The sequence below is a fragment of the Geodermatophilus sp. SYSU D01045 genome (assembly GCF_054050295.1).
In genome coordinates this window covers 1-57,089 of the sequence record NZ_JBJGZB010000015.1, presented here as the reverse complement: position 1 = coordinate 57,089, position 57,089 = coordinate 1, and the positions used below count along the sequence as shown (strand labels likewise).

Annotated in this window: 56 protein-coding genes, 1 tRNA gene and 1 riboswitch (1 of these 58 running past the window's edge); of the genes, 38 read left to right on the top strand and 19 right to left on the bottom strand. The window is 76.4% G+C overall.

From position 1 onward, the window contains the following. A protein-coding gene (locus ACI798_RS14060) for a glycine betaine ABC transporter substrate-binding protein (RefSeq protein WP_456942669.1) crosses the window boundary here: on the top strand, positions 1–447 show its end. 561 nt of this gene lie to the left of the window's left edge; the window shows 447 of its 1,008 coding nt (coding positions 562–1,008); its start codon lies beyond the left edge, outside the window; its stop codon occupies positions 445–447. A gap of 150 nt (positions 448–597) precedes the next feature. After that, positions 598–1,605 (top strand): DUF6779 domain-containing protein, encoded by a 1,008-nt coding sequence (locus ACI798_RS14055; RefSeq protein ID WP_456942668.1) that lies wholly within the window; start codon positions 598–600, stop codon positions 1,603–1,605. A gap of 128 nt (positions 1,606–1,733) precedes the next feature. On the opposite strand, the gene ACI798_RS14050 is transcribed toward ACI798_RS14055, so the two are convergent. Then, positions 1,734–2,480, bottom strand: a complete 747-nt coding sequence (locus ACI798_RS14050) for an SDR family oxidoreductase (protein ID WP_456942667.1) — start codon at positions 2,478–2,480, stop codon at positions 1,734–1,736. A 307-nt stretch (positions 2,481–2,787) separates the two neighbouring features. On the opposite strand from ACI798_RS14050, the gene ACI798_RS14045 reads away from it, so the two are divergent. From ACI798_RS14045 to ACI798_RS14005, 9 genes are all read left to right on the top strand, one after another. After that, on the top strand, positions 2,788–3,732 hold the full coding sequence (locus tag ACI798_RS14045; RefSeq protein WP_456942666.1) for a Rossmann-like and DUF2520 domain-containing protein: 945 nt from the start codon (positions 2,788–2,790) through the stop codon (positions 3,730–3,732). Then, positions 3,729–4,610: a pantoate--beta-alanine ligase gene (gene panC, locus ACI798_RS14040; RefSeq protein ID WP_457048186.1), complete on the top strand. Its 882-nt coding sequence runs from the start codon at positions 3,729–3,731 to the stop codon at positions 4,608–4,610. Before ACI798_RS14045 ends, panC begins: the two co-directional genes overlap by 4 nt. Further along, positions 4,607–5,032: an aspartate 1-decarboxylase gene (gene panD, locus ACI798_RS14035; protein WP_456942664.1), complete on the top strand. Its 426-nt coding sequence runs from the start codon at positions 4,607–4,609 to the stop codon at positions 5,030–5,032. Before panC ends, panD begins: the two co-directional genes overlap by 4 nt. 17 nt (positions 5,033–5,049) lie before the next feature. After that, positions 5,050–6,708, top strand: coding sequence for an L-aspartate oxidase (locus ACI798_RS14030; RefSeq protein ID WP_457048185.1), 1,659 nt, complete (start codon positions 5,050–5,052; stop codon positions 6,706–6,708). Beyond that, a complete protein-coding gene (gene nadC / locus ACI798_RS14025; protein WP_457048184.1) occupies positions 6,705–7,610 on the top strand; it encodes a carboxylating nicotinate-nucleotide diphosphorylase in 906 nt (301 codons plus the stop codon). Before ACI798_RS14030 ends, nadC begins: the two co-directional genes overlap by 4 nt. Before the next feature lie 5 nt (positions 7,611–7,615). Beyond that, complete coding sequence (locus ACI798_RS14020; protein ID WP_456942661.1) at positions 7,616–8,410, top strand: type III pantothenate kinase; 795 nt, start codon at positions 7,616–7,618, stop codon at positions 8,408–8,410. 46 nt (positions 8,411–8,456) lie between these two features. Then, positions 8,457–9,959, top strand: a complete 1,503-nt coding sequence (lysS, locus tag ACI798_RS14015) for a lysine--tRNA ligase (RefSeq protein WP_456942660.1) — start codon at positions 8,457–8,459, stop codon at positions 9,957–9,959. Between the two features lie 161 nt (positions 9,960–10,120). Next, positions 10,121–10,474 carry a histone-like nucleoid-structuring protein Lsr2 gene (locus ACI798_RS14010; RefSeq protein WP_456942659.1) on the top strand — a complete coding sequence of 118 codons (354 nt, stop codon included), beginning with the start codon at positions 10,121–10,123 and terminating at the stop codon, positions 10,472–10,474. Between the two features lie 346 nt (positions 10,475–10,820). Then, positions 10,821–13,361 (top strand): ATP-dependent Clp protease ATP-binding subunit, encoded by a 2,541-nt coding sequence (locus ACI798_RS14005; protein ID WP_456942658.1) that lies wholly within the window; start codon positions 10,821–10,823, stop codon positions 13,359–13,361. Positions 13,362–13,495: 134 nt separating this feature from the next. Here ACI798_RS14005 and ACI798_RS14000 read toward each other — a convergent pair whose 3' ends face one another. Beyond that, positions 13,496–14,371: an A/G-specific adenine glycosylase gene (locus ACI798_RS14000; protein WP_457048183.1), complete on the bottom strand. Its 876-nt coding sequence runs from the start codon at positions 14,369–14,371 to the stop codon at positions 13,496–13,498. Between the two features lie 90 nt (positions 14,372–14,461). Between ACI798_RS14000 and ACI798_RS13995 the strand changes: the two genes are divergently transcribed. Next, positions 14,462–15,157 (top strand): MucR family transcriptional regulator, encoded by a 696-nt coding sequence (locus tag ACI798_RS13995; protein WP_457048182.1) that lies wholly within the window; start codon positions 14,462–14,464, stop codon positions 15,155–15,157. A gap of 91 nt (positions 15,158–15,248) precedes the next feature. Here the strand turns inward: ACI798_RS13995 and disA are convergent, their stop codons facing one another. The 3 genes from disA to ACI798_RS13980 all read right to left on the bottom strand — a co-directional run bounded on the left by disA (position 15,249) and on the right by ACI798_RS13980 (position 18,534). Continuing rightward, complete coding sequence (gene disA / locus ACI798_RS13990; RefSeq protein ID WP_456942655.1) at positions 15,249–16,337, bottom strand: DNA integrity scanning diadenylate cyclase DisA; 1,089 nt, start codon at positions 16,335–16,337, stop codon at positions 15,249–15,251. 87 nt (positions 16,338–16,424) lie between these two features. Next, positions 16,425–17,795 (bottom strand): DNA repair protein RadA, encoded by a 1,371-nt coding sequence (gene radA / locus ACI798_RS13985; RefSeq protein WP_457048181.1) that lies wholly within the window; start codon positions 17,793–17,795, stop codon positions 16,425–16,427. A 52-nt stretch (positions 17,796–17,847) separates the two neighbouring features. Next, positions 17,848–18,534, bottom strand: a complete 687-nt coding sequence (locus tag ACI798_RS13980; RefSeq protein WP_457048180.1) for a hypothetical protein — start codon at positions 18,532–18,534, stop codon at positions 17,848–17,850. A gap of 109 nt (positions 18,535–18,643) precedes the next feature. Here ACI798_RS13980 and ACI798_RS13975 point away from each other — a divergent pair, with 109 nt between their 5' ends. The 3 genes from ACI798_RS13975 to ACI798_RS13965 all read left to right on the top strand — a co-directional run bounded on the left by ACI798_RS13975 (position 18,644) and on the right by ACI798_RS13965 (position 20,541). Beyond that, entirely contained in the window at positions 18,644–18,883 is a 240-nt protein-coding gene (locus tag ACI798_RS13975; protein ID WP_457048179.1) for a hypothetical protein, read from the top strand. A 78-nt stretch (positions 18,884–18,961) separates the two neighbouring features. Then, complete coding sequence (locus ACI798_RS13970; protein WP_456942651.1) at positions 18,962–19,582, top strand: RNA polymerase sigma factor; 621 nt, start codon at positions 18,962–18,964, stop codon at positions 19,580–19,582. Next, a complete protein-coding gene (locus ACI798_RS13965) occupies positions 19,579–20,541 on the top strand; it encodes a hypothetical protein (RefSeq protein WP_457048178.1) in 963 nt (320 codons plus the stop codon). Before ACI798_RS13970 ends, ACI798_RS13965 begins: the two co-directional genes overlap by 4 nt. A gap of 18 nt (positions 20,542–20,559) precedes the next feature. Here ACI798_RS13965 and ACI798_RS13960 read toward each other — a convergent pair whose 3' ends face one another. Further along, positions 20,560–21,405 (bottom strand): UbiA family prenyltransferase, encoded by an 846-nt coding sequence (locus tag ACI798_RS13960; protein WP_456942649.1) that lies wholly within the window; start codon positions 21,403–21,405, stop codon positions 20,560–20,562. A 130-nt stretch (positions 21,406–21,535) separates the two neighbouring features. Between ACI798_RS13960 and ACI798_RS13955 the strand changes: the two genes are divergently transcribed. The 6 genes from ACI798_RS13955 to ACI798_RS13930 are packed head-to-tail and all read left to right on the top strand — an operon-like array spanning position 21,536 to position 26,079. Further along, positions 21,536–22,018 (top strand): CarD family transcriptional regulator, encoded by a 483-nt coding sequence (locus tag ACI798_RS13955; protein WP_073418385.1) that lies wholly within the window; start codon positions 21,536–21,538, stop codon positions 22,016–22,018. A gap of 32 nt (positions 22,019–22,050) precedes the next feature. Continuing rightward, on the top strand, positions 22,051–22,725 hold the full coding sequence (gene ispD / locus ACI798_RS13950; protein ID WP_456942648.1) for a 2-C-methyl-D-erythritol 4-phosphate cytidylyltransferase: 675 nt from the start codon (positions 22,051–22,053) through the stop codon (positions 22,723–22,725). Further along, a complete protein-coding gene (ispF, locus tag ACI798_RS13945) occupies positions 22,722–23,225 on the top strand; it encodes a 2-C-methyl-D-erythritol 2,4-cyclodiphosphate synthase (protein ID WP_457048177.1) in 504 nt (167 codons plus the stop codon). Before ispD ends, ispF begins: the two co-directional genes overlap by 4 nt. Positions 23,226–23,250: 25 nt before the next feature. Beyond that, positions 23,251–24,654 (top strand): cysteine--tRNA ligase, encoded by a 1,404-nt coding sequence (cysS, locus tag ACI798_RS13940; protein ID WP_456942646.1) that lies wholly within the window; start codon positions 23,251–23,253, stop codon positions 24,652–24,654. Beyond that, positions 24,654–25,610 carry a 23S rRNA (guanosine(2251)-2'-O)-methyltransferase RlmB gene (gene rlmB / locus ACI798_RS13935; protein WP_456942645.1) on the top strand — a complete coding sequence of 319 codons (957 nt, stop codon included), beginning with the start codon at positions 24,654–24,656 and terminating at the stop codon, positions 25,608–25,610. The genes cysS and rlmB overlap by 1 nt, the downstream gene beginning before the upstream one ends. Positions 25,611–25,662: 52 nt before the next feature. Continuing rightward, positions 25,663–26,079, top strand: a complete 417-nt coding sequence (locus tag ACI798_RS13930) for a cupin domain-containing protein (RefSeq protein ID WP_457048176.1) — start codon at positions 25,663–25,665, stop codon at positions 26,077–26,079. 17 nt (positions 26,080–26,096) lie between these two features. On the opposite strand, the gene ACI798_RS13925 is transcribed toward ACI798_RS13930, so the two are convergent. The 3 genes from ACI798_RS13925 to ACI798_RS13915 form a co-directional block, all read right to left on the bottom strand. Further along, a complete protein-coding gene (locus tag ACI798_RS13925; protein WP_456942643.1) occupies positions 26,097–27,374 on the bottom strand; it encodes a DUF445 domain-containing protein in 1,278 nt (425 codons plus the stop codon). A gap of 49 nt (positions 27,375–27,423) precedes the next feature. Continuing rightward, positions 27,424–28,689, bottom strand: a complete 1,266-nt coding sequence (locus ACI798_RS13920) for a S1C family serine protease (protein ID WP_457048175.1) — start codon at positions 28,687–28,689, stop codon at positions 27,424–27,426. A gap of 104 nt (positions 28,690–28,793) precedes the next feature. After that, complete coding sequence (locus ACI798_RS13915) at positions 28,794–29,570, bottom strand: ABC transporter permease (RefSeq protein WP_456942641.1); 777 nt, start codon at positions 29,568–29,570, stop codon at positions 28,794–28,796. Positions 29,571–29,721: 151 nt separating this feature from the next. On the opposite strand from ACI798_RS13915, the gene ACI798_RS13910 reads away from it, so the two are divergent. Further along, complete coding sequence (locus tag ACI798_RS13910) at positions 29,722–30,432, top strand: hypothetical protein (protein ID WP_456942640.1); 711 nt, start codon at positions 29,722–29,724, stop codon at positions 30,430–30,432. Here ACI798_RS13910 and ACI798_RS13905 read toward each other — a convergent pair. After that, positions 30,402–30,677: a DUF2695 domain-containing protein gene (locus ACI798_RS13905; RefSeq protein WP_456942639.1), complete on the bottom strand. Its 276-nt coding sequence runs from the start codon at positions 30,675–30,677 to the stop codon at positions 30,402–30,404. The genes ACI798_RS13910 and ACI798_RS13905 overlap by 31 nt on opposite strands. 25 nt (positions 30,678–30,702) lie before the next feature. Continuing rightward, on the bottom strand, positions 30,703–31,305 hold the full coding sequence (locus tag ACI798_RS13900) for a hypothetical protein (RefSeq protein ID WP_456942638.1): 603 nt from the start codon (positions 31,303–31,305) through the stop codon (positions 30,703–30,705). A gap of 135 nt (positions 31,306–31,440) precedes the next feature. On the opposite strand from ACI798_RS13900, the gene ACI798_RS13895 reads away from it, so the two are divergent. Next, a tRNA-Thr gene (locus ACI798_RS13895) sits at positions 31,441–31,513 on the top strand. Here ACI798_RS13895 and ACI798_RS13890 read toward each other — a convergent pair. Next, positions 31,513–31,944 carry a DUF5313 family protein gene (locus ACI798_RS13890; RefSeq protein ID WP_456942637.1) on the bottom strand — a complete coding sequence of 144 codons (432 nt, stop codon included), beginning with the start codon at positions 31,942–31,944 and terminating at the stop codon, positions 31,513–31,515. The two genes, ACI798_RS13895 and ACI798_RS13890, sit on opposite strands and share 1 nt — an antisense overlap. Positions 31,945–32,063: 119 nt before the next feature. On the opposite strand from ACI798_RS13890, the gene ACI798_RS13885 reads away from it, so the two are divergent. From ACI798_RS13885 to ACI798_RS13860, 6 genes are all read left to right on the top strand, one after another. After that, positions 32,064–32,495 (top strand): CBS domain-containing protein, encoded by a 432-nt coding sequence (locus ACI798_RS13885; RefSeq protein WP_456942636.1) that lies wholly within the window; start codon positions 32,064–32,066, stop codon positions 32,493–32,495. Positions 32,496–32,518: 23 nt separating this feature from the next. Continuing rightward, positions 32,519–33,436 carry an EamA family transporter RarD gene (gene rarD / locus ACI798_RS13880; protein ID WP_457048174.1) on the top strand — a complete coding sequence of 306 codons (918 nt, stop codon included), beginning with the start codon at positions 32,519–32,521 and terminating at the stop codon, positions 33,434–33,436. Positions 33,437–33,521: 85 nt separating this feature from the next. Further along, a complete protein-coding gene (locus ACI798_RS13875) occupies positions 33,522–33,854 on the top strand; it encodes a DUF3263 domain-containing protein (RefSeq protein WP_457048173.1) in 333 nt (110 codons plus the stop codon). A 65-nt stretch (positions 33,855–33,919) separates the two neighbouring features. Continuing rightward, complete coding sequence (locus ACI798_RS13870; RefSeq protein ID WP_457048172.1) at positions 33,920–35,626, top strand: LytR C-terminal domain-containing protein; 1,707 nt, start codon at positions 33,920–33,922, stop codon at positions 35,624–35,626. Positions 35,627–35,715: 89 nt separating this feature from the next. After that, positions 35,716–38,652, top strand: a complete 2,937-nt coding sequence (locus ACI798_RS13865; protein WP_457048171.1) for an alpha/beta fold hydrolase — start codon at positions 35,716–35,718, stop codon at positions 38,650–38,652. Next, positions 38,649–39,521, top strand: a complete 873-nt coding sequence (locus ACI798_RS13860) for an ABC transporter permease (RefSeq protein ID WP_456942631.1) — start codon at positions 38,649–38,651, stop codon at positions 39,519–39,521. The genes ACI798_RS13865 and ACI798_RS13860 overlap by 4 nt, the downstream gene beginning before the upstream one ends. On the opposite strand, the gene ACI798_RS13855 is transcribed toward ACI798_RS13860, so the two are convergent. Beyond that, positions 39,518–40,339, bottom strand: coding sequence for an HAD family hydrolase (locus ACI798_RS13855; protein WP_457048170.1), 822 nt, complete (start codon positions 40,337–40,339; stop codon positions 39,518–39,520). The two genes, ACI798_RS13860 and ACI798_RS13855, sit on opposite strands and share 4 nt — an antisense overlap. Before the next feature lie 61 nt (positions 40,340–40,400). Then, positions 40,401–40,524, top strand: a riboswitch (SAM riboswitch). A gap of 12 nt (positions 40,525–40,536) precedes the next feature. Here ACI798_RS13855 and thrC point away from each other — a divergent pair. From thrC to groL, 4 genes are all read left to right on the top strand, one after another. Next, positions 40,537–41,838 carry a threonine synthase gene (gene thrC / locus ACI798_RS13850; protein WP_457048169.1) on the top strand — a complete coding sequence of 434 codons (1,302 nt, stop codon included), beginning with the start codon at positions 40,537–40,539 and terminating at the stop codon, positions 41,836–41,838. Positions 41,839–42,059: 221 nt separating this feature from the next. Continuing rightward, entirely contained in the window at positions 42,060–42,260 is a 201-nt protein-coding gene (locus tag ACI798_RS13845; RefSeq protein WP_075013019.1) for a cold-shock protein, read from the top strand. 16 nt (positions 42,261–42,276) lie between these two features. Further along, positions 42,277–42,759: a hypothetical protein gene (locus tag ACI798_RS13840; RefSeq protein ID WP_457048168.1), complete on the top strand. Its 483-nt coding sequence runs from the start codon at positions 42,277–42,279 to the stop codon at positions 42,757–42,759. A 216-nt stretch (positions 42,760–42,975) separates the two neighbouring features. Continuing rightward, the gene (groL, locus tag ACI798_RS13835; protein ID WP_456942627.1) at positions 42,976–44,604 is read left to right on the top strand and encodes a chaperonin GroEL; all 1,629 of its coding nucleotides are present in this window, start codon (positions 42,976–42,978) and stop codon (positions 44,602–44,604) included. Between the two features lie 256 nt (positions 44,605–44,860). Here the strand turns inward: groL and ACI798_RS13830 are convergent, their stop codons facing one another. Next, complete coding sequence (locus tag ACI798_RS13830; RefSeq protein ID WP_456942626.1) at positions 44,861–45,049, bottom strand: VOC family protein; 189 nt, start codon at positions 45,047–45,049, stop codon at positions 44,861–44,863. Positions 45,050–45,165: 116 nt separating this feature from the next. Beyond that, a complete protein-coding gene (locus ACI798_RS13825) occupies positions 45,166–47,079 on the bottom strand; it encodes a fibronectin type III domain-containing protein (protein WP_457048167.1) in 1,914 nt (637 codons plus the stop codon). A gap of 161 nt (positions 47,080–47,240) precedes the next feature. Between ACI798_RS13825 and ACI798_RS13820 the strand changes: the two genes are divergently transcribed. Continuing rightward, a complete protein-coding gene (locus ACI798_RS13820; protein ID WP_456942624.1) occupies positions 47,241–48,026 on the top strand; it encodes a DUF72 domain-containing protein in 786 nt (261 codons plus the stop codon). On the opposite strand, the gene ACI798_RS13815 is transcribed toward ACI798_RS13820, so the two are convergent. After that, positions 48,027–49,025 carry a Gfo/Idh/MocA family protein gene (locus ACI798_RS13815; protein WP_457048166.1) on the bottom strand — a complete coding sequence of 333 codons (999 nt, stop codon included), beginning with the start codon at positions 49,023–49,025 and terminating at the stop codon, positions 48,027–48,029. A 35-nt stretch (positions 49,026–49,060) separates the two neighbouring features. On the opposite strand from ACI798_RS13815, the gene ACI798_RS13810 reads away from it, so the two are divergent. Further along, positions 49,061–49,336, top strand: a complete 276-nt coding sequence (locus ACI798_RS13810) for a DUF4031 domain-containing protein (protein ID WP_456928057.1) — start codon at positions 49,061–49,063, stop codon at positions 49,334–49,336. On the opposite strand, the gene ACI798_RS13805 is transcribed toward ACI798_RS13810, so the two are convergent. Together ACI798_RS13805 and ACI798_RS13800 are read right to left on the bottom strand one after the other, a co-directional pair. Further along, positions 49,308–49,925 carry an HD domain-containing protein gene (locus ACI798_RS13805; protein WP_456942622.1) on the bottom strand — a complete coding sequence of 206 codons (618 nt, stop codon included), beginning with the start codon at positions 49,923–49,925 and terminating at the stop codon, positions 49,308–49,310. The two genes, ACI798_RS13810 and ACI798_RS13805, sit on opposite strands and share 29 nt — an antisense overlap. After that, positions 49,922–51,193 carry an ArgE/DapE family deacylase gene (locus ACI798_RS13800; RefSeq protein ID WP_457048165.1) on the bottom strand — a complete coding sequence of 424 codons (1,272 nt, stop codon included), beginning with the start codon at positions 51,191–51,193 and terminating at the stop codon, positions 49,922–49,924. Before ACI798_RS13800 ends, ACI798_RS13805 begins: the two co-directional genes overlap by 4 nt. A gap of 47 nt (positions 51,194–51,240) precedes the next feature. On the opposite strand from ACI798_RS13800, the gene ACI798_RS13795 reads away from it, so the two are divergent. Beyond that, entirely contained in the window at positions 51,241–52,098 is an 858-nt protein-coding gene (locus ACI798_RS13795) for a phospholipid scramblase-related protein (RefSeq protein ID WP_457048164.1), read from the top strand. Positions 52,099–52,277: 179 nt separating this feature from the next. Here the strand turns inward: ACI798_RS13795 and ACI798_RS13790 are convergent, their stop codons facing one another. After that, positions 52,278–53,666: a glucose-6-phosphate dehydrogenase gene (locus ACI798_RS13790; RefSeq protein ID WP_456942619.1), complete on the bottom strand. Its 1,389-nt coding sequence runs from the start codon at positions 53,664–53,666 to the stop codon at positions 52,278–52,280. A gap of 167 nt (positions 53,667–53,833) precedes the next feature. Here ACI798_RS13790 and ACI798_RS13785 point away from each other — a divergent pair, with 167 nt between their 5' ends. Continuing rightward, positions 53,834–53,956 carry a hypothetical protein gene (locus ACI798_RS13785; RefSeq protein ID WP_456942618.1) on the top strand — a complete coding sequence of 41 codons (123 nt, stop codon included), beginning with the start codon at positions 53,834–53,836 and terminating at the stop codon, positions 53,954–53,956. 47 nt (positions 53,957–54,003) lie between these two features. After that, entirely contained in the window at positions 54,004–56,937 is a 2,934-nt protein-coding gene (locus tag ACI798_RS13780; protein WP_457048163.1) for an ATP-binding protein, read from the top strand. Positions 56,938–57,089: the final 152 nt, after the last annotated feature.

Below are 57,089 nucleotides of genomic sequence, written 5' to 3'. Positions count from 1 at the left end.
CCGGAGTACCTGGCCACCGTCACCGAGGCGCTCAACGCCCAGGTCAACGGCCCCAACCCGGCGCCGCTCGCCAGTGGCGACGCCCAGGCCACCCGCGACGCGCTGCAGCCGCTGGCCGACCAGGTCGGGCTGACCTTCGGCACGCCGTCGGAGGCCGCCGACCAGAACGCCTTCGCGGTGACGCAGGAGTTCGCCGACCAGCTCGGCGTGACCACGCTGTCGGAGCTCGCCGACGCCTGCGGTGACGGGTCGCTGGTCCTCGGCGGGCCGGCCGAGTGCCCGACCCGGCCGTTCTGCCAGCCGGGCCTCGAGGAGACCTACGGCCTGCAGTTCGCCGAGTTCCGCGAGTTCGACGCCGGCGGCCCGGCGACCAAGGCCGCCATCCAGCAGGGCGAGGTCTCGATGGGCCTGGTCTTCAGCTCCGACGGCGCCCTCGCCCAGGACTGATGACGGACCACCCTTCCCCCCACGCCTCGCAAGCTCGGCGCGGGCCCCTGAAGGGTGGCCGTTCCAGCACCTCACCTGGCGGACCCGGCTGCGGCACACGGGACGATTCCGTGCCGCAGTCGGGGGCTCGCTCAGCGTTACCCTGAGGGCATGCGGACGGGGGGAGGGCTGCGCGTCGCCGGGCAGGTGCTCGGGTGCGTGCTCGCCACCGCCGCGACCGCCGTCGTCTTCCTCAGCGACGACCCGCAGGTCCTGCGGGTGGCCGTGGTCGCCGTCGCCTGGGCCTGCCTGGGCGCCGCCTTCGCGGCCGGGCGCCGCCCGGAGCCGGCGGCCGGCGGTGCCGACGTCGCCGCCCTCGAGGCGCAGCTGCGCCGGGCCCACGAGGCCGAGCGCGAGCGCGACGCGGCCGCGCACCGGCAGTCGGAGCTGCAGCTGGAGGCGCGGGTCCGCGGCGAGGCGGAGGCGTCGATGCGCCGCGAGCTCGACGGGCTGCGCGCCGAGCTGACCGGGCTGCGCGGCGACCTCGCGGGCCTCGGCGCGCTGCACGCCGAGGTCGCCGCCATCGGCGCCCTGCGGGGCGACCTGGCCGAGCTGGCCGGCCTGCGCGCCGACGTCGGCCGGCTGCGCGCCGAGCTGACCGAGCGGTCCGCGGGCGAGCTGCACCCACCGGGCGAGCTGCACCACTCGGGCGAGATGCACATCGAGCGGGTGGTCATGCGCACCCAGTCGGTGCGGACCGGCCGCGACCCGCTGGAGCCGGCGACCGCCGCCTGGCACGCCGCCGTCCCCCGGGAGCTGGGCGGCTGGGCGGCCCCGTCCGACGGCGCCGGCACCGCGGTGCCGGCCACGGTCGCCGTCCCGCTCCCCGCGCCGGAGCCCCTGCCCGAGCTCCTGCCCGAGCCCGAGCCGGTCGCGCGCGTGGTGGCGCCCCCGCCGGTCCCGCGCCGCCGGCGCACCGACCTGCCCGCCGACCTGCTGCCCCCGGCGCCGCAGGAGCAGCTGACCCTCGAGCGCCCCTCCGTGCACGCCGCCGCCGCGGGGCACGGCAGGTACGGGGCGCCGGCCGACGACGAGGCCGGCGCGGCACGGCTCGCGCAGATCCTGGCCGAGAGCGGAGTCACTCCCGGCGGCCGGCGCCGCCGCTACCGCGACGCCTGACGAAGGACCCCCTCGCCCCTCACCACTCGCAGGCTCGCGCCAGGCCCCGTCCAGAGGCTCGCCGCGAGCGTGCGAGCGGTGAGGAGGACGGGGTCCTTCTGCCTGCGAGGGGGCCGGAGGGTCGCCGGCTAGGCCGGGCCGCGGGAGAGCGCGCCGCCGTCGAGCACGAGCGTCTGGCCGGTGACCCAGCCGGCACCGAGCAGGTAGGCCGCGGCCTCGCCGACGTCCTCGGGCTCGCCCAGCCGGCCGGCCGGGTAGGCGCGGGCGGCCTCCTCCTCGCGGCCCTCGTAGAGCGCGCCGGCGAAGCGGGTCTTCACCACCGCCGGGGCGACCGCGTTGACCGTCACCTTCGGGCCGAGCTCCACGGCCAGCTGGGTGACCAGGTTGACCAGCCCCGCCTTGCTGACGCCGTAGCCGCCGATCATCGGCGAGGCCTTGAGCCCGGCCACCGAGGCGACGACGAGGATCGAGCCGCCGTGCTCGGACATCCACGCCCGCCAGGCCTCCTGCACCAGGCCGAGCGTGCCGACGACGTTGGTGTCGAGGATCTTGCGGAACGCGTCGAGGTCGAGGTCCACCATCGGGCCGTAGACGGGGTTGATCCCGACGTTGCCGACCAGGTGGTCGAGGCTGCCGAACCGCTCGACCGCGGTGCGCACGGCCTCGGCGCGGTGCGCGGCGTCCCCGGCGTTGCCCGGCACGCCGACGGCGACGTCGGGACCGCCGAGCGCCGCGACCGCCTCCTCGAGCGCCTCGGCCTTGCGGGCGGTGAGCACCACGCGCGCCCCCCGGTCGACCAGGCTGCGGGCGATGGCCAGCCCGATGCCGCGGCTGCCGCCGGTGACCAGCGCGGTGCATCCCTCGAACGTGCCCACGTCACTCCCTCGTGTCCGCCGGCGACCGCGTCGGCGCCGGTGCCGCCGCAACCGTAGGACCGCCCCGGACGGGCTCCCCGCCCACCCCGGCGACGGTGGCGTGAGCCACGCCACAGTGCCGTTCCGTTGCAGGCGCCCGGGGGCCGACTCACACTCGCCTTCGGCGCGTCGCCCGCGTGACACACCCGGTCGCAGCGGACGCCCCGCCGGCACGACCCGCACCGCCCTCGCACCACCGGACCGCCGACGACGACGGTCCGCCCACCGAGTCCGGTACCCGCCAGGGACTGGAACGAGAGGTGTCCCGATGCCTGCTGCCCGCAGGACCCCCCGCGCTGCCGGGCTCGAGCCCGCCGACAGCGCCCCCGCCCGGCTCCGCGTCGGCGTCATCGGCGCCGGCCGCGTCGGCGCCGTCCTCGGGGCCGCCCTCGCCGCCGCCGGCCACGACGTGGTCGCCGCCTCCGGCGTCTCCACCGCCTCCGCCGAGCGCGCCGCCCGGCTGCTGCCCGGCACCCCGCTGCTGCCCGCCGACGAGGTGGTCGCCGCCGCCGACCTCGTGGTCCTCGCCGTCCCCGACGACACGCTGCCCGGCCTCGTCGCGGGCCTCGCCGAGACCGGCACCTGGCGGGCCGGCCAGCTCGCCTTCCACACCTCCGGCGCGCACGGCCTGGCCGTCCTCGCCCCCGCGGAGCAGGCCGGCGTCCTGCCGCTGGCCCTGCACCCGGCCATGACCTTCACCGGCGCCCCCGAGGACGCCGACCGGCTCGCCGGCGCGCCGTTCGGCGTCACCAGCCGTCCCCTGCACCGGCCGGTCGCCGAGACCCTGGTGCTGGAGATGGGCGGGGAGCCGTTCTTCGTCGCCGAGGACGACCGGCGGCTCTACCACGCGGCGCTGGTCACCGGCGCCAACCACCTGGTCACCCTCGTCGCCGAGGCCGCCGACCTGCTGCGCCAGGCCGGCGTCGACACCCCGGCCCGGGTGCTCACCCCGCTGCTCACCGCCGCGCTGGACAACGGCCTGCGCCGCGGCGACCGCGGGCTCACCGGCCCGGTCAGCCGCGGCGACGTCGGCACGGTGGCCGACCACCTCGCGACGCTCACCGACCGGGCTCCCGAGTCGGTGGCCGCCTACGTCGCCATGGCGCAGCGGACCACCGAGCGGGCGCTGTCCGCCGGCCGGCTCAAGCGGCACGAGGGCGCGCCGCTGCTCGACCTGCTGTACGAGGCCGCCGACCCGGCGGGCTCCCGGTGACCACCAGCACCGCGGCCGTGTCGTCCACCCACCCCACCGCCCCGGCCGTCGCGGAGACGACCGCGGACCTCGCCCGCCTGCGCGCCTCCCTGCCCGGCCCGGTGGCGCTGGTCCCGACCATGGGCGCCCTGCACGAGGGGCACCGCGCGCTGGTCCGCGCCGCCCGCGAGCGGGCCGGCAGCGTCGTCGTGTCGGTGTTCGTCAACCCGACCCAGTTCGGCCCCGGCGAGGACCTCGACCGCTACCCGCGCACGTGGGACGCCGACCTCGCCGCGCTCACCGACGAGGGCGCCGACGTCGTGTTCCACCCGCCGGTCGACGAGGTCTACCCGCCCGGCTCGCTCGGCGTCACCGTCGACCCCGGCCCGCTCGGGTCGGTCCTCGAGGGCGCGGTGCGGCCCGGCCACTTCGCCGGCGTCCTGACCGTCGTCGCCAAGCTGTTCGGCCTCACCCGGCCCGACCTCGCGTTCTTCGGCGACAAGGACTACCAGCAGCTGACGCTGGTCCGGGCGATGGTCCGCGAGCTGGCGCTGCCGCTGGAGGTGGTCGGCGTGCCGACCGTCCGCGAGGACGACGGCATGGCGCTGTCCAGCCGCAACCGCTACCTGGCGCCGGAAGAGCGCGCCCGGGCCGCGACGTTGAACAGGGCGCTGCGTGCCGGGGCGGACGCCGGCCCGCGCGGCGCCGAGGCGGTCCTCGCCGCCGCCCGCGAGGTGCTGGCCGGCGCGCCCGAGCTGGTGCCCGACTACCTCGCGCTCACCGACCCCGACCTGGGCCCGGCCCCCGCCGCCGGCCCCGCCCGGCTGCTGCTGGCCGCCCGCGCCGGCAGCACCCGCCTCCTCGACAACGCCGCCGTCCAGCTGGGAGCCCCCCGATGATGCGCACGATGCTCAAGTCCAAGATCCACCGGGCGACGGTGACGCAGGCCGACCTGCACTACGTCGGCTCGGTGACCGTCGACGAGGACCTGCTCGACGCCGCCGACCTCATCCCCGGCGAGCAGGTCGCGATCGTGGACGTCACCAACGGCGCCCGCCTGGAGACCTACGTCATCCCGGGCGAGCGGGGCAGCGGCGTCATCGGCATCAACGGCGCCGCCGCGCACCTGGTGCACCCCGGCGACCTGGTGATCCTCATCAGCTACGGCCTCATGGACGAGACCGAGGCGAAGAGCCACATCCCGAAGGTCGTGCACGTCGACGGCGGCAACCGCGTCGTCGAGCTGGGCGGGGACCCCTCGGCCCCGGTGCCCGGCGCGGCCGACCAGCAGCGCAGCGACCTCGGCGTCCCCGTCCGGTGACGTCCCTGGCGGCGCCCGTGACGGGCCTGCCCACCCGGCTGACGGCTCCCGCACCCGGCTGGGAGCTGTCGGCCGACGTCTGCGTCGTCGGCTCCGGCGTCGCGGGCCTGTGCGTCGCGCTGCACGCCCGGGCAGCGGGGCTGTCGGTCGCCGTCGTCACCAAGGTCCGCGTCGACGACGGCTCGACCCGCTGGGCACAGGGCGGCATCGCCGCCGTGCTCGACCCGGCCGACAGCCCCGAGGCACACGCCCGCGACACCGAGGTCGCCGGCGTCGGGCTGTGCGAGCCCGACGCGGTCCGCACCCTGGTGACCGAGGGCCCGGCGCGGCTGCACCAGCTCATCGGCTGGGGCGCCGGCTTCGACCGCGACCCCTCCGGCCGGCTGCTGCTCACCCGCGAGGGCGGGCACACCGCCGACCGGATCGTGCACGCCGGCGGCGACGCCACCGGCGCCGAGGTCATGCGCGCCCTGTGCGAGGCCGTGCACGCCGACCCCGGCATCACCCTCGTCGAGCACGCGATGGTGCTCGACCTGCTCACCGACGCCGGCGGCGGGGCCGCCGGCGTCACCCTGCACGTCCTCGGCGAGGGCACCGAGGACGGCGTGGGCGCCGTCCGTGCGCGGGCCGTCGTGCTGGCCACCGGCGGGATGGGCCAGGTCTACGCCGCGACGACGAACCCCGCGGTGTCCACCGGCGACGGCGTGGCCCTGGGCCTGCGCGCCGGCGCGGTGGCCACCGACCTGGAGTTCGTGCAGTTCCACCCGACGTCGCTGTACCGCGGCCCGGGCGCCCGCGGGCAGCAGCCGCTGGTCAGCGAGGCGCTGCGCGGCGAGGGTGCGGTGCTGCGCGACGGGGCGGGGGAGCGGTTCATGCTCGGCGTCCACCCGCAGGCCGAGCTGGCGCCGCGCGACGTCGTCGCCAAGGCGATCACCCGCGTGCAGCTGCGCGACGGCGTCGACCACGTCTGGCTCGACGCCCGGCACGTGCCCGGCCTCGCCGAGCGGTTCCCGACCATCGTGGCCAGCTGCCGGGCGATCGGCGTCGACCCGGTCACCGACCTGGTACCGGTCACGCCGGCCGCCCACTACGCCTCCGGCGGCCTGGTCACCGACCTCGCCGGCCGGACCACCGTCCCCAGGCTCTACGCCTGCGGCGAGGTCGCCTGTACCGGCGTGCACGGCGCCAACCGGCTGGCGTCGAACTCGCTGCTCGAGGGGCTGGTGTTCGCCGCCCGCATCGGCGCGGAGCTGGCCCGCTCGCTGCCCCCGGCCGCGCCGGCCCGCGCGGCCGCCGCCGGGACCGCGGGCCTGCTGGACCCGGCCGGGCGACGCGCCGTCACCGAGACCATGTCCGGCCGGGTCGCCGCGCTGCGCTCGGGCGCCGGGCTGGCCGAGGCCACGGGCGTGCTGGCCGGGCTGGCCGCCGGGCTGGTGACCGGCCCCGGCGCCGCACCCGGCGTGGAGAGCTGGGAGGCCACCGACCTGCTCACCGTCGCGAGCGCCCTCACCGCCGCCGCCGGCGCCCGCGAGGAGACCCGCGGCTGCCACTGGCGCGAGGATCACCCCGCGACCGAGGAGGACTGGCGGGTGCACCTCGACGTCCGCCTCGACGACGACGGCCGGCTGCGCCTGACCCGCCGGCCGGTGGGGACCCCCGTGGTGCAGCCGTGGTGACCGCCGACCCGCGGTCGCTGGAGGGCACCGGGCTGTCGCCGGCCTGGGTCGACGACCTGGTCGAGCGCACGCTGGCCGAGGACCTCGCCGGCGGGGCCGTCCTGCCCGCCGAGCCGGACCTCGCCGTCGCGCTCGACGTCACCAGCGCCGCCACCGTGCCCCCGGTGCAGTACGGCACCGCCGACCTCGTCGCCCGCGCCGACGGCGTCGTCGCCGGCCTGCCGGTCGCCGCCCGGGTGTTCACCCGCCTCGCGCCCGGCGCCACGCTCACCGCCGGCGCGGCCGACAGCGACCGGGTGACCCGCGGCGACGTGCTGCTGACCGTCCGCGGGCCGGTCCGCGCGCTGCTGGCCGCCGAGCGCAGCGCGCTGAACATCGCCAGCCGGGCCAGCGGCATCGCCACCGCCACCCGCGCCTGGGTGGACGCCGTCGCGGGCACCGGCGCCGTCGTCCTCGACACCCGCAAGACCACCCCCGGGCTGCGCCCGCTGGAGAAGTACGCGGTGCGCTGCGGCGGCGGGTCGAACAAGCGCATGGGCCTCTACGACGTCGCGATGGTGAAGGACAACCACGTCGCCGCCGCGGGCTCCGTGGCCGCCGCCGTGGCCGCGGTCCGCGAGCGGGCGCCGCGGGTGCCGGTGCAGGTGGAGGCGGACACCCCCGCGCAGGCGGTCGAGGCGGTCGAGGCGGGCGCGGACTTCCTGCTGCTGGACAACATGCCGCCCGCGCAGCTGCGCGAGGTGGTGGCCCTGGTCGGCGGCCGCGCGGAGCTCGAGGCCACCGGCGGGCTCACCCTCGCCGTCGCCCGCGAGGTCGCCGCGACCGGCGTGGACTTCCTCTCGGTCGGCGCGCTCACCCACTCCTCGCCGATCCTCGACCTCGCGCTCGACCTGCGGAGCTGACCGGCGTGCTGCTCACCGTCGACGTCGGCAACAGCCAGACCGTGCTGGCCACCTTCGACGGCGCCCGGCGGGTCGGCTGCTGGCGCGTGACCACGCACCCGCGGGCCACCTCCGACGAGATCCGGATGCTCTGGCGCGGGCTGCTGCGCGACACCCCGGTCACCGGCGTCGCGGCGTGCTCCACGGTGCCGGCGCTGCTGCCCGCGCTGCGGCAGCTGCTGGACTCCCTCGAGGTGCCGGTCGTGCTCATCGGCCCCGGCGTGCGCACCGGCGTCCCGCTGCACGTGGACAACCCGCGCGAGGTCGGCGCCGACCGCGTGGTCACCGCCCTGGCCGCGCACGAGCTGTTCGGCCGGGCGCCCGACGGGAGCGGCCGCCCGGTCGTGGTGGTCGACTTCGGCACCTCCACCAACGTCGACGCCGTCGGCCCGGACGGGCAGTTCCTCGGCGGCGCGCTGGCCCCGGGCGTCGAGGTCAGCCTGGAGGCGCTGGCCACCCGCGCGGCGCAGCTGCGGTCGGTGGAGCTCACCGTCCCGGCGCAGGCGATCGGGAAGAACACCGTCGCCGCGCTGCAGTCGGGGGTGGTCCTCGGCTTCGCCGGGCTGGTCGACGGGCTGGTCGGCCGGATCGCCGGCGAGCTGGTCGCGCAGTTCGGCGACCCGCCGGTCGTCGTCGCCACCGGGGGCCTGGCGCCGCTGGTGGCCGACAGCTGCCGCACCGTCGCCGAGCGCGAGCCCGACCTCACCGTGCACGGCCTGCGGCTGGCCTTCGAGCGCTCCCAGGCCGGCGGCCGCCGCTAGGACGTCGCCGGAGGTGTCGCGGCGCACGGCCGTAGGCTCGGACGGCGTGACCGACGAACCCCCGGGCCTGCCGGACGACGAGCTCCCCGAACAGCTCCGGGTCCGCCGCGCCAAGCTCGACCGGCTGCGCGCGTCCGGCGTCGACCCGTACCCGGTCACGGTGGAGCGCACCACCTCGCTGGCCGACGTCCGGGCCAAGCACCCCGACCTCGAGCCCGACACCACGACCGGCGAGCGGGTCGGCGTCACCGGCCGGGTCATCTTCAGCCGCAACACCGGCAAGCTCTGCTTCGCGACGCTGCGCGAGGGCGACGCCGAGCTGCAGGTCATGCTCTCCCGCGACCGCGTGGGCGCCGAGGCGCTGGACGCCTGGAAGGCCGACGTCGACCTCGGCGACCACGTCTTCGTCGAGGGGGAGGTCGGGACGTCGCGGCGCGGCGAGCTGTCGGTGTTCGCCGACTCCTGGCGGATGGCGGCCAAGGCGCTGCGCCCGCTGCCGGTGGCGCACAAGCCGATGAGCGAGGAGCTGCGGGTCCGCCGCCGCTACGTGGACCTCATCGTCCGCGACGAGGCGCGCCGCACCGTCCGGCAGCGAGCCCAGGTGATGGCCGCGCTGCGGTCCGGGCTCACCGGCCGCGGGTTCCTCGAGGTCGAGACGCCGATGCTGCAGACCGTGCACGGCGGTGCTGCCGCCCGGCCGTTCCGCACGCACATGAACGCCTTCGACCTCGACCTGTACCTGCGCATCGCGCCCGAGCTGTTCCTCAAGCGGTGCATCGTCGGCGGCCTGGAGAAGGTCTTCGAGATCAACCGCAACTTCCGCAACGAGGGCGCCGACAGCTCGCACTCGCCGGAGTTCGCGATGCTCGAGTTCTACGAGGCCTACGCCGACTACCAGGACGTGGCGCGCACCACGCGGGAACTGGTCCAGGAGTGCTGCGCGGCGCTGTTCGGCGACCACGTCGCGCGCCACCACGACGGCACCGAGATCGACCTGTCGGGGGAGTGGCCGCAGGTGCCGCTCTACACGCTGGTCTCCGACGCCGTCGGCGAGGAGGTCACCCCGGAGACGCCGGTCGAGCGGCTGCGGGAGCTGGCCGGCCGGCACGACGTCGGCGTCGACCCGGCGTGGCTGCCCGGCAAGGTGGTCGAGGAGCTGTTCGAGGCGCTGGTGCAGGACTCCCTGCAGGCGCCCACGTTCGTCGTCGACTACCCCGTCGACACCTCGCCCCTGACCCGCGCGCACCGCACGACGCCGGGCCTGGCGGAGAAGTGGGACCTCTACATCGCCGGCATCGAGCGCGGCACCGGTTACTCGGAGCTGGTCGACCCGGTCGTCCAGCGTGATCGGTTCACCCAGCAGGCGCTGCTGGCCGCGGCCGGCGACCCCGAGGCCATGGTGCTCGACGAGGACTTCCTCGAGGCCCTCGAGTACGGGATGCCGCCGTCCGGTGGTGTCGGGATGGGCATCGACCGGCTGATGATGACGCTCACCGGCCTCGGTATCCGCGAGACGATCCTGTTCCCGTTGGTCCGCCCCATTTCCTGACTCATCCCGTTCCGCTGCGCCGAATTCCTCCCCGAAAGGGGCGACCCGCCGTCGGGGATTGCTCTTCCCCCTTCCTCCTGTGGTGGAATGTGCGCGTCACCCAGCTCCGGGTGGCTGCAATTGTCCGGCCACGGGGGCCGAGAGGGAGTGAGGAAAGCGGAATGGCGCGCAAGGTCCAGGTGATCCTGAGTGACGACCTCGACGAGGACCTCCCCGCGGACGAGACGGTGAGTTTCTCGCTCGACGGCACGAACTACGAGATCGACCTGTCCGAGAAGAACGCGAAGGAACTGCGCGACGCCTTCTCCCGGTACGTGCAGGCCGCCCGCAAGGTCGGCCGCGGCAGTGGTCGGGCCTCCGGCGCCGGCCGGTCCCGTGCCACCGGCGGCGGCGGGCGGATGGACCGCGAGCAGGCGGGCGCGATCCGCGACTGGGCCCGCAAGAACGGCCACAACGTCAGCGACCGCGGCCGCATCCCGGCCAGCGTCGTCGAGGCCTACGAGGCCGCCCACTAGGGAAAGGACCCCCTCGCCCCCACCCCTCGCCCCGCGCGGGGTGGGGGCGAGGGGGCCGTTCCAGCACGTCACCGGTGGCCCGGTCCCTCGACGAGGGGCCGGGCCGTCGGCGTCCCCGGGGGACACGCCGTCCGCTGTCGGCGTAACGCCCCCGGAACACCGCCCCGCCACCATCGGTTGGACCGGGCAAGCCACCCACCGCACCGCCGGTCGTGACCGACGGGACGGCGTGGTCCGTGACTACAGTGGAATGACCGGTGCCCCAGCGCGCCGACGGACGTCGGGTGCTCCTCCCCGCTCGTGGGGAGGGACGTGCCGGACCAGCCGGTCAGAGGAGAAGCAGCAGATGTTCGAACGGTTCACCGACCGAGCCCGACGGGTGGTCGTCCTGGCGCAGGAAGAGGCCAGGATGCTCAACCACAACTACATCGGCACCGAGCACATCCTCCTGGGCCTGATCCACGAGGGCGAGGGCGTCGCTGCCAAGGCCCTCGAGTCGCTCGGCATCTCGCTCGAGGGTGTCCGCCAGCAGGTCGAGGAGATCATCGGCCAGGGCCAGCAGGCCCCGTCCGGGCACATCCCCTTCACCCCGCGGGCGAAGAAGGTGCTCGAGCTGTCCCTGCGCGAGGCGCTGCAGCTCGGCCACAACTACATCGGCACCGAGCACATCCTGCTCGGCCTGATCCGCGAGGGCGAGGGCGTGGCCGCCCAGGTCCTCGTGAAGCTGGGCGCCGACCTCAACCGCGTCCGCCAGCAGGTCATCCAGCTGCTCTCCGGCTACCAGGGCAAGGAGCCGGCCTCGGCTGGCGGCCCCGCGGAGGGCACGCCGTCGACGTCGCTGGTGCTCGACCAGTTCGGCCGCAACCTGACCCAGGCCGCGCGCGACTCCAAGCTCGACCCGGTCATCGGGCGGGCCAAGGAGATCGAGCGGGTCATGCAGGTCCTCTCGCGGCGGACCAAGAACAACCCCGTCCTCATCGGCGAGCCCGGCGTCGGCAAGACCGCCGTCGTCGAGGGCCTGGCCCAGGCGATCGTCAAGGGCGAGGTCCCCGAGACGCTGAAGGACAAGCAGCTCTACACCCTCGACCTCGGCGCCCTGGTCGCCGGCTCGCGGTACCGCGGTGACTTCGAGGAGCGCCTCAAGAAGGTGCTCAAGGAGATCCGCACCCGCGGCGACATCATCCTGTTCATCGACGAGATCCACACCCTCGTCGGTGCCGGTGCCGCCGAGGGCGCGATCGACGCCGCCAGCATCCTCAAGCCGATGCTGGCCCGCGGTGAGCTGCAGACCATCGGCGCCACCACGCTCGACGAGTACCGCAAGCACCTCGAGAAGGACGCCGCGCTCGAGCGCCGCTTCCAGCCGATCCAGGTGGGCGAGCCGACGCTCACCCACACGATCGAGATCCTCAAGGGCCTGCGCGACCGCTACGAGGCGCACCACCGGATCAGCATCACCGACGGCGCCCTCGTCGCCGCCGCCACGCTGGCCGACCGGTACATCTCCGACCGCTTCCTGCCGGACAAGGCGATCGACCTGATCGACGAGGCCGGTGCCCGGATGCGGATCAAGCGGATGACCGCCCCGCCGGACCTGCGCGAGTTCGACGACCGGATCGCCGGCATCCGCCGCGAGAAGGAGTCGGCGATCGACGCGCAGGACTTCGAGAAGGCCGCGTCGCTGCGCGACAAGGAGAAGACCCTCCTGGCCGAAAAGGCCGAGCGGGAGAAGGCGTGGAAGGCCGGCGACATGGACGTCGTCGCCGAGGTCGACGACGAGCAGATCGCCGAGGTGCTGGCCAACTGGACCGGCATCCCCGTCTTCAAGCTCACCGAGGAGGAGACGACCCGTCTGCTCCGCATGGAGGACGAGCTCCACAAGCGGATCATCGGCCAGGAAGAGGCCATCAAGAGCGTCAGCCAGGCGATCCGGCGCACCCGCGCGGGCCTCAAGGACCCGCGTCGCCCCGGTGGCTCGTTCATCTTCGCCGGCCCCTCGGGTGTCGGTAAGACCGAGCTCGCCAAGGCGCTCGCGAACTTCCTGTTCGGCGAGGACGACGCGCTCATCCAGATCGACATGGGCGAGTTCCACGACCGGTTCACCGTGTCGCGGCTCGTCGGTGCCCCTCCCGGCTACGTCGGTTACGACGAGGGCGGCCAGCTGACCGAGAAGGTGCGGCGCAAGCCGTTCTCGGTGGTCCTCTTCGACGAGATCGAGAAGGCCCACGCCGACGTCTTCAACACGCTGCTGCAGGTGCTGGAGGACGGCCGCCTCACCGACGGTCAGGGCCGGATCGTGGACTTCAAGAACACGATCCTGATCCTCACGACCAACCTCGGGACGCGGGACATCTCCAAGGCGGTCGGCCTCGGCTTCCAGGCCGGGAACGACGACCAGTCGAACTACGAGCGCATGAAGACGAAGGTCCACGACGAGCTCAAGCAGCACTTCCGGCCCGAGTTCCTCAACCGCATCGACGACATCGTCGTGTTCCACCAGCTGACCGAGGCCGAGATCATCCAGATCGTCGACCTGATGCTCGCCCGCGTGGAGGGCCAGCTGAGCAACAAGGACATGTCGCTCGAGGTCACCCAGGAGGCCAAGAAGCTCCTGGCGGCCCGCGGGTTCGACCCGGTGCTGGGCGCCCGGCCGCTGCGCCGGACCATCCAGCGCGAGATCGAGGACGCGCTGTCGGAGAAGATCCTCTACGGGGAGCTGACCGCCGGTCAGATCGTCGTGGTGGACGTCGAGGGCGAGGGCACCGACGCGAAGTTCACCTTCCGCGGCGAGAGCAAGCCGATCGACCTGCCCGACACGCCGCCGGTGGCGCTGACCGTCGGCGACGACGAGGAGGGCACCCAGGGCCCCTCGCTCCGCAAGGAGTAAGCGGCCCCGGCAGGTCCACCGACAGGGGCCGTCTCCCGCGAGGGAGGCGGCCCCTGTCGCGTTCCCGGGGAGGGGAGGACGCCCGCGGCCCCTCGGGTGCCCACCCGACGCCGCCCCGGCGCCGCTGAGGGGGTTCAGGCGGGGAGGGTGAACCGGCCGTCGTCGGTCTGCTCGACCAGGCCGTCGGCCAGCAGGGAGTCCAGGCACCGGGACCGCTGCACCGGGTCGTCCCAGGTGGCGTCCAGGGCGGGGGCGGGGACCGGACCGTCGGCGGCGCGCAGGACGTCGAGCAGCCGGCCGCGGACCTGCCGGTCGGTGCCGGCGAACCGCTGCACCCGCTTCGGCGGCCCCTCGGCGGCGGGACAGTCGGCCAGCCGCCAGGCGCACCGGTCCCGCACCGGGCACGCGGCGCACCGCGGCGTGCGGGCCACGCAGACCAGCGCGCCGAGCTCCATGGCCGCCACCGAGAACCGGCACGCCCGCTCCCGGTCCGCCGGCGCGAGCGCCGCGACGTCGGTCAGGTCGGAGGCGCGCGCGGTCCCGGCCTCGGCGCGGCCGTGCACCAGCCGGGCCACCACCCGCCGCACGTTGGTGTCCACGACCGGCTGCGGCGTCCCGTGGCCGAAGCAGGCCACCGCCCGGGCCGTGTAGGTCCCGATGCCCGGCAGCGCCTCCAGGGCCGCCACGTCGGCCGGGACGGCGCCCCCGTGCCGCTCGACGAGGGCCACGGCGGTCTCCCGCAGCCGCAGCGCCCGGCGTGGGTAGCCGAGCTTGCCCCAGGCGCGGATCACCTCGGCCGGCGACGCGGCGGCGAGCGCGGCCGGGGTGGGCCAGCGCTCCGTCCAGGCGCGCCACACCGGCTCGACCCGCGCCACCGGCGTCTGCTGCAGCATCACCTCGCTGACCAGCACCGCCCACGGGTCCACGCCGGGCCGGCGCCACGGCAGGTCGCGGGCCGCCGTGTCGTACCAGTCGACGAGGGCGTCCCCGAGTCCGGCGGTGCTGCTCACGAGGGTCCAGTGTGCCCCGCGCCGGGCCCGGCCCCCGGCCGCGGCGTGCCCTGTGGGGACGGCCCGGAGGCGCGCACTACCGTCGCCCCTGTGCTGCACCCGGTCGGGCCCCTGCCGGCCGCCGTCTACTGGCGACGGCGGCTGCTCGTGCTCCTCCTGCTCGTCGCCGTCCTCGGCGGCGGGACGTGGCTCGGGGTGGCGCTGGTGAGCGGCGGCTCGGGGAGCCCGGCCTCGGCCGCCGGCACCTCGGAGGCGGCGTCGACGGCGTCGGCCTCGGCGGAGCCGCCCGCCCTCGACCGGGTCCTCCCGTCGGTGGCCGGCGTGCAGACCCCCACACCGCCGCCCACCCCGACGCCGGCCGCACCCCCCGCGCCGGCCGGCCCGGTCCAGCAGGCCGGCGCCCCGTGCGTCGACGACGTCGTCGCGCTGGAGGTGCGCACGCCCGGCACGGTCGCCGCCGGCTCCTCGCCGACGCTCGAGCTCGTCGTCACCAACACCGCCGCGGTGCCGTGCACCCGCGTGCTGGACAAGCAGGTGCAGGAGATGGTGCTGCTCGACGCGGCCGGCGCCCGGCTGTGGGGCAGCAACGACTGCCAGCCCGAGACCAGCAGCGACACCCGCACGCTGCAGCCCGGTGAGCAGGTGGTGTTCCCACTGGTCTGGAGCGGACTGACCAGCGAGCCGACCTGCACCGCGGCGCGCGTCGCGGTGGCCCCGGGTCAGTACGTGCTGCGCGCCCGGCTGGACACCAAGACCAGCCCGGACGCCGTCCTCAGCATCACCTGACGAAGGACCTCCCCGCCCCCCCACCGCTCGCAGGCTCGCGGCGGGCCCCTGCAGGGAGGCCGTTCCCCCTCCGTCGGTGGTGGGCCGCCGGCTAGCTGTAGCGGTCGAGGATCGAGGTCTCGGCCAGCCGGGACAGGCCCTCGCGGATGCCCCGGGCCCGGGCCTCGCCGACGCCCTCAACGGCGAGCAGGTCCTCGATGGTGGCCGCGAGCAGCTTCTGCAGGCCGCCGAAGTGGTCGACCAGGCGGTCGATGATCGCCGCGGGCAGCCGCGGCACCCGGGCCAGCAGCCGGTAGCCGCGCGGGCTGACGGGGGAGTCCAGCGCGTCGGCCGAGGTGGGCAGCCCGTAGCAGCGCGAGACGGCGGACAGGTCGAGCAGCTCGGTGGCCGACAGCCCCCGCAGCTCGGCGAGCACGTCCTCGATGGTGCGCGGCCGGCGGGTGCCCGGGGCGGGCAGGTAGTCGCGCACCAGCAGCGCGCGGTCCTCCTCGACGCCGGCCAGCATCTCGTCCAGCTGCAGAGCCAGCAGCCGGCCGTCGGTGCCCAGCTCGACGACGAAGCCCTCGATCTCGTCGGCGATCCGCCGGACCATCTCCAGCCGCTGGCTGACGCTCATCGCGTCGCGCACGGTGACCAGGTCCTCGATCTCCAGCGCCGAGAGGGTGCTGGCGACCTCGTCGAGGCGCAGCTTGTACCGCTCCAGCGCCGCGAGGGCCTGGTTGGCGCGGGCGAGGATGGTCGTCGGGTGCTCGAGCGTGTAGCGCCGCCCGGCCACGTAGACGCTGATGATGTGCATCGACTGGCTGACCGAGATCACCGGGAACCCGCTCTGCACGGCCACCCGCTCGGCGGTCCGGTGCCGGGTGCCCGACTCCTCGGTGGGCACGGTCGGGTCGGGCATCAGGTGCACGCCGGCCCGCACGATGCGCAGCCCGTCGGAGGACAGGATCACCGCGCCGTCCATCTTGGCCAGCTCGCGCAACCGGGTGGCCGACAGCGCGACGTCGAGGGCGAACCCGCCGGTGCAGATGGACTCCACGACCCGGTCGTAGCCGAGCACGATGAGGGCGCCGGTGCGGCCGGCCAGGATGCGCTCCAGGCCGTCGCGCAACGCGGTCCCCGGGGCGATGCGGCCGAGCAGCTCGCGCAGGGCGACCTCGGAGTCCACAGCGGGGGGCACGGGTGCTCCTGACGTCGTCGCGGTACGGCGGTTGAGTCTACGTGGGAGGCCGACCTGCCGGTCGGGAGCGGGGTGCGGGGAGTGCGCTCAGCCGGGGAAGAGCCCGGCGAGGGCGGCCCCCAGGTCGGGGACCTCCATGAGCCGGATGCCCTTGGGCGCCTGGCCGGCGTCCGGCGGGACCAGCGCGAGCCGGTAGCCCTGGCGGGCGGCCTCGGCCAGCCGCCGGCCGGTCCCGCCGACCCGCCGGATCTCCCCGGACAGGCCCACCTCGCCGAGGGCGATCATGCCCTCGGGCAGCGGCGTGTCCCGCGACGCCGAGGCGATGGCCAGCGCGAGGGCGAGGTCGGCCGCGGGCTCGGCGATCTTCACCCCTCCGACGGAGGCGGCGAAGACGTCGGCGTCGGCCAGCCGGACGCCGCCGCGCCGCTCGACGACGGCGTTGACCATCGCGACCCGCTGCGAGTCCAGCCCGCTCACCGCCCGCCGCGGCGAGCCGCCGCCGGTGTTCGTGGCGACGAGGGCCTGCACCTCGGCCAGCAGCGGCCGGCTGCCCTCCATGGTCACCGTGACGCAACTGCCGGGCACCGAGGCGGTGCGGCGCGAGACGAACAGGTGGGAGGGGTCGGGTACGCCGACCACGCCGCCGTCGCCGATCTCGAAGCAGCCGATCTCGTCGGCCGGGCCGAACCGGTTCTTGGTGGCGCGCACCAGGCGCAGCGTGGAGTGCCGCTCGCCGTCGAAGGACACGACGACGTCGACCAGGTGCTCCAGCGCCCGCGGCCCGGCGATCGCGCCGTCCTTGGTGACGTGCCCGACGAGGATCGTCGTCATCCCGCGGGACTTGGCGACGGCGGTGAGCGCGGTGGCCACCGAGCGGACCTGGGTGGCGCCGCCGTCGGTCCCGTCGACCGCGGAGGAGCGGACGGTCTGCACGCTGTCGAGCACCAGCAGCGAGGGCGCGACCTGCTCGACGTGGGCGAGGACGGCCGACAGCTCGGTCTCGGCGGCGAGGTAGAGCCGGTCGTGCAGGGCGCCGATCCGCTCGGCGCGCAGCCGCACCTGCGCGGCGGACTCCTCGCCGGAGACCACCAGCGTGGGGCCGTTGGACTCCGCCACCCGGTGGGCGACCTCGAGCAGCAGCGTGGACTTACCGACGCCGGGCTCACCGGCGACGAGGACCACCGCGCCGGGCACCAGGCCGCCGCCGAGGACGCGGTCGAACTCGGGGATGCCGGTGGGCACCGCCCGCGCGCCGTCGAGCTGGACCTGGGCGATCGGCCGGGCGGGCGCGGTGACCGGGCCCGCGGCGACCGAGCGGAGCGCCGGCGCGGCGGGCCCGACCTCCACCAGCGTGCCCCAGGCCTGGCACTCCGGGCACTTGCCCATCCACTTCGCCGACGAGAAGCCGCACTCGGTGCAGCGGTGGGCGGGACGGGCGGGCTTCACTCCGGAGGGCACACCGCCACGGTAGGTGGGGGTACCGACACTCCCGGGGAGGACGCGGCAGGCCTCACTCGGACTGCGTGTCCTCCTCGTTCTCCGGGTTCTCCGGCTCCTCGCCCTCGTGGAAGTCGAACGCCTCGCCCCGGTCGATCTCCTCGTCGGGACCGGCCACCAGCGCCTGCGTGGTGATCTCGCCGGCCTGCTCGAAGGACAGGGTGAGCGTCAGGGTCTGCCCGGCCGTCAGCTCCTCGCTGAGGTCCTGCAGCGTGATCGTCGCGCCGTCCTCGCCCCCGATGTACAGCGCGGTGTCGGCGGGGACGTCCAGCGAGAGCCGGGTGCTCGCCGTCGCGCCGGCGGAGGGCGACGCCCCCGGGGTGGCGCCGGTGCTGCCCGGCGTCGGGGTGGCCGTGGGGGAGCTGCCGGCCGGGGACGACGGCGAGGGGGTGGGGCCGGTCGAGGAGACCAGCACGCCGTCGAAGCCCTCGCCCTCGATGCCGGTGAGGGTGTCGTCGGAGTCGGAGGCGTTGACGATCGTGAGGATCAGCTCGGCGTCGTCGCCCTCCTCGTACCGGCCGTTCTCGGGCGGGGCGAGCAGCACCTGGCGCAGCAGGATGTCCTCCACCTGCGCCTGGGGGCCGACCTTGTCGCGGTCCTGGGTGCCGGTCTGCGAGATCTGGCCGGCGCTGCAGGCGCCGAGCGCGACCGGGCTGAGGACGAGGGCACCCATCACGGCGGCGCGCAGCGCGCGGTTCACAGCGGTCGACCTCCACGGGGAAACAGCAGCCGGCCACCGTGCGTCTCGATGGCCCGAGTCGCGCCGAGCCTAACGGTCCGCCCACCGTGTCCGCCGGGAGGTGAGGCCGATGGGGCGCCCCGGACCCGGTGCCGGTGGAGAGCCGCGCGACCCTGCCCTCGCTGACTTCCCCGAACGGGCGCCCGGTACGCGTCGGTGGACCTCCGCCGACCCGCTCGGCCCGCACTTCCTCGACGCGCCCGGCCAGCCGGTGCTGCTGATCCGCCGCCCGCTGCAGGGCCTGGACCGGCTGGAGGACCTGCCGCTCGTCGTCGGGCGGGACGCCGCCCGGGGCACCTCCGCCCCCTGATCGGGGGACGGGCGGTCCAGTTCCCCGTCCGGCCTGCCGATGCCTCCCCCTGCACGGGGGACGGCACGGGAGGTGCTGATGGCGGTCGGAGCCGCGTTCGACGACGTCCTCGCGGCGGCCCGGGCGGGCGCCGCGTGGGCCTTCGAGGTGCTCTACCGGGACCTGTCCCCGGCGGTCACCGGCTACCTGCGGCTGCACGGCGCCCCGGACCCCGACGACCTGGCCAGCGAGACGTTCCTCGCGGTCTTCCGCGGGCTGTCCGGCTTCACCGGCGACGAGGCGGGGCTGCGGTCCTGGGTGTTCACCATCGCCCACCGGCGGCTGGTCGACGACCTGCGCCGGCGCAGCCGCCGCCCGCTGCTGGCCGACGGGGGCGCGGACCTGCTGCCCGAGGTCGCCGGCGGGGACGTGGAGGACGACGTCCTGACCCGGCTGGGCGCCGAGGCGGTGCACCGGCTGTGCGCGGGCCTGCCGGAGGACCAGCGCTCGGTCCTGCTGCTGCGGGTCCTGGCCGACCTCACCGTCGAGCAGGTCGCCGCCGTGACGGGCCGGTCGGTCGCCTCGGTCAAGGCGCTGCAGCGGCGCGGCCTGCGCCGGCTGCGCGAGGAGCTGGAGCCCGCCGGGACCACCCCGACGAGGGAGACGACGACGGGCCGCGCACCCCTGCGGGCCCGTCCGGCGATGACGGGGGCGAGATGACCACGCCAGCCGACGCCCGAGCCGCGGAGGAGGCCCTCGAGGCCTGCCTCGCCGGCCGTCCCGTGCCCGAGGGTGCCCGGTACCTGACCGCGTTCACCGACGCGGTCCGGTCCTCCGCCTCCGCGCCGGGCCGCCCGAACGCGGCCCTGGCCGAGCTGCTGGCGACCGGTCTGCTCACCGACCAGTCGGACCCGTCCACGCGGACGACCGGGCACCCCGCCCGGGCCTCACGGAAGAGAACCCGCATGTTCATCACCTCCCTCGCCGCCAAGTTCGCCGCGCTCTCCGCGGTCGCCAAGGCCGCCGCGGCCGGCGGCGCCGTCGCGGTCGCCCTGACCGCGGGCACCGCCGCGGCCGTCGTCGCGCCCGAGGACGCCACCGCGGCCGTCACCGAGGCCGGCGACGGCACGGAGGCCGTCGTCGACGACACCGTCACCGGCGACACCGTCACCGGCGACACCGTCACCGGCGGCGCGCCGGCCGGCGACGAGGGCGACGGGACCGTCGACGGCTCGACCGACGAGGTGGCCGGGGACGGCAGCACCGACGAGACCGCCGCCGAGGAGGTCGCCGAGCAGGAGGTCGCCGAGGAGGAGGCCGCCGTCGAGGAGCCGGTGGCCACCCCTGAGGTCACCCGGGACCAGTGGGAGGCCGGCCCGGCCGAGGGGCAGTCCCACGGCGACTGGGTCAGCCAGGGCGCCCGCAACGGCTGGGTGACCGGTGAGCGGGTCAGCGAGAAGGCCCACGAGCGCAACGCGGAGCGGCAGGCCGCCCGCGAGGCCGCCCGTCAGGCCGAGCAGCCGGCGACGGAGCCCGTCACCGAGGAGCCGGAGGTCGTCGCCCCGGCACCCGCCCCCGAGGCGCCCGTCGCCACCACCACGACCGGCGGCAACGGCCACGGCAACGGTGGCGGCAACGGCCAGGGCAACGGCAACGGCAACGGCAACGGCCGGAAGTGACCGACGGCGGGGCCGCGCTCAGGTGAGCGCGGCCCCGCCCGCCAGCAGCAGCACCACGTCGAGCACGGTCAGCAGCAGGACCGCCGGGAAGGCCAGCCGGCGGAAGGGCGCCGTCCCGGCCAGGGCGGCGACGGCGACCGCGGGCACCGCCAGCACCAGCCCCGCCCAGCCCCACCACGCGGGCGGGCCGGCCGGGCCCAGCACGAGCAGCAGCGACGCCGTCCCGAGCAGCAGCGCACCCACCACCGCCGACACGCGGGGACCCAGCCGGTGCGGCAGGCCCCGGACGCCGGTCGCCAGGTCGTCGGCGATGTCGGGGGCCACGTTGGCCAGGTGGGCCGCCGCGCCCAGCGCCGCGCCGGCGGCGGGCAGCCACCACGGCGCGGCCGGGGTGCCCGGCGCCGCGGCCACCACCCCGGCGGGCAGGGCGCCGAAACCGGTGACGTAGGGGAGCCCGGAGGCCACCGTGCGCTTCAGACCCGCGTTGTAGGCCCAACCGCTCGCCACGAGCACCAGCAGCAGCAGTCCGGGCACCCAGCCCAGCGCCAGGGACAGGACGACGGCCGCGGCGGCCGCGCCGAGGGCCGCCGAGCGCAGCGTGTCGGGCGCGACGGCGCCCTGCACGACCGGCTTGTCGGCGCGCGCGACGGCGCGGTCGCGGTCGGCGTCGAGCCAGTCGTTGCTCCACCCGATGGACGCCTGACCTGCGAGGACGGCCAGCCCCACGAGCACCACGCGCCCCGGGGACACCTGCGCGGTGACCGCCAGGAGGGTCGCCACGACGGTGACCGCGACCGCCGGCGGCGCGTGCGTGGCCAGGACGAGCGCACGGACCGAGGCACCCCGCGAGGCCCGTGCAGGCACACCGACCACGCGCTGTCAACCCCTCCCGGGTACTTCACCAGGCCTCTGACCTGCGGATATCCATCGGCGGACCGTTCCGGCCGCCAGTGTGCCGTGCTAACCTGGGTACAGCGAAAGGGGTCACACACACATGGGCTTCACTGTCGGCGAGACCGTCGTCTACCCGCACCACGGTGCCGCTCTGATCGAGGCGATCGAGACGCGGGTCATCAAGGGTGAAGAGAAGGCCTACCTCGTGCTGAAGGTCGCCCAGGGCGACCTGACCGTGCGCGTGCCGGCCGACAACGCAGAGATCGTCGGCGTCCGTGACGTCGTCGGTCAGGACGGGCTCAACCGCGTGTTCGAGGTCCTCCGGGCCCCGCACACCGAGGAGCCGACCAACTGGTCGCGCCGCTACAAGGCCAACCTCGAGAAGCTGGCCTCCGGCGACGTCAACAAGGTGGCCGAGGTCGTCCGCGACCTGTGGCGCCGCGACAAGGACCGTGGCCTCTCCGCCGGCGAGAAGCGGATGCTGTCCAAGGCCCGCCAGATCCTGGTGAGCGAGCTCGCGCTCGCCGAGGGGACCAACGAGGACAAGGCCGAGGTGCTGCTCGACGAGGTCCTCGCCAGCTGACCCCCGCACCCTCGCTCCACCGGACCGCTCCCGTGTCCGCTGTCGGCATCGTCGCAGCGGCCGGGAGCGGTTCGCGTCTGGGGGCGGACAAGCCCAAGGCGCTCGTCGAGCTGGCCGGCCGCCCCCTGGTCTCCTGGGCGGTCGACACGCTGCTGGCCGGCGGCGTCGCCGAGGTCGTCGTCGCCGTGCCCGCGGCCGAGCGCGACGCCTTCGCCGCCGTCCTGCCCGGCAGCGTCGCGCTGGTCGATGGCGGCGCCACCCGCACCGCCTCGGTCCGTGCCGCGCTGTCGGCCGCCGGCTCCCGCGCCGAGGCCGTCCTCGTGCACGACGCCGCCCGTCCGCTGACCCCGCCGGACGTCGTCACCCGCGTGCTGGCCGCGCTGTCCGCCGGCGCGCCCGCCGTGGTCCCGGTGCTGCCGGTCGTGGACACCACCGTCGTCGTCGACGCGGCCGGCACGGTCACCGAGGCCGTGCCCCGCGCGTCGTTGCGGCGGGTGCAGACGCCACAGGGCTTCGACCGCGCCGTGCTGGTGGCGGCGTACGCCGCGCTGGACGACGCCCTCGTGGATGCTGCGGAGCTCACCGACGACGCCGCCGTGGTGCGCGCCGACGGCGTCCCGGTGACCACCGTGGCCGGCGACGAGCGCGCCGCGAAGGTGACCGTGCCGCACGACCTGCACCTGGCCGCGCTGCAGGCGGCCCGGTGAGCGACGACCTGCCCCGGGTCGGCCTCGGCGTCGACGTGCACCCGGTCGAGGCCGGCCGGGAGTGCTGGCTGGCCGGGCTGGAGTGGCCCGGCGCCGACGGCTGCGCCGGCCACTCCGACGGCGACGTCGTCGCGCACGCCCTCACCGACGCGGTGCTGTCCGCGGCCAGCCTCGGCGACATCGGCGGGCTGCTCGGGACCGACGACCCGCGCTGGGCCGGCGCCCGCGGCGTCGCCGTCCTCGAGCACGTGCGGGAGACCCTGGCCGCCGCCGGGTGGCGGGTCGGCAACGCGGCCGTCCAACTCGTGGCGCCCACGCCGAAGCTCGGTCCGCGCCGGGCCGAGGCGGAGGCGGCGCTGTCCGCGGCGCTGGGCGCCCCGGTGAGCGTCACCGCCACCACCACGGACGGGCTGGGCCTGGTCGGCCGCGGCGAGGGGCGGGCCGCCCTCGCGACGGCGCTGGTCGTCCGGACGGGGTCCGTGGACTCCGCGCTGGGCTGACGCTGCGCTCCGTAGACTCCGCGCAGTGAGCCTCCGCCTGTACGACACGGCCGCGCGCGCGGTCCGGGACTTCACGCCCCTGCGTCCCGGCGAGGCCTCGGTGTACGTCTGCGGGCTCACCGTCCAGGGGCCGCCGCACGTCGGGCACGTGCGCGCCGCCGTCGCCTTCGACGTCCTGCGCCGCTGGCTGACCGCCGGTGGGCTCGAGGTCACCTACGTCCGCAACGTCACCGACATCGACGACAAGATCCTCGCCAAGGCCGCCGAGCACGGCGTCCCGTGGTGGGCCTGGGCCTACACGAACGAGCTGGCCTGCACCCGCGCCTACGACGCCCTCGGCGTCCTGCCGCCCACCTACGAGCCGCGCGCGACCGGGCACGTCACGGACATGGTGGCGCTGGTCGAGCGGCTGGTGGAGCGCGGGCACGCCTACACCGTCGACGGCGACGCCTACTTCGACGTCCGCAGCTTCCCCCGCTACGGCGAGCTGACCCGGCAGGCCCTGACCGACCTGCAGCCGGCCGCCGACACCGACACCGACGAGCGCAAGCGCGACCCGCGCGACTTCGCGCTGTGGAAGGCGCACAAGCCCGGCGAGCCGGAGACCGCGAGCTGGCCGACCCCGTGGGGCCCCGGCCGGCCCGGTTGGCACCTGGAGTGCTCGGCGATGGCGGGGCGCTACCTCGGCGCGGAGTTCGACATCCACGGCGGCGGGCTGGACCTGCGCTTCCCGCACCACGAGAACGAGCGCGCCCAGTCGATGGCCGCCGGCCTGCCGTTCACCCGGTACTGGATGCACAACGGCTGGGTCACCCTCGGCGGCGAGAAGATGAGCAAGTCGCTGGGCAACACCGCGCTGGTCGACGAGGTGGTCCGCCGGGTGCGGCCGGTCGAGCTGCGCTACTACCTGGTGGCGCCGCACTACCGGTCCACCGTCGAGTTCACCGACACCGCGCTGGCCGAGGCGGGGGCGGCCTACCGGCGGCTGGAGTCGTTCGTGCAGCGCGCCGCGGAGCGCTGCGGCCGGGACACCCCGACCGGCCTGCCGGCGGCGTTCCGCGAGGCCATGGACGACGACCTCGGCACCCCGGCCGCGGTCGCCGTGGTGCACGACGTCGTCCGCGCCGGCAACACCGCGCTGGCCGAGGGCGACGACGCCGCGCTGGCCGACGCGCTCGGCGCCGTGCGGGGCATGCTGGGCGTGCTGGGGCTGGACCCGCTCGACCCGCACTGGGCGGCCGGCGGGGGCGCCGGCGACCGGCTGGCCGAGGTCACCGACGGCCTGGTCCGGCTGGCGCTGGAGCAGCGCCAGGCCGCCCGCGCCCGCAAGGACTACGCGGCGGCCGACGCGCTGCGCGACCAGCTCACCGCCCTCGGCGTGCAGGTCGAGGACACCCCGCAGGGACCCCGATGGGAGCTGACCCGCTGATGGCCGGAAACAGCCAGCGCCGCGGCCGCACGAGCGGCGCGGGCAAGAAGGGCGCCACCGCCGGCACCGGCGGCAAGAACCGCCGGTCGCTGGCCGGCCGCGGGGCGACCCCGCCGGCCGAGAAGCGCACGGGCCACCCGGCGCAGCGCCGCGCGCAGGCCGACGCCCGCCGCCGCGCCGAGCGCGACCGCAGCCGCCAGCGCGCCGAGGAGGCGCCGGAGCTGCTGCTCGGCCGCAACCCCGTCGTCGAGGCGCTGCGGGCGCGGATCCCCGCGACGGCGCTGTACGTCGTCACCGGGGACACCGCCCGCGCCGACGAGCGGGTGACCGAGGCGGTGCAGCTGGCCGCCGACCGCGGCCTGCCGCTGCTGGAGGTGGGCAGGGCCGAGTTCGACCGGATGTCCAACGGCGCGCTGCACCAGGGCATCGGGCTGCAGGTCCCGCCCTACGAGTACGCCCACCCCGACGACCTGCTCGACGTCGCCCGCGACTCCGGCCGCCCGCCGCTGGTGGTGGCCATGGACGGCGTCACCGACCCGCGCAACCTCGGCGCGGTGGTCCGCTCGGCGGCCGCCTTCGACGCGCACGGCGTCGTCGTGCCGCAGCGGCGCGCGGTCGGGATGACCGCCTCGGCGTGGCGCACCAGCGCCGGCGCCGCCGCCCGGCTGCCGGTGGCCCGCGCGGTCAACCTGGCCCGCGCGCTCGCCTCCTACCAGGACGCCGGGCTCACGACGGTCGGCCTGGCCGGCGACGGCGACGTGGACATCGCCGACTACGACGGCCTCGCCGACCCGGTGGCGCTGGTCGTCGGCGCGGAGGGCGCGGGGCTGTCCCGGCTCGTGCGCGAGCGCTGCGACGTCGTCGTCCGCATCCCCATCACCCGCGACACCGAGTCGCTCAACGTGAGCGTCGCGGCGTCCATCGCCCTCTACGCCGCGGCCCAGGCCCGGCGGTGACACTGCGGTCCTGCCGGACCGCGCCGCGGCCGGGTGCCGTCCCCCCGGTGCCGTGAGCTCCGGCGGACGCGTCCCTCCTCGGGGACCCTCCGGGCCCCGCTCGTCGGTCGCAGCCACCGCGGCCCGGCTCGGGCTGGAGCCGCACCCCGAGGGCGGCTGGTACCGGCGCACCTGGACCTCACCGGCGGTGGTCAGGGACCGCCCGGCCGCGACGGCGGTCCTGTTCCTGCTCGCGCCGGGGGAGCGCTCGGCGCCGCACACCGTCGACGCCGACGAGCTGTGGCTCTGGCACGGGCCCGGCGCGCTGGTGCTGCACGTGGGCGCCGAGCGCACGGTGCTGGACGCGGCGCAGCCGCAGGTGCTCGTGCCCGCCGGCGTCCGGCAGGCGACCGACCCGGCGGAGGACGAGGTGCTGGTGACCTGCGTCGTCTCGCCGGGCTTCGCGTGGAGCGGCTTCCGGCTGGTATGAGCCGAGCCGGGGTGGGCTCAGCCGAGGAGCTGGGCGAGGGTGTAGATCACCAGCCCGGCGAGGCCGCCGACGACGGTGCCGTTGATGCGGATGAACTGCAGGTCGCGGCCCACCTGCAGCTCGATGCGGCGGCTGGTCTCCTCGGTGTCCCAGCGGGCGACGGTGCTGCCGACGACGTCGGCCAGGTCGCCGGCGAAGCGCTCCACCAGGTAGCCGGCCACGCGCACCGACTGCCGCTGCACCCGCTCGCGCACGAGCGGGTCGGTCTGCAGCAGCCGGGCGGCGTCGCGGATGATGCCGGTCACCCGGGACCGCAGCTCGGAGTCGGGGTCGGCGGCGGCAGCGAGGAACGAGGTCTTCGCGTTGGTCCACAGCGACGAGGACCAGGTGCGCACCGCCGGGTGGTCGAGCAGCTCCTTCTTGAACCCCTCGACGCGGGCGGCGGTGTCGGGGTCGGTGCGCAGGGCGTGCACGTAGGCGCGCAGCCGGGCGTCGTAGACCCGTCGCAGCTCGTGGTCGCGGTCCTCGCCGACCTCCTCCAGGAAGCCCTCGACGCCGGCGAACACGCGGTCGAACACCCGGTCGTCGACCCAGTTGGGCACCCAGGACGGCGAGGCGTCCCCGAGCTGGGCGCGGAAGACGACGCGGTTCTCCTCGAGGAACCGGGCGAGGTAGCGGAGGGCCGCCGACAGCACCTCCTGGTGCCGGTCGCCGTCGACCACCAGTTCCAGGACCCGGGCCAGCACCGGCGCGGCGGGCGTCGCGTGCAGCTTGCGGTCGACCAGGCCGGAGACGGCCTGCTGCAGGTCGTCGTCGCGGAGCAGGTCGGTGAGGCCGGTGAGCCCGGCGGCGGCGTCGCCGGCCAGCCGCTCGGCGCGGCCGGGCGCGGCCAGGAAGCCACCGAGCCGGCCGGGGACGTCGACGGCGGCGAGCCGGTCCTCGACGACCGAGCGGGTCAGGAAGTTCTCCTGCACGAACGTGCCCAGGCTCGCGCCGATCTGGTCCTTCTTGCGCGGGATGATCGCCGTGTGCGGGATCGGCAGCCGCAGCGGGTGCCGGAACAGCGCGGTGACGGCGAACCAGTCGGCCAGCGCGCCGACCATCGAGGCCTCGGCGGTGGCCCGCACGTACCCGACCCAGGGCCCGGCGGTGTCGCCGAGCAGCACGCAGGCGAGGAAGACGGCCGCCGCGAGGAGGAACAGCCCCGTGGCCAGCCGTTTCATCCGCCGTAGTCCGGCAGCGCGCTCCGGGTCGTCGAGCGAGGAGGCGAGCGGGGCGCTCACAGACGACGACACCCTCCCCAGCCTAGAGGCGGGGGAGGGTGCCATCCCGGGCTGGAGGGGGTCAGCCCGCGCTGCTGCCGAGGGTGACCTCGACCGTCGTCGTCCCACCACCGCGCTGGACGGTCAGGTCCACCTGGTCGCCGGGGGCCGAGTCGCGGATCGCGGCGGTCAGCTCGGTGGAGGTGGTCACCGCCCGGTCGCCGACCGCGGTGACGACGTCGCCGGCCTGCAGGCCCGCGTCCGCGGCGGCCCCGCCGGGCTGCACCTGGACGACCTGCGCGCCGGTGCCCACCTCGGACGAGCCGCTCGCGCCGGCGGTCTGCGCCTGGACCCCGAGGACGGCGTGGGTGGCCGAGCCGGTGTCGATGATCTCCTCGGCGATCCGCTGGGCGGTGTTGCTCGGGATGGCGAACCCGACCCCGATGTTGCCGCTCTGCGACGACGAGCCGGGCGCACCCGAGGCCACCGAGGCGATCGCGGTGTTGATGCCGATGACCTCGCCGGAGGCGTCGACCAGCGCACCGCCGGAGTTGCCGGGGTTGATCGCGGCGTCGGTCTGCAGGGCGTCGATGACGGTGGCGTCGTCCTGGGTGGAGCCGGTGGCCACTGCGCGGTCGGTGGCGCTGACGATCCCGTCGGTCACCGTGTCGGACAGGCCGAGCGGCGCGCCGATCGCGACGGCGAGGTCGCCGACCTGCACGTCGTCGGAGTCGGCGAACGTGGCCGCGGTGAGCCCGCCGGCGCCCTGCAGCCGGATCACGGCGAGGTCCGAGGTCGGGTCGGTGCCGACGACGGTGGCGTCGTAGAGGGTGCCGTCGGAGGTGCGCACCTGGATCGCGGCGTTGTCCGTGCCGCTGTCCAGCGTGACGACGTGGTTGTTGGTGAGCACGTAGCCGTCGTCGGAGAGCACCACGCCCGAGCCGCTGCCCGAGCCCGAGCCGCTGGTCACGTAGACGGTGACGACGCTGGGGGAGGCCTTGGCGGCCGCGGCGGTCACCGCGGTCGCGTTCTCCGGGTCGGTGATGACCACCGACTGCGCCGCGGCCGCCGTGCCGCTGCCGCTGCTGCCGCCGTCGGAGGTGAGGGCGACGACCCCGGCCCCGGCGCCGCCGCCGATGAGCGCCCCGGCGAGCAGGCCGGCGACCCCGATCCGGAGCCGGCCCGCCCGCCGTCCCTCCGGCGCCGGCGCGGGGGAGGGCGCCGGCGGCGGCAGGGTCGCCGTCGCGGTGCCGGCCGGCGGGTACCAGGAGTCGCCGGACGGCGGCGGGGTCCAGCCCGGGGTCGCACCGGTCGGCTGCGCCGGGTTCGGGTACGGGTGTCCGTTCACTGCTGTGGTCCTCCTCCTGGGCGGCCGTCCGCCGCTCTGGTGACCACTGTGGGCCCGGCGTCTGGCGGGGCCCTGCGGAGCGCCTGTGAGGTGTCTGGAGGTCCTCAGCGGGGGAGGTCCGGCAGCACCCGGCCGCGGGCGACCAGCTCGGTGACCACCCAGACGGCCGCCACCTCGGCGGCCAGCAGCCCCACGAGGACCAGCAGCTGGGCGGCCCCGGCGGCCAGCGGGCCGCCCCCGCCGAGCAGCACGCCGACGTAGGCGCCGGGCAGCGTGACCAGGCCGACGGTGCGGGTCTGGTCCAGCGGCGGCAGCAGGGCGGTCGCGGCGGAGGGCCGGGCGACCTCGAGGACCGCGTCGCGCGGGAGCAGGCCGAGCGCCAGGGCCGCCTCGACCTCCCCGCGGCGGATCGTCAGCTCCTCGCGCAGCCGCCGGCCGGCCAGGGACGTCGCCGTCATCGCGCCGCCGACCAGGATGCCCGCGACCGGGATCACCGCCTCGCCGCGCAGCGGCACCGTGCCGCTGGCCAGCACCAGCGCGACCACCGGCGCGGCGCCGCCGGCCACCGCCAGTGCCGCGGCCCCCACCCGGCGCGGGGCTCCGGGCGCCCGCAGCGGCAGGCCGCTGACCCGCCCCGCCGCCGTGACCGCGGCGACGCCGACCATCAGCAACGCGAACGCCGCCGACAGCCACAGCGAGCGGACGACGACCAGCAGCACGGCGGAGACCGCCGCCAGCTGCACGGTGGCCCGCAGCGCCGCGACGACGACCGGCCGCTCCTGCCCCAGCCCGGACAGCCGTCCGCCCGCCGCCGCCAGCGCGGTGAGCAGCACCAGGACGACGGCCAGCGGCAGGCCGGGCTCGACGACGGAGGTCCCCACGGCCGCCGATCCTGCCGTCCACGACCCGGCCGCCCGCGACACGCCGACCACCGTGTGCGACGGGAGCGTCGCGGGGTAGAGGGGGAGCCCGGTCGCTCCCCTGGGAGCGGGCGGGTCCCCGCTGCCCGGCCTGCGCTCCTGGAGGCTGTTCGTGTCCACCCGCGGTCTGCCCGCCCGCCTGCTCGTGGGCCTCGCCGCCCTCACCGCCGTCGCGGTCGCCGTCGTCGGCGGCCTCGCCCTGCGGCCCCCGGGGCTGCTCGCCGTCGCGCTGGCCGCGGTGGTGACCTCCTGCCTGGCCGGCGGCGTGGCGCGCGAGTCGCACGAGGACGGCCGGCCGCCGCGCTACACGCCGCTGGAGGCGGCCTGGCGGGCCGGCGCCGTCACGATCGGCGTGCTGCTGTTCCTGTCCGGCGTCGCCGTGCTGGGCGGCCCGGCGCTCACGGCGCTGACCGGTGCGGTGCTCTTCCTCGGCGGGCTCGGGCTGTGGCTGCTGCACACCGGCCGCCCGGCGCGGCCGGCCGCCCCCGACGACGCGCCGGCGGGCAGCGGGCTCGCCGCGGCCGTGCCGCAGCGGCCGGTGGCCGGCGCCCGCCCGGCGGAGGCCGTCGGGACGGTCACCTCCCTGCCGCCGGTGGCGACCCTGACGACCGCGGCCCTGGGCCGCGAGTGGCTGAGCACGACGGCGGCGCTGGCCGGCCGGCTGGACCCGGTGGCGCGGCAGGCCGTCGTCCGCCGCCGCCAGGACGTCCTCGACGAGCTCGAGCGCCGCGACCCCGCCGGCTTCGCCCGCTGGCTGGCGGAGGGGCCGCTGCCCGGCAGCGATCCGGCCGGCTACCTGCGCGAGGGCCCGGCGGCCGCCTGAGGGTCGAAGACGGCGGCGGGGTCGACGTTCATCACGACCTCGCAGTCGCAGAACCCGCCGTACTCCTCGAGCCCCTCGTGCAGCCGGTCCAGGGCGATGCCGTGCCCGGCGGCCCAGGCGTCGGTGGCGCGGTGGGTCCGGTCGCAGCCGCCGGCCGCGATGACGTCGTCGAGGTGCTCGCGCAGCGCGTCCAGCTGGGTCCGGTCCAGCGGCAGGAGCCCGGCCGGGTCGTCGATCGGTGCCACGCGGTCAGCATCGGCAGCAGGGACCTCAGGGTCGACCCGTGTCGTCGGCCGGGACGGCGGAGGACAGCGCCCGGCCCAGGCGGAGGAACCACACCGGCACGGCGAGCCCACCGAGCACGGCGGGTGTGCCCCCGGCCGCGAACGCGATCCGCCGGCGCAGGGACCCCTCCGGCAGGAGCAGCCCGGCCCCGGCCGCGGCGCTGCCGGCGAGCACCGCGCCACCGGCCCGCACGCCGAGCCGGGTCACCGTGTCCGGCAGGGTCCCGCGTCGGCCGCGGCAGGTCAGCACCACCCAGCCGGCCAGCACCTCGAACGCACCGACGGCGACCGGCGCCTGCACGGGGAAGGGCACCACGCCGAGCACGAGCGCCGGCCCGGCGAGGGTGAGCACGCCGGTCGCGGCGAGCCCCGACCGGCGGGCCCACCGGCCCGGGCTGACCGCCAGCACCACCGGCACCATCAGCGCCGTGCCGACCGACCCGACGACGTCGTTGGCGGATCCGAGGGACACCGGCAGCACCCGGCGCCGTCCGGCCTCGACGGCGTAGAAGGCCACGAGCAGCGCATTCGCGGCCATCCCGGTGACCCCGGCCGCGCGGGCCCACGGAGCGGCACGTCGCAGGTCCACGGTGCGCCTCCCCACCCGGCCCGGCGACGAGCCGGCCGCGCGGACGACGCTGACAGGGGCCGTCGTCGCCCGTCCAGGGACGAAGGGCCGGCCGAGGGTCCCTATCCTGGAGGCCGGGACCCGTCCCCGTGTCCCGCCGGCGTGGCGCAACTGGTAGCGCACCCGACTTGTAATCGGGCGGTTGGGGGTTCGAGTCCCCCCGTCGGCTCAGTCGAAGCTGCCCGCCCCGCCCACGCGGTAGGGGTGGTGCCGCTCGGCGCGGGCCGCCCGCGCCCGCTCGGCGCGCTCCTCGCGCAGCCGGGCGGCGGTGCCGGCGGGGTAGCCGGCCTTGGCGACGCGGTGCTCGGTGGTCTCCACCACGAACGCCAGCGAGTACATCAGCCCCACCATCAGCCCCCCGGCCGCCGCGGTCAGCCGGTAGCCCATCCCCACGGGGACGGCGACCAGGCAGATCACGACCAGCGGGGCGAGCTGCACCAGCGAGCGGGCGATGTGCCGGCGCAGCCATCCCGGGCGGGTGGTGTCCGACAGGACCCACGGCGACAGCTCCCGGGGCAGCCCGCCGCCGACGGCGTAGCGGAGCCACTGCAGGACGGTGGGGCGGCGGGACGTCGCGGGCGCGGCGTGCTGGGTGCGCACGCCTCGACGGTAGGCCCCGCCGTCCACCGCGGGAACCCGGACCGGACCGTCCCGTCCGGGCCGTTGCCCCCGCGCGGCGGCGGGTGGACACTGCGACCCTCGCCGGAGGGAGGGCTCCCGTGCAGATCGCCTCGCTGCTCCGCCGCAAGGGCCCCGACGTCGTCACCGTCGCGCCGGACCAGCCCGTCCGCGCCGCCCTCGCGCTGCTCGCCGAGCACCGCATCGGCGCGCTCGTGGTCTCCCGCGGGGGAGGGGCCGTCGACGGCATCGTCTCCGAGCGCGACGTCGTCCGGGCCCTGCACGCCTCCGGACCGGAGGTCCTCGACGGGCCGGTGTCGGCGCTGATGACCGCCGAGGTGCGCACCTGCGTGCCCGGCGCCTCGGTGCACGACCTCGCGCGCACGATGACCGACCACCGCATCCGGCACGTGCCCGTCGTCGAGGACGGCCGGCTGCTCGGGATCGTCTCCATCGGCGACGTCGTCAAGGCGCGCCTCGACGAGCTGCAGGACGAGCGGGACCACCTCGTCGACTACATCCAGACCACCTGACCGCGCGGCGTACGGTGCCCGCCGTGGACGAGCGGCGGCTGGGCACGGCAGCGGGGCTCGCCGCCTACGGACTGTGGGGTCTGTTCCCGCTGTACTTCCCGCTGCTGGAGCCGGCCGGCGGGGTGGAGATCGTCGCCCACCGCATCGTCTGGTCGCTGCTGTTCGTGGCGGTGCTGCTGACCGCGCTGCGCAGGTGGGGGCTGGTCCGCGCGGCGGTCACCGACCGGCGCACGCTGCTCGTCCTGGCCGGGGCCTCGGTGCTCATCGCGGCCAACTGGCTGGTCTTCGTCTACGGCGTCAACTCCGGGCACGTCGTCGAGACCTCGCTCGGCTACTTCATCAACCCGCTGGTCAGCGTGCTGCTCGGCGTCGTCGTGTTCGCCGAGCGGCTGCGCCCGCTGCAGTGGGTCGCGGTCGGGCTGGCCGCGGTGGCCGTCGTCGTCCTGACCGTCGACCACGGCCGGCCGCCGTGGATCGCCCTGGCGCTGGCCGCCACCTTCGGCAGCTACGGCCTGCTCAAGAAGCTGGTGCGGGTGGAGGCGGCGCCGGGCCTGTTCGTCGAGACGGCGGTGACCTTCCTGCCGGCGCTGGTCTTCCTCGGCGTGCTGCAGGCCACCGGGCGGGGGACCGCGGGGTCCGAGGGCACCGGCCACCTCCTGCTGCTCGTGGCCTCGGGCGTCGCGACCGCGGTGCCGCTGCTGCTGTTCGCCGCGGCCGCCCGCCGCATCCCGCTGTCGACCGTCGGGCTGCTGCAGTACGTCACGCCGCTCATGCAGCTGGCGCTCGGCGTCTTCGTGTTCCACGAGCCGATGCCCCCGGCGCGGCTGGCCGGCTTCGCGATCGTCTGGGCGGCGCTGGCGGTGTTCACCGTGGACAGCCTGCGCTCGGCCCGGGCCGCCGGCCGCCGGGCGGCCGCCGAGCAGGTGCCTGCCGCGGCCTGATCGCGCGCGTCTCGGGCTGTGGCCTGTCACCCCCCGGGCCTACCGTTGTGGGTGACGGCTTCCCCCCGATCGAACGGACCCGACCATGACCCCCGACCCCGACCCCGCGGTCTCCCCGCCGGGGGGCTCGGAGTCCGGTGAGGGTCCCGCGCAACCCGCGGGCCTGACCCGGCGCGAGCACGAGATGCTGGCCTTCGAGCGGCAGTGGTGGCGCCAGCCCGGCGCGAAGGAGACCGCGATCCGCGAGCGGTTCGGCCTGCCCCCGACCCGGTACTACCAGGTGCTGAACGCGCTGGTCGACCGCCCGGCCGCGCTCGAGGCCGACCCCCTCCTCGTCCGCCGCCTGCGCCGGCTGCGCACCGCGCGGCGGCAGCGGCGTTCGCCTCACGTGCTGGGCAAGGGCTCGTCCGCCCTCTAGATTTGGTGACCGTGGGCAGGCATGCGGCACCAGGCGGTGACCAACCGGACCGGCCGTCAGCCCCGGTGGCCGGCGGCCGGCGGCGCACCGACCACCCCAGCGAACCCCTGCCCGACCTGCCGACGACGCGCAGTCCCCGTGTCGACCCCGGCGCCGCCGAGCTGAGCGACCACCCGACGACGCCCGGTCCCGGCCGCAGCCGCGCCGACCGCCGCCGGGACGCGCTGCTCGGCGCCGGCGACGAGACCGACCGCCGCCGGCTCACCGGCCGGTCCGCGCGCCCCGCCGCGGCCGCGCGGCCGGCGGCCCCCGCCCGCCCGGCCGAGCCGGAGCGCCCGCCGGTCCCCGCGCCGCAGCCCGAGGCGCCGGCCGTCCGGTCCCGCCCCGCGCCGCCCGCCGCGGCCCGCCCGCGGGTGCCCGCGCCCGTGGCCGCCGGCGCGGCCACCCGGCAGGCCCCCGCGCCCCAGCCGCCGGCCCGCCCGGCGGCCGGGCCGCCGACCGCGCAGTCGCCGGCCGTCTCCCGCCCGGCGCCCCAGCCCCCCGCCGCCTCCCGGCCGGCGCCCCAGGCGTCGGCCCGCCCCGCGCCGCCCGAGACCACGGTCGCGCCGTTCCAGGCGGTCCCCCGGCCCGACGCCGAGGCCGCCGAGCCGGCGGCGGCGCCCCTGGACCCCTGGGACCAGCCGGCCCGCCCGCCGGCCCGGGGCCGGACCCAGACCCCGCCCGCGGCCGAGCCCGCGCAGCCCCGGGACCGCACCCCGGACGGGAGCCCGGCCGCGAACGGCTACCGCGACTGGACCCGCCCCTCCGGTGCGGGCACCGCGACGCCGGCCGCCCCGCCGACCGAGGCGATCCCCGACCGCGAGGTGTCCCGCGACCGCGTGGCGTCCGCGGACCGGGCGCCCGCCCCCGCGACCGGGGCGATCCCCGACCGCGAGGTGTCCCGCGACCGGGCCGGCGACCGCGCCCCGGCCGCGCCGCTGACCGAGGCGATCCCCGACCGCGAGGTCGCGGGCCGCCGGGACCGGGCACGGGGCGACGGGGACCGGCGGGACCGCGACGCCGAGCCGGAGACGGGGCCGTCGACCGGCGGCACCGGCGTCGTGGGCAACCGCGCCGCGGTGCGCGCCGAGCGCCAGGCGAAGGAGGCCGAGCGGCAGGCCCTGGAGGCCGAGCGCCGCAGGGCCGCGCGCCGGGCCGGGGTCTCCCGCGCCGCCCTGCGCGCCGCCGACGGCGAGGACGCGCCGCCGCGCCGTCGCACCGGGGTCGCGCTGCTGGCGGTCGTCGTCGTCGCGCTGGTCGTGCTCGGCGTCTACAGCTTCACCTCCCCGGCGGCGCAGGAGACCGGCTCGGCCACGACGCCCACGAGCGAGCCGTCGGCGCCGGCGTCGGTGTCGGCGGCGCCCTCGTCGGGCCCGCTGCCCCCGCTCTCGGCCGAGCCGCTGCCCCCGGTGGAGCAGGCGCCGAGCACCCCGGTGCGGGTGCCGGTGACCGTCCTCAACGCCACGCAGACCGGCGGGCTGGCCGCGGAGGTCGCCACCGCGTTCGCCGCCCAGGGCTGGACGACGGCCGGTGTCGGGGCCTACCAGGGCGGGGACGTCGCCGCCACGACCGTCTTCTTCGACGAGGGCGACGAGTCGCAGCGCCAGTCCGCCCTGCAGCTCATGGAGGCCTTCCCGGGCATCACCACCGGGCCCGCGGTGCGGTTCTTCGAGGTGCCGGACGTGCCCGACCCCGGTCTGGTCGTCGTCGTCACCGGCGGGCTCCAGCCCTGACCGCTCCGCGTCGCACCCCGTCCCGACACCCGCGGAACCCCGGCGCGGCACCGTCCGTTGGCCGCAGCGTGCGTCCGTTCCGCGGGCCCGTGACACCCCGCCCGCGCCCCGGCGCCCGCGGGGTGGCCGGCGCCCTGCTCGCCCTCCTGCTCACCGGCACCCTCGTCGGGGCGCTGCCCACCCCGGCGGCCGCCGCCGAGGACGTCCGGACCGAGGACGCGCGCGTCCCCTCCGGCTCGGGCGCCGACGCCGTCGAGCTGGACACCACGCTCTACCTCCCGGCCTCGGCCACCGCCGACGACCCCGCGCCGGCCGTGGTCCTCGCGCACGGCTTCGGCGGCAGCAAGCAGTCGGTCGCCGACGACGCCCGGGACCTCGCCGGCCGCGGCTACGTCGTCCTCGCGTACTCCGCGCGCGGGTTCGGCGCGAGCACCGGCCAGATCGGCCTGGACGACCCGCGCTACGAGGTCGCCGACCTGTCCACGCTGCTCGACCTGCTCGCCGGCCGCGACGACGTCCTCCTCGACGGCGACGGCGACCCGCGGGTGGGCGTGGCCGGCGGCTCGTACGGCGGGGCGCTGTCGCTGCTCGGCGCGGCCTACGACGACCGGGTCGACGCCATCGCGCCGCAGATCACCTGGAACTCGCTGACCGCCGCGCTCTTCCCCTCCCAGACCGGCGCCGCCGACGCGCAGACCCCCGCCGCCACGCCGCAGACCGCCGACGCCGGCGTCTACAAGCGGCTGTGGGCGGGGCTGTTCTTCGGCGTGGGCGCCGCGCCCACCGGCGGGCTGCTGGACGCGCTCGGCGGCGGGGGAGCGGCCGAGACCGAGGACGGCGAGGACACCGGCGGCACCGGCGGCACCGGCGACGCGGCCCCGGTCTCCGGCGACGCCCCGCCGACCCTGCCGGTCGACCCGTCGTCGGTGGACCCCGCGGCGGTGGAGCAGGCGCTGACCTGCGGCCGGTTCCGCGCCGACGTGTGCGCCGCCTACCAGACCGCCGCCGCCTCGGGCACGCTCACGCCCGAGGTGGCCGCGGTGCTCGACCGCAGCAGCCCGGCCGCGGTGCTCGACCGCGTCACCGCGCCGACCCTGCTGGTCCAGGGCACGGAGGACTCCCTGTTCGGCCTCGGCCAGGCCGACGCCAACGCCCGCGGCATCGCCGCGAACGGCACCCCGGTCAAGGTCGTCTGGTACGCCGGTGGCCACGACTCCCCGCCGTCGGAGCGGGAGGCCGCCGAGCTGCGCGACCAGGTCGCCGGCTGGTTCGACTGGTACCTGCACGACGAGGACGACCCCGCCCGCGGCGAGGACCCCGGCACCGGCTTCGAGTTCCCCGCGCCCACCGGCCTCGGCAGCGGGCTGGGCAGCGTGCAGGGCGGCACCCAGAGCGTGCTCGCGGGCGCCTACCCCGGCCTCGACGGCGGGGACCCGGCGCAGCGGGAGAGCGTCGCCCTCGACGGCGGCACCCAGCCGGTGGTCACGCCCGCCGGCGGCACCCCGGCGGCGATCACCACCGTCCCGGGCCTGGGCGCGCTCGCCTCGGCGCTCGGCGGCCGGGCCGTGGAGATCCCCGGCCAGTTCGCCGCGTTCGCCAGCGACCCGCTCGACGAGGCGGTCGAGGTGGTCGGCGCGCCGACCGTCGAGCTCGCCGTCGCCTCGCCCACCGGCAGTGCCACGCTGTTCGCCAAGCTCTACGACGTCGGCCCCGACGGCGCGCAGACGCTGCCCGGCGGGCTGGTGGCCCCGCTGGCGCTCACCGGCCTGTCGACCGACCCGGCCGCGCCGACCGAGGTCGCGGTCACGCTGCCGGGCATCGTGCACCGCTTCGAGGCCGGGCACACGATGCGCGTCGTCGTCTCCTCGACCGACCAGGCCTTCGCCCTGCCGGCCGAGGCCACCGTCTACTCCGTCGCCCTCGCCGGGGCCGGCAACGGCGGCACCGCGCTGGCCGTGCCCACCGTCGAGGGGCAGCCGCAGGCCGACGGCGGCACCTCCCGCTGGTGGTGGCTGCTCGGCGCCGTCGTCGCGCTCGGCCTGCTCGGCTGGCTCGCCGCGGTGCTGTGGGGCCGCCGCCGGCGCCGGGTCACCTCGGAGGTGGAGCCGGACGGCGAGGACGTGCCGCTGCGCTTCGAGAGCGTCACCAAGGCGTACAAGGACGGCTTCGTCGCCGTCCGCGACCTGTCCTTCGAGGTCCGCCGCGGCCAGGTGCTCGGCCTGCTCGGCCCCAACGGTGCGGGCAAGACGACGTCGCTGCGCATGCTCATGGGGCTGATCCGGCCGAACTCCGGGCGGATCACCGTGTTCGGCCACGCGGTCCGCCCCGGCGCGCCGGTGCTGTCCCGGCTGGGCTCCTTCGTCGAGGGCACCGGGCTGCAGCCGCACCTGTCCGGCCGCGACAACCTGCGCCTGTACTGGGCCGCCACCGGCCGCCCGGCCGAGGACGCGCACGTGGAGGAGGCGATCGCGGTCGCCGGCCTCGGCGCCGCCATCGACCGGCCGGTGCGCCGCTACAGCCAGGGCATGCGCCAGCGGGTGGCGATCGCCCAGGCCATGCTCGGCCTGCCGGACCTGCTGGTCCTCGACGAGCCGACCAACGGGCTGGACCCGCCGCAGATCCACGCCATGCGCGAGGTGCTCCGCGACTACGCCGCCACCGGTCGCACGGTCATCGTCTCCAGCCACCTGCTGAGCGAGATCGAGCAGACCTGCACCCACGTGGTGGTCATGGCGAAGGGGCAGAAGATCGCGCAGGGGACGGTCGAGGAGATCGTCGGCACCGGTGGCGCGGTGCTCGTCGGGCTCGCCGACGACGCCGACGCCGACCGCGCGGCCGCCGTCCTGTCCGGGCTGCCCGGGGTCACCGTCGAGCGCACCGACGAGGGCCTGGTCGCCGACCTCGGCCCGGGGACCTCGCGCGCGGCGGCCCTGCAGGCGCTGGTGGGCTCGGGCGTCGCCGTCGACCAGTTCACGCCGCGCCGCCGCCTGGAGGACGCGTTCCTGGCACTCGTGGGGGAGTCGTGACCGCGACCGAGCACGTCCAGCCCACCGGCGCCGTCGCCGGCTACCGGCCCGAGCGGACGCTGCGGCTGTCGGTCGAGCTCCGCCGGCAGTTCAAGCGGCGCCGCACGATCGGCGTCTTCGTGGCGATGGTGGCGCTGCCGCTGGTGCTCATCGCGGCGCTGCAGCTGGGCGCGAGCGAGGAGGCGCAGACCAACAGCCGGATCAACCTGGTCGACGTCGCCACCGCCAGCGGGCTGAACTTCACGCTGTTCGTGCTGTTCGCGACGACGTCGTTCTTCCTCGTCGTGGTCTACGCGCTGTTCTTCGGCGACACGGTGGCCAGCGAGGCGCAGTGGGGCTCGCTGCGCTACACGCTGGCCACGCCGGTGCCCCGGACGCGGCTGCTCCGGCAGAAGTGGCTCGCGGCGCTGGTCCAGTCGGTGGGCGCGCTGCTCACCCTCGCCGTCGTCGCGGTGGTCGCCGGCGGCCTCGCGTTCGGGTTCGGCGAGATCGAGACGCCGATCGGGGTGACCCTGTCGCAGGGCGAGGGGTTCCTCCGGCTGGCCGGGATGCTCGGCTACCTCGCCGTGCACCTGCTCGTCGTCGGCACGCTGGCGTTCTGGCTGTCCACGGTCACCGACGCGCCGCTGGCCGCCGTCGGCGGGGCGGTGTTCACGACGGTCGTGTTCGCCATCCTCGACCAGGTCGAGCAGCTCGGGTCGATCCGCGACTGGTTCCCCACCGCGGAGGAGTTCGCCTGGACCGACCTGCTGCAGACACCGGTCGACTCCTCGGACCTGTTCCGCGGCGTGGTCCAGTCGCTGGTCTACGCCGCGGTCTTCACCGCGCTGGGCTTCCGCCACTTCACCCGGCGCGACGTCACGAGCTAGAGCGAGGCTCTGACCGCCTGGGCCCAGCCGACGCCCATCGCCGCGTCGGTCACCGACACGTTCGGGACGGCGCCCAGCAGCCCGGCCATGCCGTCGACCTCCGCGCCGTTGGCGGTGATCCACAACCGGCCGACGGCGGGCGCCATCTCCAGGTCGCTGACGCTGTCGCCGATCGCGACGGCGTCCGCGGGGTCGACGCCGCGCCGCTCGAGGTCCCACGCGATCGCCGCGCCCTTGGAGATGCCGCGCGGCATCAGGTGGTAGACGCGGGCCAGCTGTCCCTCCGGCGCCAGCTGCAGCCGGGCCGAGGCGGGGATCGCGCCGTTGTCCTTGAGCGTCAGCCAGCCGAACCCGCGCTCGGCCAGCCACGCGTCGACGGCGAGCGGGTCGACGAACCCGCGCAGCAGCGCGTCGCCGTCGTGCGTGGTGTGCCAGGGCGCATGCCACTCCAGCCGGCCGGGGTGGGCGGCGCACAGCGCGTCGACGACGCCGAGCTCGGCCATCACGTCCATCGGCGTGCGGCCCGCGTACTCGGCGGGCAGCTCGCCGGTCAGCCCGTGCCGCTCCCGGCCGCCCTTCCACGTCACCAGCGAGCCCAGCTCGGCGATCGCGCCGTCGGCGGCGAAGATCCGCCCCGCCTCGGTGACCTGGTCGGCGGTGCGCCCGCTGACGATCACCAGCGCGACCCCGGCGGTGTGCAGCTCCAGCAGGGCCGCGGCCGGCTCGGCGGTGGGGGAACCGTCGGCCGCGTGCCAGAACGACCCCCGCGGTCCGACCATCGTGCCGTCGAGGTCGGTGTAGACGATGCGCGCAGCCACGGCGCCCAGCATGGCCGGGGCCCGGGGCGGTCCCGGCAGCCGGGTAGAGTCGGGCCCGTTCCACTCATCCAGAGGGGCAGAGGGACACGGCCCGGTGAAGCCCCGGCAACCGCGCTCGCGCGAGCGGCGAGAGGTGCCAATTCCGTCCCGCGCGGCTCGACGGCCCGACGCGGGGAAGATGAGGAGGTAGTCGTCGCATGACCCTGACCGCTCCCGGTTCCCTCCAGGCCGACTCCGCCGCCGGCGGCCCGGTCGCCCCGAGCCCCGCCCGCGGCCTCGTCTGTCGCAACTGCGGCGCCACCTTCGGCCTGATCGCCGAGCACGCCTGCGCGCAGTGCTTCGGCCCGCTCGAGGTCGACTACGACCCCGAGCTGATGGCCGCCGTCACCCGCGAGCAGATCGAGGCCGGCCCGCAGAACATCTGGCGCTACGCCGCGCTGCTGCCGGTGGGCCAGGACCCGGCCGACCGGGTCAGCCTCGATCCCGGCATGACCCCGCTCGTGCGCGCCGACCGGCTCGCCGCCGAGCTCGGCCTCACCGGCGGGCTGTGGGTCAAGGACGACTCGGCCAACCCCACCCACTCGTTCAAGGACCGCGTGGTGAGCCTCGCCGCCACCGCCGCCCGGGGGCTGGGCTACCGCAAGATCGCCGCGGCCTCGACCGGCAACCTGGCCAACTCGGTGGCCGCCCACGCCGCCCGCGCCGGCCTGCCGTCGTTCGTGTTCATCCCGTCCGACCTCGAGCCGGGCAAGGTCGTGCAGTCGGCGGTCTACGGCCAGACGCTGGTCGCCGTCGACGGCTCCTACGACGACGTCAACCGGCTGACCAGCGAGCTCGCCGAGACCGACGAGTTCGAGGACACCGCGTTCGTCAACCAGAACGTGCGGCCCTACTACGCCGAGGGCTCGAAGACGATGGGCTACGAGATCGCCGAGCAGCTCGGCTGGCGGATCCCGGCCCAGGTCGTCATCCCCATGGCCTCGGGCTCGCTGCTCACCAAGGTGGACAAGGCCTGGCGGGAGCTGGTGAAGGCGGGGATCGTCGCGGACACCGAGTGGCGGGTCTTCGGCGCCCAGTCGGCCGGCTGCGACCCGATCGCCACCGCCTTCGACAACGGCTGGGACGTCGTCAAGCCGGTCAAGCCCACCGGCATCGCCAAGTCGCTGAACATCGGCAACCCCGCCGACGGCCCGTACGCGCTCGACGCCATCCGCCGCACCGGCGGCGCCGTCGGCCGGGTCGGCGACGAGCAGATCGTCCAGGGCATCCGCGACCTCGCCCGCACCACCGGCGTCTTCGCCGAGACCGCCGGCGGCGTGACCGTGGCGGTGCTGCGGCAGCTGGTCGAGGACGGCCGGCTCGACCCGACCAGGGAGACCGTCGTCCTCAACACCGGTGAGGGCCTCAAGACCCTCGACCCGCTGCTGCCGGTCGTCGGCTTCACCCACCGCGTGGAGCCCTCGCTGCGGTCGGTCCGGTCCGCGGGGCTCATCGGCTGACCCCCGGCGGGGGGCGTAGGCTCGCCGGCGACGTCGATCCGGCGGGTGACATCCCGCCCGATCGTCCCCGAGTCGTGTGTCCAGGATCTCCCCACGGCGGCGTGCCTGTTGTACCGTCTCGCGCGGTCGTCAGTTCCACGCACGTGTCCGACGGGCGGAAGAGCTGTACCCCGGTCCCCGGATCACGGGGACCGTCCGCACGCACCAACGTGGGAGCACACGTGGCACAGGGCACCGTGAAGTGGTTCAACGCCGAGAAGGGCTTCGGCTTCATCGCCGTCGACGGCGGCCAGGACGTCTTCGTCCACTACTCGGCCATCCAGATGGACGGCTACAAGAGCCTCGACGAGGGCCAGCGGGTCGTCTTCGAGGTCGTCCAGGGCGAGAAGGGCCCCCAGGCCGACGGCGTCCGCGTCGCCTGAGCTCCTCCGTACCCCCGTGCTGCGGCCCGGTTCCCTCCGTGGGAGCCGGGCCGCAGCCGTTCCCGGGCCACCGGTCAGCTGGGCGCCGTCACTGCTGGCCGCCCACGCCGCGGTCCTCGTCCTGCTGTCGGCCGTCTCCGGGGTCCTGCACCTCTCCGGGGTGCGCAGCGGCGGCCAGGACGACGCCGGCCGGTGGACCGGACCGCCGCCCGTGGTCCCCGTGGCGACGTGGGCGCTCGCGCTGCTCGTCGTCGTGGTGGTGGCGCGCGCGGTCGGGCCGCGGCGCCCCGGCCGGCTCGGGCACTGGCTGGCCGGCACGGCGTGCTGGGCGGTCCTGCCGTGGACCTGGCTGGCGACCGGCCTGACCGCCTCCCACCCCGAGAGCGGCTGGGTGTGGGTGACCGTCATCGGGTTCTCCGGCTACGGCTGGTCCTGGCTGGTCCCCCTCCTGCTCTTCGGGGCCGCGTTCACCGCCGTCCTGGCGCGGTTCGCCGACTGACCCACCCGGGAACAGGCGCCACCCACCCCCCGTTCTTGCACTCGGCAGGGGCGAGTGCCAGACTTCCGGTTGGCACTCGACAGTGCCGAGTGCCAATCAGGTCGGAACGGTGAGGCACAGGAGCGCGGGCCACATGGGAGCCCGCCGCGCCGGTGTCGTCCGTCGCGGGCGCCGGTCCCGGCCGTGCAGCGATCCATGCATGGAGGACATCACCACATGGCCAAGATGATCGCCTTCGAGGAAGAGGCGCGCCGCGGCCTCGAGCGGGGCATGAACACCCTCGCCGACGCCGTCAAGGTGACGCTCGGCCCCAAGGGCCGCAACGTCGTCCTCGAGAAGAAGTGGGGCGCTCCCACCATCACCAACGACGGTGTGAGCATCGCCAAGGAGATCGAGCTCGAGGACCCCTGGGAGAAGATCGGCGCCGAGCTGGTCAAGGAGGTCGCGAAGAAGACCGACGACGTCGCGGGTGACGGCACCACCACCGCCACCGTGCTGGCCCAGGCGCTCGTCCGCGAGGGTCTGCGCAACGTCGCCGCCGGCGCCAACCCGATGGCCCTGAAGAAGGGCATCGAGAAGGCCGTCGCCTCGGTCACCGAGTACCTCCTCTCGACCGCCAAGGACGTCGAGACCAAGGAGCAGATCGCCGCCACCGCGTCGATCTCCGCCGCCGACCCGGCCATCGGCGAGCTCATCGCCGAGGCGATGGACAAGGTCGGCAAGGAAGGCGTCATCACCGTCGAGGAGAGCAACACCTTCGGCCTCGAGCTCGAGCTCACCGAGGGCATGCGCTTCGACAAGGGCTACATCTCGCCCTACTTCGTCACCGACGCCGAGCGCATGGAGGCCGTCCTCGACGACCCGTACGTGCTCGTCGTCAACTCGAAGATCAGCTCGGTCAAGGACCTGCTCCCGCTGCTGGAGAAGGTCATGCAGTCGGGCAAGCCGCTGGCCATCATCGCCGAGGACGTCGAGGGCGAGGCCCTCGCGACCCTGGTCGTGAACAAGATCCGCGGCACCTTCAAGTCGCTGGCCGTCAAGGCCCCCGGCTTCGGCGACCGCCGCAAGGCCATGCTGACCGACATCGCCATCCTCACCGGTGGCCAGGTCATCAGCGAGGAGGTCGGCCTCAAGCTCGACACCGCCGACGTCTCCCTGCTGGGCCGCGCCCGCAAGGTCGTCGTCACCAAGGACGAGACGACGATCGTCGAGGGCGCCGGTGACAGCGACCAGATCGCCGGCCGGGTGAACCAGATCCGCGCCGAGATCGAGAAGTCGGACTCCGACTACGACCGCGAGAAGCTGCAGGAGCGCCTGGCCAAGCTGGCCGGTGGCGTCGCCGTCATCAAGGCCGGCGCCGCGACCGAGGTCGAGCTCAAGGAGCGCAAGCACCGCATCGAGGACGCGGTGCGCAACGCCAAGGCCGCCGTCGAGGAGGGCATCGTCGCCGGTGGTGGCGTCGCCCTCGCGCAGGCCACCGCCGTCGCCTTCGAGAAGCTCGACCTCGAGGGTGACGAGGCCACCGGTGCCAACATCGTGCGCGTCGCGCTCGAGGCGCCGCTGAAGCAGATCGCCGTCAACGCCGGCCTCGAGGGCGGCGTCGTGGCGGAGAAGGTGCGCAACTCCGAGGTGGGCCACGGCCTCAACGCCGCCACCGGCGAGTACGTGGACCTGGTCTCGGCCGGCATCATCGACCCGGCCAAGGTCACCCGCTCGGCGCTGCAGAACGCCGCCTCCATCGCGGCGCTCTTCCTCACCACCGAGGCCGTCATCGCCGACAAGCCGGAGAAGGCCGCCCCGGCCATGCCCGGTGGCGACGGCGGCATGGGCGGCATGGACTTCTGAGTCCCGCCCCCTCGCAACACCAGCAACGCCCGGCAGGGGCGGTCCCGCATCGCGCGGGGCCGCCCCTGTCGGCGTTCACGGGCGTCTCGACGGGCCGAACACACGCCGGATGCCCCCTCCCGACGGCGGAGAGGGCGCTGGCCGTGTGTTCGGCTCCCGAGTCCTGCTCACGCTCGCCGGCGCGCGACTGCGGGGAGACGTCGTCCCCGGCGCGTCCCGGGCGGCGGGGTCCCCGCAGGTGCCGGCCCGAGGTGGGTCAGGCCGGCGGCGGCCCGGCGCCGGCAGGGTCCTCGATCGGCACGGGCCGGTCGCGCTCGCGCGGCGTGCCGTCGGGGAGGGTGTCGCGGCGGACGTGGCCCAGGGCGGCGCACCACCAGTCGGCCAGGGCCCGGTGGTCGCGGGCGTCGATGCAGAGGTCCTCGAAGCGGGCGGGTGCGTCGGCCACGTGCCCACCCCACCACGGGCACGCACAGGCCGAGGGCCCGTCACCGGCGGTGGTGACGGGCCCTCGGGGTGCGGCCGGTCGCCGGGGCCCGGGGAAGCCCCGGCGACCGGCCTGGCTCAGCGCGATCGCGTCATCGGGGCGACCGTGCTGCCGCCGGAGTCCGAGACCACGTTGAACAGGTTGCTGGCCGGCAGCACCGGGCCGTTGCGGAGGTCGACCGACCAGGTGCCGTCGGCCAGGACCGGCACGTTGAGCTGGATGACCGCACCGCTGCCCGTGACGTCGCCGATCCGGAGGTGCACCCGGTTGGCGGTGGTGTCCTGGACGGTGCCGGAGATCCGGTACTCGCGCCGGTCGGAGCGGTACTGGGCCCGGCTGATCGTCACCACGTCCGCCGGCTTGACGACCGCGTTGACACCCGTGGCCGTGGTGCTGCCCGTGCGCTGCTCACCGGCGACGGCGAACACCTGGACGGTGTAGTCGACCCCGTTGGTCAGGCCGGTCACCGCGCCCGAGGTGGCCGTGGCCGCGACCCGTGCGGTCACCGGGGTGCCCGCGGTGCCGTCGGCGGCCGCCGGCGGCGTGACCACGATCTCGTAGCCGGTGAGCGGGCTGGTGGCGTTGCCCGGCAGAGCCGCCGTCCACTCGGCGCTGACCGACTCGTGGCCGGCCAGCACCCGGGTGAGGGTGGGCGCCGTGGGGGCGACCGCGACCGGGTCGGTCGGGGTCTCGCCGCCACCCGTGCCGCCGCCACCCGTGCCGCCACCCGTACCGCCGCCGGTGTCGGGGTTGGTCGGGTCGTCGGCCGGCGTGACGGTGCCGTCGGCGTTCAGCGTGCCGAGCTCGACCACCGGGCTCCACAGGCCGTTGGTCGCCTCGAGGATCATCGGGTAGGCCTGGCCCTCGACGAGGCCGTGGACGGTCGCCGAGTTCTCCCCCTCGCTGGCGCCCTGGCGGACGGCGATCTCCTGGCCGGTGACGGTGTCGATGACGGCCACCCGGTACTCGGAGACCGGGTTGGCGTCCGCGGGCTGGGCCGGGGTCGTCCAGGAGAGCGTGACGTCCGTGCCGCTGCGCGTGGCCTCGACGGTGGTCGGCGGCACCGGTGCCTGGTTGGCGGGGCCGGAGGGGCACCCACCGAAGCCGGGGCCGTCGGTCTCGCCGAACTCGTAGAGCGAGTTGCCGAGGGCCAGCTCGCCCGAGTCCTGCATCCAGGAGGTCACCACGTGCTCGCCGTCGAGCACGCGCTCGGCGTCGGCGGCCGAGTACATGCCGAAGGTCACCGAGAAGGTGCCGTTCTCGGCGGTGCCGGTGACCTCGTACCCGGGCCCGCCGTTGGGCTCGGCGGGGTCGACGACGGGCGTCCAGCCGATGGCGCGCTCCCCGATGAGGGTCGGGGGCGTGCTGGGGTCGGGGCGGCGCATCTCCGGGTTGACCACCTCGACGACGAAGCGCGAGAGGTCGAACCGGGTGCCGAAGTCGTCGCCGTAGGTGCCGCTGATGGTCACCGACCCCTCGACGTCGCCCTCGGTCGCCGTGGCCGCGAAGTCGGTGTGCGTGACGCTGGTGATCTTCGCCGAGCTGACGTAGGCGCCGTCGGTGAAGGCGGTCTCGCTGAACCGCACCTCGACGAGGTCACCGCCCCGGATGTCGGGCGTCACGCCGGTCCAGCACGAGCCACCGGGGTGGTTGAACTCCAGGAAACCGGTCGCGTCGACGACGCCCTCGCCGATGCCGACCTGCTGCCCGTTGCGCGAGACGGTCACGGTCGCCGTCTCGCCGGCCTGGTCGGTGTAGCCCTCGAGGGCGACCATGTCGCGCTTGGGGAAGATCTCGATGTTGCCCGGTCCCAGGGGCGGGTTGCCGGCCTGGGCGGTGGCCGCGAAGGTCACCGCCGCGCCGGTGACCGCGACGGCGGCCAGGCCGCCGGCGATCAGCCGCTTGCGGGAACGGGTGGTTCGCGACGCGGGGGGAACGGCTCGGTGCGCACCCCCGCGACCGCCGTGCACGGTCGGTCGTGTCCTGGTCATCGCCTACTCCGTGGTCGCCGCCGCGCCCTCCGTGGGCCCGGTTCGTGGTGGGCGACACGCTCGTCCGGGGCCGGTGCGGCGGGCAGCCGTGGCGAGGGGGAGCACGACCCCCCAATGCGAGGGGTGCGTCCCACCCGGCGGGCCGGGGTAGGCGGTTGCCCATGGCCGTGGTGATCGGGACCTCGGGGTGGCAGTACCGCGACTGGCGCGGCCGCTTCTATCCCCAGCGCCTGCCGCAGCGGCTGTGGCTGGAGCACCACGCGCGGCACTTCGCCACCGTCGAGAGCAACGCCGCCTTCTACCGGCTGCCCGCCCGGGACACCTTCGCCGCCTGGCGCGAGCGCACCCCGCCCGACTACCGCTGGGCGGTCAAGGCCAGCCGCTTCCTCACCCACGTCAAGCGGCTGCGCGAGCCCGAGGAGCCGGTGGCCCGGCTGGTGGAGCACGCCGCGGGCCTCGGCGACCGGCTCGACGTCGTCCTGCTGCAGCTGCCGCCGACGCTCAGGGCCGACGCCGGCCTGCTGCGGGACTGCCTCGCCTGCTTCCCACCGGGCATCCGGGTCGCCGTCGAGCCCCGGCACGAGACGTGGTGGACCGACGAGGTCCGGGCCCTGCTGGAGCGCTACGGCGCCGCGCTGTGCTGGGCCGACCGCGCCGAGCGGCCGGTGACGCCGCTGTGGCGGACGGCGGGCTGGGGCTACCTCCGCCTGCACACCGGCGCGGACGGCTGGGCCTACCCGCCGGCGGTGCTCGAGCAGTGGGCGCAGCGCCTGGCCGAGGCGTACGCCGACGACGAGGACGCGTTCGTCTACCTGAACAACGACCCGGGCGGCGCCGCCGTCGTCGACGCGGTCACCCTGGCCGGCGCGGTCCGCCGGGCCGGCCGCACACCCACCCGGGTGCCGACCCCGGAGGAGGCGACCGGCGCGGCGTGGGTGGCTGCCTGATCAGCCGAGCACGTGCGGGTCCTCGCGGTGCCGCACGCCGAGCTGCTCGGCGGCGCGGCCCAGGATCTCCTGCACGGCGAGGGTGTCGGCCAGCGGCACGACCGCGGACTCGGTGCGCCCCTCCTGCAGGCAGCGGGTGACCTCGGCGAGCTCGTGGGAGTACCCGACGCCGGTCGCCGGGCGGGTGATCTCCTCGGGCTCGGCGCCCGTGCGGTGCAGCACGATCGTGGCCGGGTGGTGGAAGCGGGGGAGGACGTCGATCCAGCCGCCGGTGCCGAACACCCGCGCCTGCCCCGGCGTCGGGTAGCGCAGCGAGGTGGTGAGCGTGGCCGAGCGGCCGTCCGCCCAGCCGAGCAGCAGCGCCGCCTCGGCGTCGGCGCCGGTGGGGTAGGTGGACCCGGCGGCGGTGACGGTGTCGGGGGTGCCCAGCACCATCTGGGCGAAGGAGACGACGTAGACGCCGAGGTCGAGCAGCGCGCCGCCGCCGAGCTCGAGGGCGAACAGCCGGTCGGCGGGGTCGTAGACGCGGTCGACGCCGAGGTCGGCCTGCACCGAGCGCACCTCGCCGATCGCGCCGTCGGCGATCAGCTCCCGCATGCGGACGACGGCCGGCTGGAAGCGCGTCCACATCGCCTCCATGACGAACACCCCGTTCGCCCGGGCGGCCTCCACCACCTCCTGCGCGCCGGCGGTCGTGGCGGTGAACGCCTTCTCCACCAGCAGCGCCTTGCCCGCCTCGATGGCGGCGAGCGCGACCGCGTGGTGCTGCGGGTGCGGGGTGGCGACGTAGAGGACGTCGACGTCGGGGTCGGCGAGCAGCTCCGCGTAGGAGCCGTACGCGCGCTCCAGCCCGTGCTGCTGCGCGAACGCCTGCGCGCGGTCGGCCGAGCGGGACGCCACGGCCACCGGCCGCGCACCCTCCACGTGCGCGAAGTCGCCCATCACGCTCTGCGCGATGCGCCCCGGCCCGACGATGCCCCAGCGGATCTGCTCGCTCACGGCGACGACGCTAGTCGCCGGGCAGACTGCACCCCGTGGCCGTGCTGATCGACAGTCCCGTCTGGCCGTGGCGGGGGCGCCGCTGGTCGCACCTGGTCAGCGACGTGTCGCACGACGAGCTGCACGCCTTCGTCGCCGCCGAGCTCGGCATCCCGCGCCGGGCGTTCCAGGGGGACCACTACGACGTCCCGGAGGACCTCTACGACATCGCGGTGGCCGCCGGCGCCGAGCCGGTCGGGGCGCGCGAGCTGCTCGCCCGGCTGACGGCCGCGGGCCTGCGGGTCAGGAAGCGCGACCGCGCAGCAGGGTGAGCTCGGCGGCGAGGTTGGCCCGCGCCCGCGGCTCCCACTCCCGCGTCGCCGGCAGCCGGTAGAGCGCCGGCAGTGCCAGCAGGGACTCCAGGACGGCGATCCGCCCGGCGGTGAACACCTCGTCGGGCAGGTGCCCGTACTCCTCGCGGACGGCCGAGGCGTAGGCGGCGTAGGCCTCCGGCGGCCCGGCGAGGACGGCGAGGTCGGCGTCGCAGAGGACGGCGCCGTCCGCGTCGCCGTCGGCCGCGTCGTGGCGGGCGGTCAGCAGGACCAGCCGGACCACCTCGTCCACCCGCGCCGGCGGCACCAGGCCGGACAGGCCCGCCCGCGCCCGGTCGGCGCTGGCCTGCTCGTTGTCGCCGCGGGTGGGGTCGTAGACGACGTCGTGGTACCAGGCGGCCAGCGCGACGGCGGCCGGGTCGTCCGCGGCCGGGCTCAGCGCGCCGACCAGCCCGAGGACGGCGGCCAGGTGGTGCAGGTCGTGGTAGCGGCGGTGCGGCTCGCTCCAGGCGGCGACGACGGCGGCCCACTCGTCGCGCGCGGCGGGGGAGTCGCCGGTCAGGGCCGCGAAGTCCCCGTAGGCGATCACGCGACCCCGCAGCGGCGCAGGGTGAGCAGCGCCAGCGCGCGGGCCACGGCGGTCACGTCGGCCACCGGCACCCGCTCGGCCGGGCCGTGCGCGAGGTGCAGGTCGCCCGGGCCCAGGTGCAGCGCGGGGACGCCCGCGGCCGCGTACAGCCGCAGGTCGGTGCCGGCCGCGACCGCACGTTCCGGCGGCGCCGCCCCGCCCGCGTCGACGACGGCGCCCCGGACCTGCCCGAGCAGCTCGTGCCCCGGCGGCAGCTGCCCGCTGGCGAACGCGCCGCCGGTCCACGTGACCCGCACCGGGTGCGCGGCCAGCCACGGGTGCCCGGCGCCGAACGCCGCCACCCGCTCCTCGAAGGCCGCGCGGGCCGCCTCGACCGGCTCGCCGAGCCGCACGCCGTAGCGGCCCTCGGCGACCAGCCGGTCGGGCACGCTGGAGGCCCAGTCGCCGGCGCGCACCGTGCCGATGGACAGCCCGAACGGGAACCGCTCGCCGGCGAAGCGGGGGTCGGCGTCGTGCTGCCGCCCCGCCTCGAAGGCACGCAGGTCGGCGTGCACCTCGGCGAACAGCTCCACCGCGCTGACGCCGCGGTCGCGCGTCGCCGCGTGGGCGGCGTGGCCGGTCACCTCCAGCCGGAAGGTCAGCGCGCCGGCCGCGGCGGTGACGACGGCGCCGTCGGTGGGCTCGGGGATGACGCAGGCGTCGCCGCGGTGCCCGCGGGCGAGGGTGGCCCACGCGCCCAGGCCGCCGTCCTCCTCGCCGACGACGCTGTGCAGCGCCACCGGCCGGCGCAGCCGCACGCCCGCGGCCCGGATCGCGGCCAGCGCGGCGAGCGCCGAGACCAGGCCGCCCTTCATGTCGCAGGCGCCGCGGCCGTGCACCGCGCCGCCGTCGACCCGCGGGGTGAAGGGGTCGCCGGCCCACAGCGCGCGGTCGCCGGTCGGGACGACGTCGGTGTGCCCGCACAGCACCAGCGCCGGGTCGCCGTCGTCGGCGCCGGGCAGCGTGCCGACGACGCCCCACGCCTCGTCGCGCTCGACCTCCTGGCCGGGCGCGTCCGGCGCGGTGGCGGCCGCCGCGAGGTCGATCGCCCAGCGGTCGACGTCGCAGCCCAGCGCGTCGAGCTCGCCGGCGACGAGGGCCTGCGCCTCGCTCTCGGCCGCGGTGCCGCCGACCGAGGGGACGGCGACCAGCCGGCAGAGCAGGTCGACCGCGGCGGCCTCGTCGACGGCGTCCAGGACGGCGGCCTCGGCACGGCTCAGGTCGGACACGGCTCGGCAGTCTGGCACGCACAGGCGCGGCGGTTACCGTCGCCGCCGTGACGCAGCCCCTCCCGCCGCCCGGCTGGTACCCCGACCCCGCCGGCAGCGGCGGTTCCCGCTGGTGGGACGGCCGGACCTGGACCGGGCACGTCCAGCAGCCGGCCCCGCAGCCCGTGCCGCAGCCCACCCCCGCACCGGCCCACCAGCAGCCCCAGCCGCAGGCCCAGCCGGTCCAGCAGCCGTACGGCGGCCAGCAGCACCACGGGGGCCATCAGCAGTACGGGGGCCAGCAGCAGTACGGCGCCCAGCCCCGCCGCTCGGTGCTGCACGACCAACCGGTGCTGCTGGTCAACCAGAAGACCAAGCTGGTCGAGCTCACCAACGAGTACGCCGTCCTCGCCGGCGACGGCACGCAGATCGGGGCCGTCGTCGAGGTCGGGCAGTCGGCGGCCAAGAAGGTCGTCCGGTTCATGAGCAGCCTCGACCAGTACCTCACCCACCGCCTCGAGGTGCGCGACGCCCACGGGCCGGTCCTGGTGCTCACCCGTCCGGCGAAGCTGGTCAAGTCGCGGGTCGTCGTCGAGACGCCCGAGGGCGCGCCGGTGGGGGAGGTCGTCCAGGCCAACGTGTTCGGCCGGATCCGCTTCGACCTGGTGGTGGGCGGTCAGCCGGCCGGCGCGATCCAGGCCGAGAACTGGCGGGCCTGGGACTTCTCCGTCACCGACCACCTGGGCACCGAGGTCGCCCGCATCACCAAGACGTGGGAGGGCCTGGCGCGCACGCTGTTCACCACCGCCGACCACTACGTCGTGCGGGTGCACGCCCGGCTGCCCGAGCCGCTGGCGAGCCTGGTGCTGGCCTCGGCGCTGACCGTCGACACGGCGCTCAAGCAGGACTCCCGCGGATTCGGCTGACCCGCGCGTGTCACGGCCGGGAGCGGGGTACCGTCCGTGGGGTCCGGACCGGGCGATCTGTGTCCCCGGGTGCCAATTGGATACCGCCTTCGCGGACCACCGCCCCGGCCTCGGCCGGGGGTCTGGAGCCGCGTCGTGCTTCTCGCCGCGAGGCGACCAGAGCCCGGTCCGGACCCTCCTCAGCTCCCCAGCACCCAGCCGCCGGGCCCGGCCAGGGCCGCCGCCTCCGCGGGCCCCCACGAGCCCGGCTCGTAGGGGTGCACCTCCGGCCCGTCCCCGAGCACCGGCGCGACCGCCCGCCACGCCCGCTCCAGCCCGCCGCTGGTGGTGAACAGCGACCGGTCGCCGACCAGGACGTCGTAGAGCAGCGTGGCGTAGGGCGGCAGCGGCTCGCCCTCGGGCACCGCGCCCAGGTCCAGCGACGCCTCCGCCACCGACAGCTCCAGCTCCGGCCCGGGGCGCTTGGCCACCAGCCCGAGGTCCAGCGCGCCGGCGCCCGACAGCGACAGCGAGACGGTGTTCCCGCCGCCGGGCACCGCGCCGACCGGGCCGTCGGGCCGGCGCAGCACCAGCGTCACCTGCTGCCGGCTCTCGGCCATCCGCTTGCCGGTGCGCAGCAGGAACGGCACGCCGCGCCAGCGGTCGGTGTCGACCCACAGCCGCGCCGCGACGAAGGTGTCGGTGCCGCTGTCGTCGGCGACGTCGTCGAGGTCCCGGTAGCCGGTGAACTGCCCCAGGACGACGTCCTCGCGGGCCAGCGGCCGGAACGCCGCCAGCACCGCCTCGCGGGCCTCCTGCAGGTCGCCCGGCGCCAGGGACACCGGCGGCTCCATCGCCACCTCGGCGGCCACCTGGAACAGGTGGGTGACCAGCATGTCGAGGGTGGCGCCGGTGGCGTCGTAGAACTCCGCGCGGTCGGCGACGTCGAGGGTCTCGGGGACGTCGACCTGCACCTGCGCCACGTGCTCGCGGCTCCACACCGAGGAGAACAGCCCGTTGGCGAAGCGCAGCACGTGCAGGTCCTGGGTGGCCTCCTTGCCCAGGAAGTGGTCGATGCGGAAGACCTGCTCCTCGTCGAGCACCGCGTGCACCAGCTCGTCGAGCTCGCGGAACCCGTCGGGGGAGGTGCCGTAGGGCTTCTCGTAGACGACGCGGGCGCCGTCGGCCAGGCCGTGGGCGTCCAGGGCCCGGGTGATGCCGCCGAACGCCTCGGGAGGGACGGCGAGGTAGTGCACGAGCTGGGCGTCGTCGCCGAGCTCCTCACGGGCGCGGGCCACGGCGTCGGGCAGCTGCCCGGGGTCCTCCGGGGCGAAGCCGCCGCCGGCGAAGCGCAGCCGCTCGGGCAGCCCCTCGGCGGGCTCCCCGTCGCCGTGCTCGGCCAGGGCGTCCCGGACCAGGTCGCGGAACTCGTCGTCGGAGCGCTCGCCGCGCCCGCTGCCGACGATCCGCCAGTCCGGCGGGAGCAGCCCGCGACGCTGCAGGACGTCGAAGGCCGGCAGGACCATGCGCGCGGCCAGGTCGCCGGTGGCGCCGAACAGGACGAAGACGGTCGGGCGGAGGTCGGCCATGCGCCCAGCCTCGCCGCCCCGCCCCTCAGGCGCGCGCCGGGTGCGTCTGAGGGGGCCTCAGACGCCGGGAGCAGGTGAGGACTGCCCGGTCGCCCGATGCCCGCGCCGTCGCCTCAGCACGACCGTGGTCGCCGTACCCACCGGACGACGACACCGAGGAGACCGTCGTGAACACCTATCCCAACCCCGGACTCGAGGCCGAGCTCGCCTACCGGCGTGAGGTGCTGCAGGAGCTCGGCCGGGGCACCCGCACCCGCCGCGCCCCCTGGCGGTCCCGGCGGTCCCGCTGACGGCGCTGGTGGCCGTCCCGTCGGCGGCCCGTGCCACGATCGCCGACGTGGCGCGGTGGGACGAGCGACCCCTGGTGGGGCGGGCGACGGAGCTCGCCACGCTCCTGGCCGCCGTCGACCGGGCGGTCGCCGGCCGCGGCGCGGCCGTGCTGGTCGCCGGCGACGCCGGTGTCGGCAAGTCCCGCCTGCTCGACGAGCTGGCGGGCCGCGCGGCCGCCCGCGGCCTGCGGGTGCTGACCGGCCACTGCGTCGACCTCGGCGAGGTCGGCCTGCCCTACCTGCCCTTCGTCGACCTGCTGCGCCCCGTCGCCGACGAGCTCGGCGACGGGGCCGCCGCGCTGTTCGCCGCCCGGTCGGCCGCCGCGCGCGAGCCCGAGGCGGCCGACCTGGGCAGCCCGGTCCGCGCGCTGCGCCCACCGGTCGACGACGGCCGGCTGCAGCTGTTCGAGGCGGTCGCCACCGCGCTGTCCGGGCTCGCCGCCGACACCCCGCTGCTGGTGGTGCTCGAGGACCTGCACTGGGCCGACCGCTCCAGCCGCGACCTGGTCCGCTACCTGCTGGCCCGGCTGGCCGGCGAGCCGGTCGCCGTCGTCGCCTCCTACCGCTCCGACGACCTGCACCGCCGCCACCCGCTGCGGCCGCTGCTCGCCGAGCTGGTCCGGCTGCCCGGCGTCGAGCGGCTGGACCTCGGTCCGCTGCCCGACGCCGACGTCCAGCAGCTCGTGCGGGGGTTGGCCGCGGGCGTGCCCGACCGCACCGTCGACGACGTCGTGGCCCGCGCGGAGGGCAACGCGTTCTACGCCGAGGAGCTGCTGGCCGCGGGACTCGCGGGGGAGTCGCTGCCGCTGCTGCTCACCGACGTGCTGCTGGCCCGGGTGGAGCAGCTGACCCCGGCCGGGCAGCAGGTGCTGCGGGTGGCCGCGGTCGCCGGGCGGCGGGTGCGGCACGAGCTCGTGGCGGCGGTGGGCGGGCTGGCGCCTGCCGACCTGGAGGCGGCGCTGGGCGAGGCGGTGCACTCGCACCTGCTCGTCGTCGACCCCGACGGCGCCTACCGGTTCCGCCACGCCCTGGTGCGCGAGGCGGTGCTGGCCGACCTGCTGCCCGGCGAGCGGGTCCGGCTGCACGCCGCCGTCGCCGCCCACCTGGCCGGCGTCCCGGGCGCGGGCACCGCCGCGGAGCGGGCGCACCACCTGCGGGAGAGCAACGACCTGGCCGGTGCCCTGTCGGCGTCGCTGGAGGCCGCGGACGAGGCGCGGCGGGTGGCCGCCCCGGCCGAGCAGCTGCAGCACCTGGAGGCGGTGCTCGCGCTGTGGCCGGCGGTGCCCGACGCGGCCGCGCGGGCCGGGCGCTCGCAGGCCGAGCTGCTGCTGGACACCGCGGCCGCCGCCCGCCGCGGCGGGGAGCTGCACCGGGCGGTGGCGCTGCTGCGCTCGGCGCAGGAGCTGCTCGGCCCGGACGGCGACCGGGAGCTGCGCGCGCGGCTGCACTCGACCCTGGCGCAGGCGCTGGGCCGCATCGAGGACCAGGCCGCCGCGCTGCGGGAGAGCACGGCGGCGATGGAGCTGGTGCCGGCCGTGCCGCCGTCGCCGGTGCGCACCTGGGCCGCGGCCACGCACGCCCGCGTCTGCTACGACGTGGGCCGCCGAGCCGAGGGCGACGCCGCCGCCGAGGAGGCGCTGGCCGCGGCCGACGCGCTGGGGCTGGACGGCGCGTGGGCCGACGTCGCGGTGTCGCTGGCCCGCTCGCGTGGCGGGGAGGAGCTGCCCGCGCGGCTGGAGGAGGTGCTGGCCCGCGCCCGCCGGTCGGGGGACCCCGACGTCGAGATGCGGGTGCTGTTCAACCTGGCGATCGTCGCCTACGAGGCCGGGTGCTCGGGCGAGACGCTGCGCTGGAGCGACACGGCGCTGGCACGCGCCGCCGAGCTCGGCGTCGAGTGGTCGTTCTACGCCGCGGAGCTGCGCCACCTCGGCGTCGTCTCGCGGTACGTCGTCGGTGACTGGGACGGCAGCCTGGCGCTGGCCGACCGGCTGGCCCGGGTGCCCGAGATGGCCGCGCACGTGCGCGCGGCCGGGCTGCTCGTGCAGGTCGGCCGCGGCGACCCGGCCGCCGCGGAGCGGATCGCCTGGGTGCGCGGCCTGGTCGGCCGGCTCGACGCGCACGTGCTGCTGCTCCTGGCCACCGCCGGCGCGGAGATCGACGTGGCCGCGTGGGCCGGCGATCCCGCCACCGCGCTGGCCACCGCGCGGTCGGCCACGGAGACGCTGACCGGGCTGTGGGGCGACGACCGGCTGGCCGTCGTCCGGCTCGCCGCGACCGCGCTGGCGCCGGTCGGCGACGCGGCGGCCACGGCCCGGCTCACCGGGGACGCCGCCGCGGAGCGGGAGTGGACGGCGGCGGGGGAGTCGCTGGTGGAGATCGCCCGCTCGGCGGTCGAGGCGCACGCCCGGCTGATCGGCCCGCACGGCGTCGAGGCGGCGGCGTGGACCGCCCGGGTGGAGGCCGAGGCCGCGCGGCTGGCCGGGCGCCCGGCGCCGGAGCTGTGGGCGGCCGCCGTCGAGGCGTTCGGCTACGGGCACGTGTACGAGCAGGCCCGCAGCCGGTGGCGGCTGGCCGAGGCGCTGGTCGCTGCCGGCGACCGCGAGGCCGCACTGGAGCCACTGTCCGCCGCCGCCCGGACCGCGCGCGAGCTGGGCGCCGCGCCGCTGCTGGCCGCGGTCACCGCGCTGGCCCGCCGGGCGCGGCTGGAGCTGCCCGGCGCCGGGCGGGTGGTGGAGACGGCGGCGGTGTTCACCCCGCGCGAGACCGAGGTGCTGGCCCTGCTCGCCCGCGGCCGCACCAACCGGCAGATCGGCAGCGAGCTCTACATCAGCGAGAAGACCGCCAGCGTGCACGTCAGCAACATCCTGGCCAAGCTCGGCGCCGGCTCCCGCACCGAGGCCGTCGCCCGTGCCGCCGCCGAGGGCCTGCTGCCCACGGGCTGACGCCGTCCCCGCCCGTCCTGACGATCACGGCGCCGTGACCACCGACCGACGGCGTGTCGTGGGGGGGGGGGGGTGGCCGCGGGGGCGCCCGCCCCCCACCATCCTGCGCACGCGCTCGCGGCGGGCGCGCACGACCTCCACCCGCGCCCACG

Coding starts and splice junctions, on each gene's coding strand:
- rlmB (WP_456942645.1), top strand. CDS start 24,654: ATGGCCGGAAACAGCCAGCGCCGCGGCCGCACGAGCGGCGCGGGCAAG.
- ACI798_RS14045 (WP_456942666.1), top strand. CDS start 2,788: ATGCCTGCTGCCCGCAGGACCCCCCGCGCTGCCGGGCTCGAGCCCGCC.
- ACI798_RS13825 (WP_457048167.1), bottom strand. CDS start 47,079: ATGACCAGGACACGACCGACCGTGCACGGCGGTCGCGGGGGTGCGCAC.
- ACI798_RS14005 (WP_456942658.1), top strand. CDS start 10,821: ATGTTCGAACGGTTCACCGACCGAGCCCGACGGGTGGTCGTCCTGGCG.
- ACI798_RS13965 (WP_457048178.1), top strand. CDS start 19,579: ATGACCACGCCAGCCGACGCCCGAGCCGCGGAGGAGGCCCTCGAGGCC.
- ACI798_RS13790 (WP_456942619.1), bottom strand. CDS start 53,666: ATGGCCGACCTCCGCCCGACCGTCTTCGTCCTGTTCGGCGCCACCGGC.
- thrC (WP_457048169.1), top strand. CDS start 40,537: ATGACCCTGACCGCTCCCGGTTCCCTCCAGGCCGACTCCGCCGCCGGC.
- panD (WP_456942664.1), top strand. CDS start 4,607: ATGATGCGCACGATGCTCAAGTCCAAGATCCACCGGGCGACGGTGACG.
- groL (WP_456942627.1), top strand. CDS start 42,976: ATGGCCAAGATGATCGCCTTCGAGGAAGAGGCGCGCCGCGGCCTCGAG.
- ACI798_RS14055 (WP_456942668.1), top strand. CDS start 598: ATGCGGACGGGGGGAGGGCTGCGCGTCGCCGGGCAGGTGCTCGGGTGC.
- ACI798_RS13970 (WP_456942651.1), top strand. CDS start 18,962: ATGGCGGTCGGAGCCGCGTTCGACGACGTCCTCGCGGCGGCCCGGGCG.
- ACI798_RS13975 (WP_457048179.1), top strand. CDS start 18,644: ATGGGGCGCCCCGGACCCGGTGCCGGTGGAGAGCCGCGCGACCCTGCC.
- ACI798_RS13955 (WP_073418385.1), top strand. CDS start 21,536: ATGGGCTTCACTGTCGGCGAGACCGTCGTCTACCCGCACCACGGTGCC.
- ACI798_RS13820 (WP_456942624.1), top strand. CDS start 47,241: ATGGCCGTGGTGATCGGGACCTCGGGGTGGCAGTACCGCGACTGGCGC.
- ACI798_RS13875 (WP_457048173.1), top strand. CDS start 33,522: ATGACCCCCGACCCCGACCCCGCGGTCTCCCCGCCGGGGGGCTCGGAG.
- ACI798_RS14010 (WP_456942659.1), top strand. CDS start 10,121: ATGGCGCGCAAGGTCCAGGTGATCCTGAGTGACGACCTCGACGAGGAC.